A 56,848-nucleotide genomic window follows, 5' to 3' on the forward strand; every position below is an offset into this window, starting at 1 on the left:
AGCAGACAGCTGAACGGGGATTTTTCAATCCTTCCCTCTCTTCGGCCGTCTTTGGCACTGCAAAATAAGCATCAAGGCCAAGCCCTTTAAATCCTTCCAAAATACCTTCTGAAATAACCCGGTATGCTTCCGTAACTGTCTTTGGCATATCCGGATATTCCTCTGAAACAATAACGCTGTATGTAAGTTCCTGATCATGGAGAACGCCTCTTCCGCCGGTTGGTCTTCTAACAAACCCAAGACCATAGCGTTTTACAGCCTCCATATTGATTTCTTTTTCAGCCTTTTGGAAGTAACCTACTGACAATGTTGCTGGCGACCAGCCATAAAATCGGATCGTTGGAGGGATTTTCCCTTCACTGTGCCAGTCAAGCAGGGCCTCATCCAGTGCCATATTAAATGCAGGAGAACAATTACCTGAATCAATAAAGCGCCATGTTTGTTTTTCCATCTTCGTCCCTCTTTTTGCAAATTAGTTTAGGTTTGAAATGTTCTTTCACTAGTCTACCAAAAGGGCATGCTGTTGAAAACAGATTCGCATTAATCAAAGATGACAATTTAAGGCTGCTCTTATATAATAGAAATAGTCTTAATTTTGATTCAGTAAGAGTAAAAGGAGTCGAAAGTCATTGTCTTCACTGTATGTTTTGATTGCACTATTGGTTATTGTGATCGGTTATTCTGTTTTCACCTATTTTTATCAAAGAAAAATTATGAAAAATCTGACTGAAGAAGAATTCCGTGCAGGCTACCGAAAAGCCCAGCTGATTGATATCCGCGAACCGAATGAATTTGAAGGCGGCCATATTCTTGGAGCACGCAATATCCCGCTATCTCAGCTTCGTCAGCGATACAAGGAGCTTCGAACGGATCAGCCTGTTTATCTATATTGCCAGAACGCTGTCCGGTCAGGACGCGCGGCTCAGCTTCTCCGCAAAAAAGGCTATACAAATTTGAACTGTTTAAAAGGCGGCTTTAAAACCTGGACAGGCCGCATCAAGAAAAAATAAGAAAAAAAGAAGCCCTGCATCTTGAATGCAGGGCTTCATCTATTAGGCTCTTTTCTTAAACATTGTTGCTTTCTCATCTATATTAGATGATCGGGGACTAATATACAGCTGCGAATTTTAAGAAAAGATGCCTCGAAGTTATTCTCTATACGTGTTCTAAGATCGTACGAACAGCAACAATCTATGCGAAAACAGGCTTCTATTGTGAGATTTTACCGATAAAAAACCCATCCACTTGATCTAATTTCCCCCTCCATAAAAACACACTTCCAGAAGGTGTAGGGTTTTCATCACCACAGAAAATCCTCGTATCCTTCAAGTGAATAAAAGCGGTCGAATTGCTGTTTCTGCCGAGTTCACTGGCTTTCTTGAAGCGTTCGCTTAAATCTCTCGAGATACTCGTTCCCTTTTCAAAAAGAGCAGAAAGTTTATCGAAATATTCCCAGGCTGATATGAGGGTCCCTGAAACAAGTAATCCGTTAACAGATAGAGTAATATCCAAAGTGAAGTCATCATGATTGGCTGCGACAATGTAGGCTTCGAGGATCGGATCAAAAAGTTCTGTTCCTTGTGACTGGCTCATTAGCGATTATCCTTATCTGCTGAAGTGGTATCATCATTGTTTGATACTACTGTTCCTGAACCCTTTGCATTCTTTTTTGATCCGGTTTCATCTTCTGACTGATTTTTAGATTGTTCCTGTGTTTGAGAATGATCAGATCCCTTTTGAGTCTCATCCTGATCTGTCTGGTCTTGGTCCTGACCGTTTTCCTTTGAACTTGTTCCGTTCTGTTCCTTTTTCACCGAATTGGATGTGATAGATGCAGGCAGCTTCTGTTTAACTGTTTCGGCTATGCTTCCAGCCCGTTCTTTTAGTATTCCAGCAGATTGCTGCAGACCATCTGTACTCGCCTGCTTAATGGAAGAGAATGTATCCTTTGTGCCTCTCCCTAGAGCAGTTCCTTTTGTCTTAATGGCCGATGAAGAAGACTTGATCACTTCTCCCGTTTTAGGTGTAATTAAAGCGGCAATAGCAGCACCTGCTACTGCTCCCAATGACGTTCGAATAATGAGGTTCTTGTTATTTTTATCCATTTTTGTCCCTCCAGATTTTTATTTTTGTCTTATGTATGGGTTTCATGTATCTGCAATACTTGTTTTCCCTGATGTTTGATTGTTTCCCAATTTCATATCCTTTCAATCCTTTTTTACAGTTAAGGAATAAGAAACAGGACTATTTAAACATATTATCCCCTTTCTTTGGAATTTCAATATAAAAGCTGTCTTCGCAAAAATGGTTGTGTTTTCTTGCATGCTTAAAACAGAAAAAAGCCTATGCAAAATGATTTTGCATAGGCTTCTATTCTTATACTGGCTGAAGAGCGCTCTTTTGATATTTTAAAATTGGTTTTCTCGCTGCCGTTGTTTCATCCAAGCGCTTAATTACTGTTGTATGAGGAGCATCCTGAACGATTTCAGGATTTTCTTCTGCCTCTTTCGCAATTTGGATCATCGCCTCAATGAACGCATCAAGCGTTTCCTTGGATTCTGTTTCAGTCGGCTCGATCATCATGCTTTCCTCTACATTCAGCGGAAAATAAATAGTTGGCGGGTGGTAGCCAAAGTCAAGCAGGCGTTTTGCGATGTCCAGTGTCCGAACACCAAGCTTCTTCTGGCGCTTTCCTGAAAGCACAAACTCATGTTTGCAGTGCCGGTCATATGGAAGATCAAAGTAAGGTGCAAGGCGCCTCATCATGTAATTGGCGTTCAGCACGGCATTTTCAGTAACTGCCTTCAGGCCATCTGGTCCCATCGTTCTGATATACGTATAAGCTCTGACATTGATACCGAAGTTTCCATAATAAGGCTTCACACGTCCAATCGAATCTGGACGGTTATTATCAAAACGGTAGTTTTCATTTTCTTTGATCAGTACTGGTTTTGGCAGGTAAGAAATCAAATCAGCTTTAACACCGACAGGTCCAGATCCAGGACCTCCTCCTCCGTGCGGGCCAGTAAAGGTCTTATGAAGATTTAAATGAACCACATCAAATCCCATATCTCCAGGACGAGCCTTGCTCATAACAGCATTCAGGTTAGCACCGTCATAATAAAGCTTGCCTCCTGCTTTATGGACAATATCGGCCATTTCCAAAATATTTTCTTCAAAAAGACCAAGTGTATTCGGATTCGTCAGCATTAAAGCAGCCGTATCATCGCCAACAACACGTTTAAGATCCTCTAAATCAACAAGCCCCTGTTCATTTGATTTCACAGTGATCGTATCAAATCCTGCTACAGTGGCAGAAGCCGGGTTTGTACCATGTGCCGAATCCGGCACGATAACCTTTGTACGGTTAAAATCCTGATTGGCTTCATGATAAGCACGGATCATCATAAGTCCGGTCCATTCTCCGTGAGCGCCGGCTGCAGGCTGAAGCGTCACTTCATCCATTCCGGTAATTTCCTTCAAATGCTCCTGCAGATCAAAGAGAAGCTCAAGAGCACCTTGAACAGTGCTTTCATCCTGAAGCGGATGGATGTGGGCAAAACCAGGAATTCTCGCAATGCTTTCATTTATTTTTGGGTTGTATTTCATTGTACAGGAACCAAGCGGATAAAAACCAGAATCTACCCCGTGATTACGTTTGGATAGAGCCGTATAATGCCTCATGATATCAAGCTCAGATACTTCAGGAAGCTCTGCTTCTTCTGTACGCAAGTATTCAGAAGGAATCAAATCCTCTAAATCAGCTTGCGGTACATCTATTTCCGGAAGGCTATAGCCAGTGCGGCCAGGTTTGCTTAGTTCGAAAATAAGTGACTGATCCTGTTTACGCATGCTGCAAAACCTCCAATTCCTTTACAAAGCTGTCAATTTCCTCTTTGGTACGCATTTCCGTCACAGCAACAAGCATTTGTCCTGAAAGCTCCGGGTAGGATAAGCTAAGGTCATAGCCCCCAATAATGCCTTTTTCAATCAGCTTTTGATTGACTTCTTTAACCGGCACATCCAACTTAATGACGAATTCATTAAAGATCGGGCCTGTGTATGCAATATCAAATCCTGCTTCTTTGAATTTGTTTCTTGCATAATGGGCTTTTTGTATGTTTTGAACAGCTATTTCCTTAATACCCTTTTTACCAAGCGCCGTCATTGCGACAGATGCAGCCAGCGCATTTAAAGCCTGATTGGAACAAATATTTGAAGTAGCCTTTTCACGTCTGATATGCTGTTCCCTCGCCTGAAGAGTCAAAACGAATCCCCTCTGTCCATCTTCGTCTTTTGTCTGTCCAACAAGGCGGCCCGGAACTTTTCTCATCAGTTTTGACGTTACGGCAAAATAACCGCAGTGAGGTCCGCCAAATGCAGCAGCAATTCCAAACGGTTGAGCATCACCAACAACAATATCCGCACCAAGCTTGCCAGGTGGTGTGAGAGCACCGAGTGCGAGCGGATTGGAAGAAACAATAAACATGCTGCTTCCCTTATGAGCAATCGGTTCAATTTTTTGAAGAGGCTCAAACTGTCCTGTGAAATTTGGATACTGCACAAGCACTGCTGCCACATCATCTGACATTTCTGCTTTTAAAGCTTCAAGGTCCGTGACACCATCCTTCAATGGAATTTCCACAACTTCTATATATTGTCCTTTTGCATAGGTGGCAAGCACATCTCTTGATTCAGGATGCACCCCTTTGGAAACAAGGACTTTTTTCTTTTTCACATGCCCGCTAGCAAGCATTGCTGCCTCAGCCAAAGCTGTTCCGCCGTCATACATGGAAGAATTGGCAACGTCCATTCCTGTAAGCTCACAGATCATGGATTGAAATTCAAAAATGGCCTGAAGTTCGCCTTGGGAAATTTCCGGCTGATACGGTGTATATGCCGTATAAAATTCGGATCGGGATATCACGTGATCTACAATAATCGGTGTATAGTGTTCATAGACTCCAGCTCCAAGAAATGAAGCATATTGCTTTGTGTCTTTATTTTTCGCAGCAAGCTTTGTCAGTTCTCTTGTCAGTTCCGTTTCCGATTTTGCTTTTTTAATCTTGTACTCTCCCTGAAACCGGACACTTTCCGGAATATCAGAAAACAGTTCCGAAATATTCGCAACACCAACCGCTTCCAGCATTTCCTTTTGATCTTGTTCAGTCATTGGCAAATAACGATGCTTCATGATAGCAGCCCCTTCCATTCTGTGCAGTTATTTTTGACGTTTATAAAATGGTGTTTCTGTAACAGAAGCCTTAAGGCGTTTATTGCGAATTTCAACCTCCAGCTCTGTCCCTTTTTCGGCGTACTCTTTTTTCAGCAGAACAAGTCCTACGTTTTTCTTTAATGTAGGAGACTGGGTACCAGTTGTTACTTCTCCAATCTCTTCTTCACCGCTGTAAACTTTGTATCCGTGGCGGGGGATTCCCTTATCAATCATTTCAATGCCGACAAGCTTCCTGTCAGCGCCCTCTTCCTTTTGCTTTTTCAGCGTTTCCTTGCCGAAAAAATCCGCTTCTTTATTCGGCTTCACAGCAAAGCCGATGCCTGCTTCGATCGGTGTAATGTTCTTTGAAAGCTCCTGTCCATACAAAGGAAGATTGGCCTCAAACCGCAGTGTATCTCTTGCACCTAAACCGCAAGGCAGAATCCCTTCCATTTTTCCTGCAAGAAGAATTTCCTTCCACAGAAAGGCTGCTTTGTCTGAATCACAGTAGATTTCAAATCCGTCCTCGCCTGTATAGCCTGTTCGAGAAACTAAAGCCTTTGCCCCTGCCAGGTCGATTTGATCTTTAAATTTGAAAAATTTTATTTCTGATAAATTTTCAGTTGTCATTTTCTGAAGAATCTGCTCTGCAAGTGGGCCTTGAATTGCAAGCTGAGCAACTGAATCTGATATATTCTTAAGCTCAACTTCATCAGAAGCATGTGACTTTAGCCAATCAAAGTCTTTTTCAATATTGGATGCATTCACAACAAGCAAATAATCGTCTTCCTCTTTTTTATAGACTAGAAGGTCATCAACTGTTCCGCCGTCTTCATAGCACATTACCGTATACTGGGCGCCGCCGCTTTTCAGCAGCGAAACATCATTCGTCAGCATTTTTTGAAGATATTGAAGGCTCCCTGCACCTTTTACAGTGATTTCGCCCATGTGGGATACGTCGAATAATCCAGCTTTTGTTCGCACTGCCTCGTGTTCTTCTTTAATAGAAGAAAATTGTACTGGAAGATCCCAGCCGCCAAAGTCTATTGTCTTGGCGCCATTTTCCCTGTACACATCATATAAGGGTGTTCTCTTTAATTCTGCCATTTTATCCCCTCCGTAAAATAAGTGCATGAAAGTCTATACCAATTTACCAATTCAAAGAAAGACACAGAAAAGGACAGAGTCCTCCCTTGATCCATCGGAAGGTCTCTGTCCTTGCACCTGAAAGTTTACCCGAAATCGGGCTTTCCCCTTTGGTGGTTTGCTTTTTGCAGCAAACACTCTCCAGAGCTGCGTCAAACAGGAGTCTTTTTGCCTGAGAGATTCACAATTGTTTGCTCCTTCGGCGCCGCAGGAACCTCCTGCAGTCTCTCCCCCTGCTCTCATTCGCATATATATGCCGGTAGTTTGGCAATACTATAAGAAAGTTTCTATGTATGGATAGAAAAGACTAACAGAAGAGTTTGCAAATTACTAACTTTCTTACTACTTCATATCCTATCATTTTCAGCAGCAATCGGCAATCATCATTTTTAAGAATGATTATCCTTTTTTAAGCACTTATTATTCGGTTTTAAAAGCTTTTCAACCGATTATCTAATTATTTTCCCTTTTTAATCTCTAAAATATGAACAATAAAGGTAAAGGTGAATATTTATGAAAAGGCATTCAAACCTTAATGTGCAGATAAATATTGACAGCTCCTGGCAGGATGAATTTTTGGAACGCTTAGAACAGGACGGACCGTGGTCCAATTGGGAGCTTTATAAGCTATCCTGTGAAATTCAATCACACCTGGCTGTGCCGGATTTTGAAGGGCTGCTTGCTCCAAAACACTTGCCTGATTTTACTCCTCTGCCCCATCAGCTGGAAGTAGCCAGGATGGTCGTTGAAAAGATGAACGGAAAAGCCATTCTTGCTGATGAAGTAGGACTAGGCAAAACCATTGAAGCAGGACTTGTATTAAAAGAATATATGATTCGCGGTTTAGTAAAAAAAGTGCTGATTCTTGTGCCTGCTTCCCTTGTGTCCCAATGGGCCAGAGAGCTTAATACGAAGTTCTATATACCGGCGGTTGAACAAAAAAAGAGTTATGTATGGGAACAATGTGATGTGATTGTTTCATCTATTGATACGGCAAAAAGAAGTCCACATCAGGAAATTGTCCTCAATCAGCAATATGACATGGTCATCATCGATGAAGCTCATAAACTGAAAAACAATAAAACAAAAAACTATGAATTTGTTTTAAAGCTGAAAAAGAAATATTGTCTTCTTTTAACAGCTACTCCGATCCAAAACAGAATTGAAGAAATATTTAATTTGGTTTCTCTTTTAAAACCTGGTCATTTAGGAAACGAAGCTTATTTCACAGAAGTTTATTCAGCCAAGAATAGAGAGGTCGAATACCATGATCACCTGCGGGAATTGATCAATAAAGTGATGATCCGAAACCGCAGAGGCGACACTGGAATCGACTGGCCAAAAAGAATCGTGGAAACCATCTCCATTACGTTTTCAGAAACAGAACAAAATCTTTATGATGCCATCTCTAATGTTAAAAGTCTTTCTCCGCTTGGAGTGCCAATGTTTTCATTAATGACGCTTCAGCGGGAAGCCTGCAGCAGCAGGGAAGCAGTCTATATGACATTAAAAAAGATGCTGGAAAGACCAGAGGAGGAAGGCAAGGTTTTTCCTGAACATGTGATTCAGCATTTAATGAAGGAAATTGATAATGTCACTCAAAACTCGAAGGCAGAGAAGGTGCTTGAGCTCATTCAAAAAATTGATGATAAAGTCATTATCTTTACAGAATACAGAGCTACCCAATTTTATCTGCAGTGTTTTCTAAAGCAGCATGGTATCTCCTCTGTTCCTTTTAGAGGAGGCTTTAAGCGCGGGAAAAAGGATTGGATGAAAGAGCTTTTTAAAGGAAACATGCAGGTTCTTATTGCGACAGAAGCAGGCGGAGAAGGCATAAACCTTCAGTTCTGCAATCATATCATCAATTATGATTTGCCGTGGAATCCCATGAAGCTTGAACAAAGAATCGGAAGAATACACAGGCTCGGGCAGGAGCGGGATGTTCACATCTATAATATGTCCACAAAAAATACGGTTGAAGAACATATTCTAAAGCTTCTATATGAAAAAATTAATCTTTTCGAAAAAGTAGTTGGAGAGCTGGATGAAATTTTAACTAAGCTCGAAATTGGCAATTTTGAAGATCACATTCAGGACATCTTTTTCCATTCTTCCTCAGAAGGAGAAATGAAAATAAAAATGGATAATTTGACCTCCATCCTCTCTTTTGGAGAAGAAGAATTACAAACAAAAAAAGCAGCAGGACAAAGAGAATAGGAGAGATTAGAGAATGAAACAGCAGGAAATTCATAGCTTGCTTCAACGTTTTTTTATCGCCAACTCATGTGAAATACTGGAAAATGCTGCAGGGTTCATGAATGTACAATTAACCATTGAAATGGATAAGGAATTAATGAACAGGCCTTTTTATTGGCACTATCTTGAAAAAACCGGAGGCATACCGAACCCAATGCCGCTTACCCTTATCACTGACAAGGAAAAAACCGACAGCAGCATTAAGGGTGAGTTTATTCATTTTGGCTCCCCGCGCCTGCACCAAATTTTCCAGGCAAATCAAAAGCTGGGCGGATTTATTCGATTATATGAACAAACGAAACCGTCCAGCGGAAACACTCCTCTGCACCCATGGCTTGGAGTCAATGTCCAAGTATCCTACCAATGTGATATGAAAAAGGATGTTTTATATTCAATCGGACTTCACTTAATCAGCGGAGCCATGTCAGAGCAATTTCAAGATAAACTGGAAAGACTCGAACTGACGCCAAAAATTCCTGATCTCTGCTTTACCATGTCCCCGATTATTCGTCCGCAAAGCGGTCTGAACCGGATATACAATTTTATACAGGAAAAAGTCGAAAAAGAAGATCATGGCTGGGCAGATGATGCAAGGCAAAGATGGAATGCAGATCTTATGCTTTTAAATCACTTTTACGAGAATCTCGACGAAAAACCTGATGCTTATCATCTCGAAAAAGAAGCCTTGCGTGATCTATATGAACCAAAAATTACAATCTCAATAAAAAATGGCGGGATATTTTACCTAAGTCCTGAATTCGCACACTAAAATAGGATGATAGATAGATTTTTCAAATAAGGCTTAAACTCCCGTTTTCGACTAATTATCCAAAAATTTATTAGAAAAAAGTGATGTTCCATAAGCCGTTAGCAGGTTTTATAGTGACAAATTGATTAATTTTGTAAAATTTTATTTTGTCGACACAATTCAGCATACTTTCTATAAATGCAAATTTATACTAATAGTACAAAGGTTGATACATACATAAATGACAAAAGTTGTATTAAAATGGATTTTTATGGTATTAATCTTTCAGATAAAGGCAAACTTGCTGAAAAGCAAGGACGCAAAGTCACGGGTCTACCATTGCATATGGATGCAATCAGGATAGCCGGACTGCCTGACTATGTATTTTGGGAGGGTAAATGGGGATGGCTGAAAATATGTGGGATGCAGAACCTTTGGACCAGGAGTGGAAAGAATTAATCTTATCCGCTTTGGATATGGGAATTACTTCTGAAGAAATTCGAAATTATCTCAGTTCTTTTTCAAAAAACAGTGTGAAACTACCCGAGTTGTCGAAATAATTTTGTCGATTTTCGTTCTTTTTATAGAAAAATCCCCTTCTCTATATGCTATAATATCTACGGGAAGGTGATTATATGATAGGCCAGCGCATTCGCAAATATCGAAAAGAAAAAAATCTTTCATTATCCGAACTAGCAGACCGAGCAGGAGTCGCAAAGTCATATTTAAGCTCTATTGAACGAAATCTCCAATCTAATCCCTCTGTCCAGTTCCTGGACAAAATTTCTTCTGTGCTTGGCGTCTCTGTTAACACCCTTCTTAACGAAGAAGACGACGACAGCACTTACTCAAGCCAACTGGATTCAGAATGGGCTACACTCGTCAGAGAGGCTATGCAGTCTGGTGTAACCAAGGACCAGTTTAAAGAATTTCTTGAATTTAATAAATGGCGTTTTGATCAATCCAAAAAATAGACGGCTTCTAGAGGCCGTTTTTTCTTTTACCATTTACCTTACTGCATCATAAATCCATAATGTATGGAGTCCAAGCGTTAATGTATATAAAATGCACGCAGCAGATGTCACCCATTTTAAAAAGGTAGTCATCATAAGAGGAACTTTGATAACTAGACCAACCAAAATAAATGAAATCAAAAGCTTAACTGCCACAAAAAGAAACGGGTTCACTTCATATAGTGTATTCATAATCGGATTAAGTTCTTGAATAAAGCCAAGCCTTAGCCCGCTCAATGTTGCACACATATCTAGAATGTTCACCAATGCAAGGTAAAGAAAAGCCTTTTTCATATGGCAGCACCTCCTTCAGACTAACCTCTCGTTGTTACCTTAATATCCCCTTTTGGCTAAAAGAAAACCTTGTAAAATGAAACAATAGGCTGGGACCCACCCCGCCTATTGTATAAGTATTATTTTGCTTCCCCATCTCCTCAAAAAAACGCACTCTCCAATAAGAATGCGTGTTAATGGTTCACTACTTTAGCTTCAGCTGGTGCAAGTTCACGAACATCTTTGCTTTCTTTTTGCTTTACTTCATCTGGCAGCTTCATAAATCTCATTAAAATAGCACCGGTAAAGTATAGCATAGCAAATATCCAAATTACCCCTTCAGCGCCAATGCTATTGATGAACAAACCAACAACAGCGGGTGCGATGAAGTAGGACATACCGGCTCCAAAGCTTACAATCGCCATTGCTGAGCCTTTTTGGTCCGGTGCTAGAGCAGTTACAAGGGCGGAAAGCGGTACGAAACCGCAGAGAACGATTCCAAAGATGATTGCCGCCAGAGTCATAACATAGAAATTATGGCCAACAACATGCGGTGTATAAAAAAATACCAATATCATGACACCACAGCCAACGCTGCCAAGCCACATGATCGTTTTCTGCCATCCTAACCATCTGTCACTGATGTATGGGATGACCAGATTAAAGGCAATGTTTGCCAACCAAAAAGTTCCCCAAATTTGAAGCCATTCTGCAGTCGTATATTTGTACTCGGAAGCCAAATAAACAGGAAAAAAGATAGGAAGGGCTCCTACACCGACTGAATTGATGATACGAACCAGTCCGCCTATTGCCACTTTTGGTTTTTCAATGCAGATCGTAAATCCGCTAAGTAAACTCTTGATTTTTTCCTTTGCGTCGCCCGTGTTCTCAATGACTTTATCATTGCCGACAATTAAAAGTCCAGCAATTCCCCCAACCAGGACCCAGATAACAGCACTCCACAAGAGTCCCATATACCCAATTCGGTCAGTCATGAAAGCCGGGAAGTAACTTCCAACGACGTAAAGCCCGCCGCTCCATGCAGCCCAGAAAAGGCCTACTGCTGTAGCCATAATGCGTTGAGGGCTTCGATAGGTTACCCAAACTAAAAAAGAATAACAAAAGAAAGGATAGCCAATTCCGCGAAGTGCATAAGTTGGCAGCATCGCAGCAAAATTATGCGGTTTTAAACCCAGTTCAATGAAAAGGATTTGGCCGGCCAGCCAGGTTATCATCCCGATAACCATAACCTTTCTTGGTCCCCATATTTCAGTAAGCACTCCTGAAAAATAGGCAGCGACCGCCAGAACAGCACCATACGCTGTAAAAAGAGTTGCTGCCTGTTGAACAGTCAATCCCTGTTCAATTAAATAAGGAGACAGCCAGGCATGTTCTAATCCGTCCCCAGCCATAAAGATAAGGATTGCGACAAAGCCCCAGACCATTTTAGCCGGAAGGCCTCCCTTAGGTTCCTGTTTTGGAATCGCATTCATTTTTATCACCTCGAAATCATATTTTTACTCATGGCACCTGCAGGGTTTCTTATTCTAATATCAATAATCTGGAACAGCGGATGTTGACTTTGTAACGCCGCATAGCTTGTTCCAAATCGGCGAAAGTTCTTTTATAAAGGCCGCTGCTTAGGGGCAGCAGCCTTTACCCTTTTCCCTATTACTTTGGAATGTTGATCCAAGCTTCTTTTTCCGCTGATTCAAGAATCGCATCAGCAATAAGCTCGATACGGTATCCGTCCTGGAAGTTTGGTGAAAATTGTGTACCTTCTGAAATCGCTTTAAAGAAATCATGGGTTTCAATAATTTTTGTTTCCCCATAACCAATACCTAAAGCAGGGATTGGCCATAAAGCTTCTCCATACGGAGTCGCCGGACCGGAATAAACGGTTCTGAAGCCCTTCGCATCACTTGGATCGTCAGCGAAGCAAACTTGCAGTTCATCACGGCGTTCATAGTTGAAGTATAAAGAACCTTTTTCGCCATGGATTTCAAATGTCAGGAAGTTATTGCGCCCCCATGCATTACGGGTTGCTTCAATGGTTCCAATTGCACCATTGTCAAATTTCACCATTGTAATGAACTCATCATCTACATCGACTGTTTCTTTCGGAATATTCGCGTCACTGCTTTTCACTGTACCAAGCTTGTCAATCCCGCCAGTTTGGATTGGGCGTTCTGGAATCCAGGTTTTTGTAATGGCATTAACATCTGTAATTTCGCCAACCAGATAACGTGCATAGTCAACAACATGTGTTCCTATATCACCTAAAGCACCTGAACCGGCGATTTTCTTTTGGAAACGCCATGATAAAGGAGAGTTTGGGTCAGCGGACCAGTCTTGCAGATACGTTCCGCGAAAACTTAGGATTTTACCGATTCTTCCTTCTTCAATATACTTCTTGGCAAGGGCAACAGCCGGAGTTCTTCTGTAATTGAAAGCAACCGCATGGGTTACCCCGGCAGCTTGAACAGCCTCTAACATAGTCTTGGCCTCTTCAGCACCTAGCGCCAAAGGCTTTTCGGAGATAATATGCTTGCCTGCTTTTGCCGCAGCAATTGCAATTTCAGCATGTGTATTGTTTGGTGTCACAATATCAATAACATCGATTTCCGGATCGTTTACTACCGCTCTCCAATCGGTAGAATAGTGTTCAAACCCTAATCTTAAGGCTGCATCTTTGGCCAACTCTTCTTTGACATCCACTACTGTGTGGCGGTGCGGGATAGCCGGAGCCGGCCAAAAGAACATTGGCATTGCTGAATATGCAAGTGAATGGGCCTTTCCCATGAATCCTCCGCCGATCATACCTACGTTTAATTTTTTCATTTATGTTTTCCTCCTATTAAATAAGTATTTTTCCTAACTGCTTTTAAAAGGCTTTCAAAAAAGTCATCATGCATTATTTCTCAAAATTTGATAAAAACTTACGGCTTATTTCTGCACCTTTTTTGGGATCGGCATAGCTATCCAATTCCACCGTAATCCAATCATCATAATGAATGCCGTTTAACAGCTTCACCATTTCATCGAACTTTTGGTGCCCTTCGCCTAAGGGCAAAAATTCTCCATTCGCATAATCTTTAAAGTGAACATATTTGATTCGATCCGCAAACTTCCTGATCACTACTACCGGATCACCGCCCCCTGCTTCAATATGAGCTGTATCCGGACAAAGATTAATATTTGTCAGGGCCATGAGCTTGTCCAGCTGATCAGGAGCTTCAACGTTTGTTCCCAAGTGCGGATGGTAGCTTGGTATAAGCTGATACTTTTCTGCGATAGCGGCCACTTTATCAAGAGCCTTAGCCAAGTCACTGTAATCGCTTTCTAGAATGCCATTACTACGGACTGCCCCGCCGCCAATGACTAAATGCCGTGCACCCAGTTCTGAAGCAAGAGCTGAAACATCCTCAATTTTTTGTAATTCCTCTTCTAAGATGTCGGGGTAAATAAAATTGCCGCCGGTATAAACACCAATAAACTCTATTGAATATTGCTTAAGCAAGTTCTTAAAATCTTCTTTTCTATCCTTAAATTGCATTAAATTACCATCAAATAATTCAAATCCATTATATCCCGCTTCCGAGATCTCTTTTATCGCCTCTTCTGTTGAGCCGTTGGCCAGATAATAAAGGTCTTTAACTGAAGTTACTCCTGCCGGATGCCCTACGACCCCGCCCCATGTATTGGTTTGATATCCAAATTTCATGTTTTTTCTCCCCCGTTTCCAAATCATGTTGGTAAGTACATAATGCCTTGTGCAGTATTTCCTCGCAGAAAAATTGACATTCTTTTTTCCTGGAAACACCGAACTGTCTTTGTAATCGATTACATTAATAGTTGCTTTTTCTTTCGGTGAATTCTATTAAAAATATAGTAATGTAATCGATTTCAATTCAAAACAAAAAAATTGTTAATAGAACAAATTTTCTATATCTTTAACCTACAATTACAGTGTAATCGATTACATTTTAAATTTCAACTCTTTTAAATAATTTTTTAAATTTTTCTTTCGTGTGAATCAAATATTGCTGAAATAGGAACCGATTCTCCTTTTTATCACTTAATCCTGCACCCTTTTTAAGCAATATGAGAACAAGGATAAATGGCGAATATTGCTGGATTAGAGAGAAAAAAGGAAATTATTTAAGAAATATGTTGATTTTGTGGACTATCATTTTTTTAGTTATGATTCTATTCGGCATGTAATGGTTGAAGTTTTAAGTTTTATTGTTTCCACAACAAAACAACTAACGATGGTCTGATCCTCATACTTTTTATTACACGGATGGAGAAATAATCTGGTTTCACTTCGTATATTGTATGCAAGTTTTATCAAATAAGAAGAGGCCCTATTTCCTCCCCTTCTTCCACGATTATAAGTGTAATTTTTTTGCTGTCTTATATCCTTTCAGCAGTACAGAATAATTTGTTCTGCAGTTGGCTAAGACGGGTTTGACCTTTGCCAAGTCATTTCTGCAAACAGGACAAATCCATTCTCCCTCAGGGCTGCTGCTATAAGAAGACTGTGCACATCTGACACAAAGCTTTTTATACAAATTGATCTCTCCTTTAAACGAACGCTTTGTAAATCCAATAAAAATGCAGCACCAGCACATAGGAGTACAGCATGCAAGCAGCACCTGCTGCTGCTTTTAGCAAAGGCTTCACAGAAAAGGGATAAAAGTAATTTGCCAATTCTTTTACTGAATGGCTCTTTTTCTCGCTTTATCGCCATCATTCACCCTTTTTATTTAAAATAAGGCAACAGCCATAAATAAAAAACCCCTGGAGGCTTCCAGAGGTTTCAAACTTACTTCCTTCGATTTTTAAATAACAAAATGAATCCAAACGGCAAGACACCAAACCATTTGCTCATGAGCGGGGATTTTTCATCTTTTCTTTTTCTTTTTTGCTGCTTCCGTTCTTCTTTCGGGGTATCCATATATTTTACGACCTGCTGAGTTAAGTATTTAACATAGTCATTAGTAGACAAATGATTCACACCCTTTGGGGTTTTATCATCAGTATGTCCGCTTCATTCCTATTTTAACCAGGCTGCGATCTCTTCTGCAGTTTCATGCAAGGTCTTACGGGTTGTATTAATTTTTAGAGAACATTGCTCGTAAAATGGAATTCTGGATTGATAAAGCTCGTTAATTTCCCCTTTTGTTTTTTCTTGAATCAATGGCCGATCGGTATCATTCTGAAGTCTTGCGTAAAGCTCATCAATGTCGCAGTAGAGAAAAATAAGGTCTCCCTTTTCAAGCATATAATTCCGATTTTCTTCGGAAAGGATCAGGCCTCCCCCAGTGGTGACAATTGTATTAACAAGAGGGATTTCTTTCAGGATATTGGTTTCCAGCTCCCTAAAATGCTTTTCTCCATAAGTTCTAAAAATCTCTTTCACAGGCATACCGGATTTTCCTTCAATTAAGTGGTCTGTATCCACAACGGTTACTCCAAGCTTTTTACCAAGTTCTTTACCGATTGTTGTTTTTCCTGCTCCCATAAAACCTGTAATAAATATGGTCTTCAAGCTGATCACTCCATCATCAAACATATATCTGTTTAGTTTACCATTCAGTCCATGATGTGATAAGACCTTTCTTTGCATCAAACAAGTATGAAGACTGTTTTTTCTTTTTTTCATGAGTTTCACAGCTGATTTCCACTTTAAAGAAACCTTCTTTATCATTGATGATCTTGTAGGCAACTTCCCCCTCTTTCATTGTCTCCTGATAGCTTGTTTCTTCAGGCACTGATTTCAGCTTTTTCATTGATTGATTAACAGCTCTCTGAATGAGACTGTCCAGAATGTAATATTGTTTTGTATCTGAATAAAAGGATTTCTCTAAAATAACTACAGTTGTTACATGCAGGATAACTAGAAAAAAGAGCAAAATGATCATGACAGTGAAAGGAAAAATCGATCCTCTATTATTTTTCATGATTTTCTCCCTTAAATTCCTGGTAGAGGTATGTTTTTAATTCATATTGCTTTCCTGCAGCACTTACAATGGAAAGAGTAACCCCGCTCTCTTCAACAACAGCATTAAAGGATTTCACCTGCTGCAGTAAAACTTCATGTCCTTTTCCTCCAATTTGTCTCCTTATCAAGTCATTGTACCGGCTAACGGTAACCCTCTGATTCTGAGGATTAGTGTACATCAATCCTTCTGAAGTCACTTGAAATTGACTGGATTGTTTGATTTCATAAGAGACTTGTTCGGAAAAAAGCTCCCATTCAAATGGACGAAGGTCGTTCGGCTGTTCTGAAGTGTTTTTTAGGAAAGATAAGAGAGTCAGCATAGAAGAAATAATGATTAAAAATATTGCTAATGAAAAAAGCATATTCAAAAGGGTATATCCTCTTTCTTCAAGGAAGAGGCAAGCATGATTTTCTGGCCCTGTAAGGTTTTTCCTCCCATTGAACACAAGCTTCCTGATCTGGAACCTCCTCCAATATAATAGTATATTTTTCTCCTTTAATACTGCGGCTGCCAATTGGGATCGATCGATTTTCATACATAGATTCATTTAGGTATCCGCTTAAAAGTTTAATTGCTGTAATTTCCTTCGCATTGTTATGCCTTTCTAGAGTAATATACATCATGGAAGGTAGCAGTATGGCTGCAGTTAACATCCATATTGAAAATGCAGTGATGCATTCCAGCAGTGAAAATCCTTTAGAGTTTTTCCACATGAAATCTTCCCTTCCCTAAATAGAATTTAACGAGGTATTTGTGAGTTAAATATTCTACAAGAAGGGAGCCGCTATCTGAAATATTTCCTTGTGAATCAAAAGAAAAGGTATTTGGGAGGGTTAGATTGCTTATTGTAATGGATGAATCGAAGTTTCTTGAAATGATTTTATTAACAACGGTACCTGATTTACGGATGCTGTAGGATTTGGCATTGTGGCTGTAAACAAAATAAAAGCGGGTATGCTCTGTAATCGCATGCTGCTGAGCAAAAAGAATATCTTTCTCAAATTGTTCAAAAAATTGAGTGATGATAAAATGCTCTTGGACAGGTTTTACGTTCACTATTGCCGTGATTGATAAAAGCATAAAAATGGTCAGCACAAGCAAACTTTCAATTAAAGTGAAGCCCTCTTCACTCCGCTGCTTCCTCAACAACTGCCCCTTCACTGTCCAGATTCAGAGTGGTTCCGTTAGGACATTTATTTGTATTGATATATTTTTCGGTTTCTAAATCTGAGATCGTTGCTTTTTTGCCTTCCTTCATTTCATAGGCTGAGCTTTGAGCCTGAATCATATCCTTCAGACCTTCACAGCCCTTGGACTGGATATTAGCATTGTGCTTAGCAATATTCGGAATCGTGATTAGGAGCAAGATTGTGATGACAAGCAAAACAATTAGCATTTCGATTAAGGTAAAACCCTTTTGATTTTTCATTTCATCCTCCTAAATATGCTCCATCATTTGATACATTGGAAGCATCATCGATAAATAAACGATGAGGACAATCAGTCCTACAAACAGAAAAACAGCAGGCTGAATAATTGAAATAATTCTCATCATCTTTTTTTCAAGATTTGTTATTACGAATTGACTGTAATTATAGAGGTCCCTTGCTAATTGCCCATTTGCCTGCCCGTGGGCAATCATATGAAAAAATTCTTTTTCATAAAAAGAACTTTTCTTAATAATCGATTCGAATGCTTCTCCTTTTTTCAGATCTTTTATGAAACTTGCTGATTCTTCTTTAAAGAATGGATGAAAGCTTTGTTTTTCAAAGACCTTCAGGCTTTCAAAATAAGAGAGACCGCCTTTCAGCAAATAGCTGAGCTGTAAGCTGAAATAGTAGCTGTTAAACATCCGAACCCCTTTATTCCATATTGGGACCTTCATCATCCACTTCATTTGCTGGTGAGGAGCAAGCTTCCTAAAATAAAAAAAATAGAAAACAGCAAATAAGGATAAGAAGGCAATCAATGCAGCAAATAGGAACTTCATCATGCCAAACAGCATCATTAATCCTTTGGTCAGCAGAGAAGGCTCCATATTCATGGATTGATAAATTTGCAAAAATTGCGGGCCGATGACTGTTTGAGAAATATAGATGACTCCAAACCCAATCAAAATAAGAAAAAGCGGATACCTTAAAACCCTCGCCAGCTTTTCAGCCTGCGTACATTTTCGTGTTAAAAGATCTGAACTTTCTTTAAGAGCAAATTGAAGATCTCCGTGATTTTCTGCAAAATATAGATAGCTTAATACATCTCTGTCAAATGAGAGTTTTTCAAACATGGAGGAAACCGAGAGGCCATGGCGAAGTTCTTCCATACATTCCAGTAAATCTGCTTTTTTAACTCCTTCAAATTGAAGAATCAGAAAATCAAGTGCTTCATTTAAAGAATATCCCTTTTCAAGCAGATCGCTCAGCCGCTGCATAAATTCAGCCTGGCTTGCCAAATTCCATTTCCTCTTAGTCTTCATGATTAAATACCCATCTGTAGTAGGAATCAGGATATAAATAGCCCAATGCTATGCCTTTCTTAATAACATCCTTCAAAGTTGGATAGCTTAGCTGCATTCCCGTTCCTCTAGCAGTTTGAAAAGCAGTATTTAAGCTTTTTCCGTACAATAGCTCATATACACCCACTCTTCTCGTTTTTCTCATTTTTTTGCAATAGGGAGAGCACTTACCAGCACAGAATGGACATTTTAACTCGACAAGCCTTTGGGCAGATATACAAATCAGGGTTTGTTCGATTTCTGAGATTGGTACGTTAAATTCGACTAGCCTGTAAATAGCTCCTTTAGCATCACGAGTATGCATAGTACTTAATACCAAGTGACCTGTAAGTGCGGCTCTTATGGCGATTTGCGCTGTTTCATGATCTCTTATTTCTCCAACCATTATGATATCCGGATCATGGCGGAGAATCGCTTTTAATCCTGCGGCATAAGTAATTCCAGCCCTTTCATTCACCTGAACCTGAAGTACTTCATCACTTTTTGATTCAATAGGATCTTCAAGTGTTATGATATTTCTCTGAAAATGCTTCTTTGCATAGTGAAGAAGAGAGTAAAGCGTAGTCGTTTTACCTGATCCCGTATGTTTGTAACTATAGAAACACCATTGAAAAATGCTTATTTATCGAGGGTTTTGAGGAGTTCAGCGGTTTGATATATCGCTGTCATTGAGGGGAAATTCTTTGTAATAACTTTAACGTCAACTTCTTTTAGTTCTTTACTTATTCCTGATTTGTTACCTACTGTAACCGTAACAATTCTTTCGCCTTCCATTGAGACTCACCTCACTTTTTACATTCTGTGAAACTTAATATGGTTGTATTACTATGTAAATATACCATTGTGTTGTTTACCGGTCTATTAGAATTTAATTACAGTAACTAAATTAAGGCATAAAAAAAGGAAGCAACCAATTAAGGCTACTCCCTCTAAATTTCTTCCCATTCAACGTCTATATATTCGGTTTCTTCATCGTCAACTAAGTCAATTACAAAGCGTGTTTGTGTTATCTCATGCTTCTGTACAAAGTGTCCACCAAACTTCCCAAGTAATTCAATAGCTTTAACCTTATCGGCAAGCCTTGGTTTAACGTGAACTATCTTACCGCTTTTGAAGTCATAAACCTCTTCTTTATAATCATCTGAAAGCATGTTATTAAGTTCTTCCTGAAGCTGTACTGCACTTCTAACGGTATCAACTGGAACAACCTTCATTAAGTCGCCTATTTCATTTACGACAAGTTCATTCTTCATATAGTTGTAAGCTGTTTTATTACTAACCCCGATTTGTTTAGCTGTCTCTTGGACATTTCCACCGTTAGCAATATAAGAAACGGCAAAGGCCTTCATATTATCGGTTAATGCCTTTTTACGTGCCATTATGCGACTACCTCCTGTTCAAGTATACGAACATACTTGTCATTCTGTAACGCTGTTAGCTGTTCCTGTGTGACTGTTTCCTCATATTTTCTATATACATTGTCTCTAGGCTGTTGGATTTTAAAATATCGGATATACTTCACTCTATACATGACTAAAACCTCCCTAAATATGTTCTATTACCGTTTTCTTCAAGCTTATAGATGTAACCTGAAACGGCTTCTTTATCTAATACAAAGGACTTTCTAATACGTCTTGTAGCTGTTTGGACAATCTCCTGAAGAGACCTGTCTTCTATAACATAATGAATAATGTAGTTAGTATTTTTTCTGAATTCTACGATATACATAAGCTTCTTCTTCACCGTCTTCCCAAATGATTTTATTTCCTACTAGCTGACCAGTTCTAAGGTTTCCTGAAAGTCGTTTAACTTGTTCATTTACTGACTCTTTAGCTTTAACACGAATATATAAATTCTCTTTCCCGTACATAGGATTAGTTAGCATCGGAAACCTCCAATAAGTCCAAGTTAATGTAATACCAATTATCAGCAAATAGAATAGCTTCCCCAAATACATCTTCTAAGTTACTTCCATTAAAGACTTGAGAAGCTTTAGGCATATTCTTGTGTCGTATTTTTACAAAGGTTTCACCGTCTAAGTAGAAACATTTACGGCTGTTACCGTTTGGAAGAATAACACTTCCTGCATCATGATGATTAGGTTTAATGTGATTAATAGGTTTTTCTGTGAGACTCCATTTACCGTTTATCCAGTATCCTAACTGTGCTTTAACTTTCATCTTGCTTCCCCCTAAAATGTACAAAAGGCAGGTCAATTAAGACCTACCTCAAGTGTTTTTTATGCTAGTTCCTGTTGAACCGTTTTAATTTGTTCTTTAACTTCTTCTAAATCACGTTGAATCTTTCCTGAGTTATACGCTTCAATGTCCTGTCTGAAGGCTGTTAAACGTGCTGTATTCTCTTCTGAAGCTGTTGTGTATTGTCTTACGGCTTCTGAACTATCCATTTGGTCTAAACCGCTTAAGTTTGGCTTCTGTGGTGTGTCTGCTATTAAAGAGAACTCTTCGTACATCATTCCATCATTAAGCATTAAGTCTATTGTCCGTTCAGTCATTTTGGGCTGATAGATATTATGTTCTAACATCTTGTAAAGCTTCTTATCCGTTTCATATAGCTGAGTACGTTCTGCTGTAGAAAGTTCATCAAACCCCTTTACTGGTTCGACTGACTTAACAAGCGTTCTATCTCCTGTAGTTACACGAAGTAAAGTTCCGTCAACGTTCTTAATAATTGAAGTGTTACGGTGTTCAGGTTTACCTGTGTAAATTCGCTTCATTTCACTTTCAATCATTGACTGTTTACTTATTAAAGAATCTAGTTCAGCTTTCTTTTCTGTATGCCATTTTTCAGCTTCTGCCATTGCACGTTTAAATACTGGGCTTGCCATAAATTGTTTGAATTGTTGTTCCATGATTATTTACCATCCTTTTTTAGTGTTTTAATCATCTTGTAAAAGTTCAATAACAAAACGCTGTTCCTTTAATTAACATCGACTGTTCCTGAAGCATCATATTAAGTTGTTCTATATGTTCCATTAATAGTTGTAGCCGTTTCTCTCTTTCAATGAATCTGCTGAATAATTTCATATTGTGTATTGCCCCCTGTAAAAGTAATCTTACCTTCAACGTATTATCACAACGGGTTAAAGGCAAGTTAAAGTTACAGGTTCTCACGTTAAATACCTGTTCTCTGTTACGGTTAATCTCACTAGCCGTTAATTAGTCTCTGTTGAAGGTGTTAAAGAAAACCTTTGCCCCACTCAAAGGAATTCTATAGAAGAAGCTAGGTGACTCCTACCTAAACTTCCTCTTAGAACTACCTTGGAAACAGGATGACAAGTCCTGAAAAGACAAATACCTAGAAATCGAATATTCAAGTAAGCAAATACTTGGACTCTTAGAAGGAGGTATTCACCTCTCTTTTCTAAAGTCTGTTTGAAGAAGTCTCCCTCTCCATAGAAAGTACTTAGAGAAGGAGAAAAACTCTATATACTCTCTAGCAAAAGGAGGAATTACAAATGAAAAAGGATAAAAGGCAAGAAGCGGAGGAACTTGCCCCTTACACCCTCTAGGGAATTGGACATACGTTTTTTACAGGTATTGTCAATAATTTCTTTATTTTTTAGAAGAAAAATTAATTTCCTCAAATGTTCCATCCTCCCATACGATAAGATTTCCTACTAGTTGACCGTGACGGGTTTCGCTAACAGTCCAGTCCTCTTTTTCCAATGGCTTACCTAATTTGTGTCCACTCCATCGGCTGTAATCTTTCATAGAACCATTTTCATTAACAATTGGTGTGCTAGGCTTTCTCTTAACAACTGGCTTCTTCTCTACTAAGATAGTTGACAGCTTCTTAATAGCTGACTTGTTAATTTGATACACGTTTGATAAGTTGCATCCCATGATTTCAGGAATTTCTTTGAATGGCATCCCGTAAAAGTAGTGAAGATAAATAATGCTTTGCTGATTGAGTGTTAATTGACGGATTGCCTTTTCTAGTTCCTCACTCTCTTCTTTTTCAATAAGTGAATCTTCTACTGATTGACCTAGAGAATTATTACTCAAGACGTAAACTTTATCCACATTCGTAAGATTGAAAAGACATTCCTCTTTGCCTTCTTCGTTTTCCAGTACACGCTTGGCATTACTCCAATGTTCAGGATGTGACGGATTTTTCTTTTCATCGTTTTCATATTCAAAGTGATAGTATCCGTCTGACTTGGAGTGCTTGCCTTTTGGTGTAGTAATGTTTTTAACCACGTATTCATAAACGGGAATGTGTAAAGCTTCTCTATTACCTCTGTTAATTCGGAAGTGACTATTTTTAATGAATCTGATATAGCCTTCAGCATCCTCTTTAAAGTACGTGTCTCGTACATAGTCCAACTCTTTGTAAATCACGCCACTTCTTTTACGACTGTCGAGAATAGTTGAAGCTTCTCTGATGTTCTTGCGGAATACTTTTAGATACTGGTTTAAATTCATGATGTAAAACTCCCCTTTTTTTGTTTTGTTTTTGTGTAGGAAAAAGAACCCTATATACTTTCTAACGAGACAGATGGACGATTTGCATAAATACCCCACATTCCTAGAAGCAGTTTACATGGACGATTTGCACAAAAGGTATCTGTTACCTTAATAAGCCCAAGTCGATTATTTGCACAAAAAGACATAAAAAAAGTGACTCCATTAGTGGAATCACCTGTAAAAAGTAGTGCCTGAATTCCCTGTTTGATAGGGATAAACAATTGAATAATTTATTTTTAAATTGATTTCTGAAATACCTGTAAAAAGTACCGTTTCAAATCCCTGTATAGATGTAAGAGATACATATTACAAACTTTAATCAAACTCACTAAGCTAACCGTGAAATAGATAACTTGATTTACAAACCATTAGACTTACCAAAGAAAACGGTAAGCCTTTATAGTTGAAGACCTTATTAGGTTAGTAAGTCTGACCGTCAAGGGAAGACAATCACTTCAGAACTATTAATAAGACACTTTGAATAAAATTTATTTTAATGTTTATGACGGTATAGTTTTGAATAAAAAAAGAAAAGGCTGCCCTCAAGAACTGGGCAACCTTCTCTAGTCATTCTTTCTCTGAAGATATATCAATTTCCATTACAATTGTTCCTCTTTGATGTTCCTCCATCTTTTCCCAAAACTCTTTCATGGCATTGCTGTATTTATCAAATGATATTTTGTCTACATTTAATACCCGTTCCAAGTTTGTTGTACGGTACATATCCATTAAGCTAGTGTCGCTAACTCTTTCAAAGTATTCAGGGTAAAGAGTATTTAAATTTGTAGCAGAACGCCCGCTTCCATGTTTGAAAGTATTTGATAAAAGATTACATTCTCGAATTGTTTTCCAAATATCTGTTTCAACAATAAGTTCCTCATCACCAAACAAATCTGTAAATGTTAGTTTTAGTTCGGTAAGCACTTTAGTAAGTTTTCCAAAATCACCGTAAAACTTATCATAAGCATTTTCATTCTTTTCGTTTAAGTGAATAAATTTAACCTGATTAATGTATTCATTTTCATGATGTGTTAATTCCTCATATAACCATTTCCTTAATTGCTGTTCAAAAACTTGATAAAGGTTACTTAAAGACATTAGTTCAAACTGATAGTGCATAAGGAACTGTTCATCAAGCCGTTCATAGACATAATCCCGAACTTCTTCCATATAGTCACCATAATCTGTGTATTCAGGATGAAAGCTTGAATTAAGTTTTTCTTTAGCTTCTTCTTTAAATTCATTTTGTACTTCATCAGTACGAGTCTTTAAACGTTTATATACTGCTTTATATATACTGGAATGGTTATTACTTAATACTTCATACATGCGTATGTATTGTTTTTTAATACTAGGATTAAGATATAAATGAAAGCTTAACTCTCTTTTTTCAACGGTATTTTTCCCCATAAAAACCACATGCACCTCTTCTAATTAATCTCTAATTTTAGCTTGAACTTCTGATAAACTCACAATGAAAAATACCTTATAGATAGGTTCATTTACTTCGGTAAAAACTTTATGAAAAGGTATTCTGCTTTTCGGTTATTACAAAATATCAATGTAGGTTCATCAAAAGGAGGCTACCGTAAAAATCGGTATTGAAAACACCGTAAAAACCTAAATAGCCGTATTGATGAAAAAAAGCTGTAAAATATGCAAGTACAGTAAGAATTGCTAATAAAATTCCTGAATCCATCAACATTTTTCTTATTGATTCCATTGTTATCACGCTTTCTATTTAAGCATGGGCTAAAACTAAATTACTAGCTGGATTCATGTGGATATTTCCAACAATCCTCTGAACAACAAAGTTATCTAACTTCAAACAAACACTTTGAACTTTATTTCTGTTTTGATTTTCATTATTACTCATGTGTAATCCGTCATTGAACAATGGCTGAAGTAAAAAAAACTCTTCTGGAACCTCTATACCCTGTTCAACGGCATAGTTTAATTTGTTTATTGTTCTATGCGTTTCAATATAAGTTGACTTCTGGACTTCAGTTAAAAGGCTTTCGTATACAATCTTTTCAATTTTTACCCTTATAGCACAAATTATTTGTAGGGGGTCGTATGATTGGCCTTCTATTAGAAAACTGACTAATTCATTATGTATCATTTGATAAAAACTTGAAGATTCATGGTAATCAGGATTATTAATTAACGATTTTTCTCCTCCATCTAACTGAATAAATGTTGGATTATAATGCAAATAATGTGCTTCAATTCTTTCAGCTAAAGAATTTTTATTATTTCTAAGCCTTAAAAAATCCAACATTGTTCTGTCAGAGGTCTAAGAATAACTTTTTAAATAATGAATCTTAAGTTTATTAAAATAATAGTTATTAAAAAGTATAGGGTCTAAATGAGTTAAAATTATTGGAAATAATACTTTGCCATTTTTTCTGCTTTCTTCAATCATTTGCGATAAATAGTATTGCACAATCAACATATTAGAACCATCAAGATAGTCAAAAATTTCATCTATAATAAGAATCCCTATATTCTTCGTAAAATTTACTTTGAATTTTGATAGATTAGAAATAAAGCATAAAACATCTCTTTCACCATTAGACATTTTATTAGCTGCTAAAAATTCTATAACTAGTTTATTTCCTGTTACCTTTGTTTTTATTGTTCTTCCGGTTGTATTAAATGTTTGTAATTTACTATCAATATCATTGCGGAACTCAATGTATTTATAATAGTCTTTTGCCTTTTTTATATCACTTTTAATATCTTTAATGACTTCAATTATTTGAATAGCAGTTAGTAACAAATCTCTTTCATGGTCTTCTTCATTATCAAACGGAAGGCACTCTAGTTCTTTAACAACTTCAATTAATTCGGATAGTAATTGATTTTCTTTAAGTGTTGTTATGGAATCATCTGTAATACTATTTTTTAAACTTGTTGATGAACCACTTTCATTTATTTGTTGAAAGAAAGTATTAATTACGGTTTGAGGTCTTATCTGTGATGAACACTTATAAAGAAGTTCATAGTTATCACTAAGTATTGTTAAATTCTTAACACTCTTAAAGACTTCGGAAATGTTTAAAAAAACTTTACCTTTCCCGTCAAATTTCTCCTTAAATTCTCTTATCTTATATGGTACTTCAACTTTTTGCGGTATATTTTTATATATTTCTAAATCTCGCACATCTAATCTTGCAGATGCTGTCGAACGCCCCCCATAACTTCGAGAAGTGCTTTTCGCATACACAGGATTTTTTATTACATATGTATTGATTGACCGACTAAATTCATTCTTAGTTCCATCTGCGGTAAGGGTTGTACAACTTGTTTCATCTAATGTAAGTTCAATTTCTAAAGAAGGCACATTTTCCTCATTACCATCAAATAAATCTTCCTTCTCCAATTCAAGTTTATTTGGTTTTAGTGCATTAAAAGTTGTTGCAATAGTGCTTTTACCATAACCATTTGGTGCAACAAATAAGTTTGGGAAATTAGCGTGTAATTCATTAAAATTTAATTCAAACGTTGCTTTTCCTTTTACATTTTGTATTTTCATTTTTTGAATTCTATTAATTTTCCTCATCCCTTTACTTGTAAATAGTACCTAATTATACCATGTTGTCGATATTTTAATGGCTTAAGTACAAGTTTGTTTTCAGGAAAAAAATAAATTTATCGCCAATTTTAAATGTCGATTTAATATATGTATTGATACCCCATCCACCCAACCTTTTCCAATTAAACCACCCCTGACCCTTTCATCAAACGGTTGTGTTACTCTTTGTTACAAACATCATTCTATCGAAACTCATCTATTAACAACCTTACGACAAACTATAATACAAGCCTTGGAGAACTGGCATATTAGTAAGCTTTGTTTATAGTAATATGATGTTCTTATAAATAACGGTCATATATGTTCCGTATATTGTTTAGCGTACATTATCGAGAACACCCTATAATATAAAGGTATTTTTAATGGGTAGATTAGCACCTTTATTTCAACCATTTCTCCTAAATTAATCCCCCAAAAAGCCTTATATATCAAGGCTTCACGGTATTTCACTCCATAAAAAAAGAAGGTAATAAAAGTGAAAAATTTCACCTTAAAACCTTCCCGTAATCTTATCTATAATAAATTTCTACTGTCGGACTCTTTTCACCTTTTGGATACTTAAATACAACTTTATCTAACAGTAGACTTAAAATTTTATTAACTGATTTACTGTCCATTCCTTTACCGTCAAGGAACTCCCAGTTCTCATAAAGCTTCCCTAAATGCTTTAGTAAGAACTCCATATTTTCAAGTTTATCTTCAGGAGAACTCATTTTTAATTCATTGATTTCTTTTTCAATTTCTCTGACTTCCTTCTTCCTTATCTGCTGACGGTTAACAAATGTAGGCATATCAATAACACCTAATTCTAATTGTTCCTGAAGGATTTCTAATGCCTTCTTACGTTGCTTCAGGCTTCCCTCAAGCTTTTCTATTTCAAATTTAGTGTTATCCCTTTCACCTTGGTTTCTCATTGTATATATGTGAAACTGAAGCGTTTTACGGTAACCCCTTATTTCATCCCGAATAATTTCAGCTATTGGATTGTAATAGAAGCCCCTATTCTCCGTACAACTCCTACATGGTTTAATATAAACCTTAGCTGTATTCACTTTAAGGTTATATGTAAGATTCTTACCGCAGTTCCCACATAACAGAATGTTAGAAGTAGGATAAGCATTATTCTTCTTTCTTGGAGTTTTAAATTTATAAGCTGTCACTATCTGATTGGCTTTACTCCATGTTTCAAAATCCACTAACGGAGGATGACTATTCGGAACTCTAATCTGTTCATCAATATCCCTTAGCTTCCATTTTCCCTCATACTTGTTTCCAACAAATAAACCGTAATATGCTTCATTTGTAATTATTCGTTGGATTGAATTATACGCAAACTTCTTCCCTTTAACAGTTCTGATATTCATTCTATCTAAAGCATCAATTATTTCAGGTATGCTTGTACCTTTTGCAACTTCAGTAAAAATATATTTAACATCATCTGCCCGTTCATTTGGAACAAATTTATTATTTTCATCCCTTGAGTAACCCAATGGAGGAATACCGTTAACCGATTTTCCTTCAGCCATTAAATAACGCTTTTTATCAAACATCCTCTTATGAAGTTGTTTATATTCTTGCTGTGCAACAATTCCAGTAATACCACTCAATAAGAATTGGCTATCATTGTGTAAATCAATAATATCGTTTGGTGTAACAATAAAAGTATTAGTATTGTATAAAACTCTTTCTATGTCTGACATGTCCCAACGGTTACGGGCAAGTCTGTCTATATCCTTTACAACAATTGCATCGTATGTGCCTTTTTTAATCTCTTCTAACACTTGTTGAAATACTGGTCTGCCTTCAATGGAACTAGACGAACCGATTTCTTTATAAACTTTGTATTTATATCCTTTTTCATCACAAAGGTTAATAAGCATCGACTCATGTGCCTTCAATGCTTCGTCAATACCTAAATTTTGTTCATCACGGGACAACCTTAAATAGATAACAACGTTCTTAATAACCAATACCTACACTTCCTTTACTGTATCTTAGTATACCTAAAAGAAGTGTTTCTATAATAACTAACATGTTGGTCCTGTAAAAATCATTAATCCATGTGAATGGTTTAGAAAAGATAACAGCTTGGTTGTTACCGAAGGGAAGAGTGAAAGCTTAGGGATCGGAGGGAATTTTTCTTTTGAGAGTATTCGGATTACCATGCTTTCATCATGGATGGTCGGCAGCGTCGAAAGCCTTAGATTAATTCTTCCTTTTGAAGAAGAAATAGAGAGAGCGCCGTTTTGAGGCTTCCTCCTCTCTCCGATATCCATGGAAGCAAGAAATTTAAGATGGGAGATTAGCCGCTGGCAAATATCCTTTTTCAACACATGTTTTTCATGCAGGTCTTCATCAATCCGATAATGGATCGCAGCGTCCTCCTCTCTTGGGACCAAATGGATATCAGATGCCTGAAGAGAGTGGGCTTCTTCTATAATCCGTTCGCTTAACAATTCAATTGCCTGCATTAATCAGCCTCCTTTTATTCGAGTCGGGTTGATTATATTCCAGGCTATTAAATTTGTCATACAGCCAAAAATCACTTTTATCATTATTTTGCAGTTAATAAAACAATTTTTAGAAATGGCATGTATAAAAAGAGAAATAATGAAAATGATAATACTTGTCGCTTCTTTTAGATGGGCTATAGCCAAGCGGTAAGGCAACGGACTTTGACTCCGTCATGCGTTGGTTCGAATCCAGCTAGCCCAGCCATTTTCAGTAATACATAAAAAGACTGCAGCAGCAGTCTTTTATTCTTAAGTTACAAAATATATTTTTAACTATTTAAATTAAACCCTAAGTTTTTTAGACCTGGTACGTATTTCTAATAGCTGCTGCTAGTTCCAAAATTGATTAGTAATTCCGTTCTCTATATCTACGAAGAAAACACCTGGATTAAGTTAATAATCCCAGGTGTTTTGTCTTTTTTAATTGGAAGTGCCCAAACCGAACATATAACTGTTGGGTTTTTCCAATCAGCGCTAAGCGAATGACCTTTTATAATGCTTCACCTATGCAAATTATGCCCACCATATTTCCGTCAATTCCTCTTTAAAGAGGACCCTTTTCAAGAGAGAAATGGCCTTCCCTAGTCCTTCGTCCACCGACGCGAGCATATCTTCATGTTCAATAGAAAGGACATGATCATAACCAACTGCACGAAGAACACTCACGATATCTTTCCATACCTTTTCATCCTGCCCGTACCCAACCGATCTAAATGTCCATGAACGATCCAAAATTTCACTATAGTGTTTCGTATCTAAAACTCCATTTACTTTTATATTGTCTTTGTCTAAATAGGTATCCTTCGCATGAAAGTGGAAGATGGCATTTTCCCGGCCAAGTTTTTTAATTGCTTCTACGGGATCTATACCTTGCCATACCAGGTGGCTTGGGTCAAAATTTGCTCCAATGCTTGGTCCTATCTGTTCTCTTAATTTCAGTAAAGTTTCAGGATTGTAAACCACAAAACCCGGATGCATTTCAAAAGCAATTTTAAATATACCGTGCGTCTCAGCAAAATGAGCTTCCTCTTTCCAATAAGGAATCACCATTTCGTTCCATTGCCAATTTAATGCTTCCATATATTCCGGTGGCCAGGAACAGGTTACCCAGTTAGGAAACTTTGCATTAAGATGGTCGCCTGGGCAGCCTGAAAAGCCGTTAATAATAGGTACTTCAAGCCGTTCGGCTAATAAAACCGTTTTTCTCCAGACTTCATGGGACTCTTTTGCAATCTTTTTATTAGGATGAAGCGGATTGCCATGGCAGCTTAAACCGCTAATGGTTAGCCCTCTCTTTTCTATTTCTCGTTGAAAATGCTTTACTTTTTCAGGGCTGTTTAATAACTCATCTGGGTCGCAATGGCTGCTGCCTGGGTAATTTCCTGTTCCCAGTTCTACCGCCTCTGCGCCCATTTCAGACAGCTTGTCCAACATTGCTTCAAAAGGCAAGTTTTGATATAAAACGGTAAACACCCCTAGTTTCATGAATGTACCGCCTGCCCCACCCGGACTTTGACCCATTTTTGATTATGATGGCTTTCTAAAACGGCATCCGTAATACACATGGACAAATGCCCATCTTCAAAAGTTGCAAAATTAGGCTGATCACAAAACGGGTCTTTTCCTTCCCGAATAAAGGTGTAAAAGTTTAACATCCCATTTTTTAAAGCATCCGGCCAGCCTTCATTATGTCCCCCAGGGTGATGGATTGATGATCTGGCTTCCGCTGAAAACAAAGAAGGGTCTGCCTGAAGAACTTCATTTGGTTTTTCCCGATGCCCGATCCATAATTTTTCTGGTTCTTCTTGATTCCAGTAGGCCGATTTTTGACTGCTATTGATTTCAAAACAGAGCCTGTTTTTCCGTCCGGCACTTACTTGGGAAACCGTAAAGACACCTTTTGTTCCATCTTCAAATCGCACGAGAACAGATGCGTAATCTTCCGTGTTGATCGGTACGTCTTCATACTTTTCTTCTTGTCCTTTTTGTGTTCCAAAAGTGGAAACATTCGATGTAGATTTTTTTCTTACCGGTATCACCGTTGCCAAATCCGCAAATACTTCTGTGATTCTCTTACCGGTTACATATTGAACAGTATCACACCAATGGGATCCAATATCCGCTACAGCTCGTGATTTCCCGCCAACTTCCGGAGCTAAGCGCCAATTAAAATCAGTTTCATACAATAACCAATCCTGCAAATAGCTCCCGTGAACTAAATTCACGTTTCCTAATTCTTCATTTTTAATCATCGATGCTAATTGCTGCACAATGGGAAATTGTCTGTAATTAAAGTTCACACCGTGGACGATCCTGTGCTTCTTAGCTAGATCCAACAATTCCTCTGATTCTTGACTGGACATCGCTAAGGGCTTCTCTGATAAAACGTGTTTACCTGCTAAAATGATCTCTTTATTGATCGAAAAATGAAGGTGATTTGGGGTGCAATTATGCACTACCTGAATCTCGCTATCACGCAGCATTTCGCGGTAATCACCATATGCTTTTGGAATGCCAAGTAAAGCGGCCTTTTTTTCAGCAGCCTCTTGACCATGCTCTGCTAATCCAACTACTTTCACAAAACCAAGTCTTCTAATTGCTTCAATATGAGTCGGCCCAATAAAACCTGTCCCGATAATCCCTGCTTTTATTTTTTCCATGTATATTCTTCCTCCCCAAATTGATGTTTGTTGTAATCGATTACATTTACCACTGTGGCTTTGCAGCTTAACACCCTTTTGAGCTTTGTTTAATTTTTAGTCATGAATTTTACGTTAAAACACCCCGAAAATCCATGCTTTCACTTATCATTTGTAATCGATTACATAAAATACAAAAAAACAAATTGCTAACTCTTGCACCTTTCTACATTATTGTAATCGATTACATTATAACCTGCAACCGTTTTACCATAATTTTTTCAAGTTTTATATCCTTTCGTGCATTGACTCAAAAGGAATTTCGACGGCTCTAATATTTTAGAACTGCTGGGTAAATTTACTACGGATCGAATGAAAAAGCCTAGTTATATGGGTTGGTTCCGCATAATGCGGAACCATGGGTTAAATAGTTTGATTCATCCTTACTAAACTCTTAATATGCTTAATAGACTGCTCTGTATAGAAATCATACAGTTCGCTCTTTCCGCCATAATCAGAGACTAGATACGGATTAGATATCGGAGGTAGAAACTCCATTGTTATAGGCCCTTTGTAGTTCACTTCTCTTAGCGTATCAATCACCTCTAAGAAATTGACTTGTCCGAGCCCTGCAGCTTCACGCGTATTATCGGCAATATGAACATGAATGAGATACCTTGCGATCTTCTTTATTGCATCACTCATGCTGCGTTCTTCTATACTCATATGAAATACATCCGCCATCATTTTTACACATTCTATCTTTACTTCTTCCACAAATTTTATCGCTAAATCTAAATTGTTAACCAAGTAAGATTCATATCGATTTAATGCTTCTACAGCAAGATTGATATCTTTTGATAAAGCATACTCACCTGCTTCTCGTACACTTTTCACTGCATTTGCCCATTCTTCTTCCCTCGTTGTCTGAGGAGACACCTTCTCGACAAACGTAGGAACCACAATCAAGTGAGAAGCACCCAGCTCTTGAGCCATATCTACACAATCTTTTACATATTGTACCGCCTTTTCTCTTATTGTTTGATTGGATGACGATAAGTCTCTTTCCGGTGTATAGATTCCGCACAAAGATGTACAGGTCAGGTTATATTGATCAAGAAGGCTTTTTATCCTTTCCATGTCCAGTGAATATGGTTCACCGGCAAGTTCAACGCCGTCATAACCATATTTACTTAATCTTTTTAGGCTATCTTCTATATCTTCGCCTCCAAAAATCCACTGGGTCGCACTATAACGGTACATTCGTAAAACCTCCATATACAATGAAAGATTAGTAAAAAGCTAATTTGCTTGGACAGTGCAGTCAGCCGATATTCACCAGTGAATTTTCAATTGATTTAATATATTTAATGCTTTGTTCAGCGTATTTATCAAACCATTCTTCCCCAACGCCTTTTTCAAGAACACCAAATGGATCAGCGGCTGCCGGCAGAAGTTCATAGGAAATGTAACCTTGATAATCAATATCCTTTAATGCCTGAATCACTGGAACAAAATCCAAATGACCAGCACCAGGTGCAGCACGGTTGCTATCCGCCAAGTGGATATTTAACAAATGACTGCCTGCTTTATTTAGGGAATCGCTGATCGAAATCTCTTCCAGATTCATATGGAAAGTATCACCCATAACGCCAACATTCTTTCGATTGACTTGCTTCATTAGTTCCAGACAATCATCGATTTTGTTTAACCAATAATGTTCATAACGGTTCCAGGTTTCAAGAACGAGGCTGATCTTATAGCTTTCTGCAAGTTCCGCGGCTTCTTGAATACCCTCTACAGCCCATTTGATTTCATCTTCCCGGTTTGTTAGAGGCTGTGTCTTCATACAAGCAGTTGGGGTAATCCCTATCGTTTTAGCTCCTACTTCTGCAGCCATTTCGATCACATTTTTAACATATTCTTGTGCGTTTTGACGGACTTTACCATCTGGATGGGCCAGGTCTCTCTCATTCGTATAGATCGCACAAATAGATGAAACGGCCAAATCATTATCTTTAAGTATTCTTCTTACATCATTATAGTTGTAAGCACTTGGTTCCCCATATAAATCGATGGCATCATATCCGTATCGAGCTAAACGATTAACACTTTTCGATAACTCTTCCTTATACCAAACTAGATTACAAAAGCTGTACTTAAACATATTTGCCCCTCCCTTGTTCATTATCTTCTTAAAGGTTAGTAAAACTCCGTGTGCATTAAAATCCATTCCCCGAAGAATTCCTATTATTTGGCTCTATTATTTAATGATGTTTGATGCCTCTAAGATTTCTACTTTCACTGGTTCAATGATAAGATCGTTTATCACTTCGGAAAAATTTTTAAAATGGTGAGTTTCTTCATGTTCATTAATGGCTGTTTGATCCTTCCACTTCTCTAAGAAAACAAAAGTATTTGGCTTTTCTGCATCTTCATAAAAATTGTAGCTTATATTTCCTTCTTCAGCTTGAGATCCTTTTGTTACCAGCTTCGCTTGTTCAATAAATTCATTCCGGTGTTTTGGATCCATCTTGAAAATTGCATGAATGACAACCATTGTCTTTCCTCCTAGTCTTTTTTCTAATTCATACTAACTAATATTTTTAATGTATCTTTATTTTTATCTGCTTCGATAATCCCGTCTGCCAGGTTGTCCAGCGCTATTACTTTACTAAAGATATCTTCAGGATTGAATCTTTTAGAGGAAATTAATTCAATTGCTTTAATCCAAGTTCCGTAAGTACCTGCATAAGAGCCTACTATGGTTAACTCCTTACTGTAAATTTCAAAAGGTTTAATATCCAAAGTATGATCTGCAGGTGCCGCTCCATAAGCAACCAATGTCCCGCCTTTTCTGACCATCTGAAAAGCCTGTCTGTAGGTTGGCATAGCTCCAACAACTTCAAATACAACATCTGCGCCTCTTCCATCCGTGAAGTTCAGCACCTCTTGAACAGAATCTTTTTCAGATGCATCAATCACCATGTCAACTCCTAAATCCTTTGCTTTTTGGATGCGGGCTTGATTCATTTCAGAAATGATCACCCTGCTTGCCCCATTTAACTTTGCCATTCGTGAATGCGCCAGACCCATTGGGCCAGCTCCAATGATCGCTACCGTATCACCCATAGAAATGTTTGCTCTCTCTTGCCCTCTTATGACACAGGCCAGAGGTTCGATATAGGCTCCTTCTTCCCAAGACATTCCATTTGGTAATTTATAAACATTATTTTCAGGAACTTTAACGTATTCCGCAAATGCTCCATTAATATGGACACCAAGCTGTGTGATTTTTTCACAAAAGAGTTTTTGTCCGCTCCGGCAGAAATAACAGTTGCCGCAGCTAATATTAATATCAGCTGTTACCCTGTCCCCTTCAAAGACACTTGTCACTGATGAACCAATTTTCACCACTTCGCCTGAAAATTCGTGCCCTTGGATTAATGGCTTTGGAGCCGGGAAGTGTCCATTGAATATATGCGGGTCTGTTCCACAAATAGCGCAGGCTTTTACTTTTATCAGCAATTCGTTGTCCTTAATTTCCGGCACAGGTACATTTTCAATTCTAAGATCTTGTTTGTCATATAAGACTGCTGCTTTCATATTCATTAAAATTACCCCCTGAAAGAATCAATTATTTTTCCGAAAAGCGCTGTTCGGATGGAATACCCGAATACGCATAGAGCGCTTACATTTTTTTTGCTATTACTTTTCATCCTGACCTCATCTGCCGATTACCCAATATCTAAATCTAATTCTTAATCGTTTTCTTTCCGAAGGCGACAGCTAAGATGATAATGATTCCTTTGATGATCATTTGCTGGCTGACATCAAGTCCCATAATAATTAATCCATTGTTAATCGTACCAATCATTAAAGATCCAATGACTGTTCCAATTACCGTTCCAACACCGCCAAAAAGACTCGTACCGCCAAGAATAACGGCTGCTATCACCGATAGCTCATCACCCTCACCAAAGGTAAATCTTCCAGAATGCATACGGCCCGCATAAAGAAGACCAGCAAATCCTGCCATGAAACCAGAACCTAAAAATACCATTAGTTTGATTTTTTGCGTTTTAATTCCGGAAAACCTTGCAGCACTCTCATTCCCGCCGGTTGCTAATGTTTGTCTTCCAAAAGAAGTTTTTTTCAAAATAACATGCGCCACGATCGTTCCAATCACCGTCCAAAACAACAGGATTGGAAAAGGTCCGATGTCACCAGATCCAAAAATATAATTAAACACTTTATCTACAATCGGTACCGGTGCTGTATTGGTAACCCACATTGCCATCCCCTTTACGGCTCCCATCGTTCCAAGGGTAACGAGAAAAGAAGGAATCGCTACTTTTGTAACCAATAGACCGTTAACGAGCCCTACTAAGAGGCCAGTACCAACGCCCACAATTAGTCCGCCTAGAACACCATAACCTGCCTGTAAGGCTAATGCTGCAGTTAGTGAGGACAAAGCTGTAATTGAACCGACAGACAGATCGATCTCACCTGTACTAATGACAAACGTCATCGCAAGGCCCATAAGAGAAATCATTGCGGTTTGTCTGACAATATTCAGGATATTGGTTGACGTTAAAAACCCTTCATCAAACAAACTGACCGAAAAATACAAAATAACTCCAATAAAAGCAAGATAAACAATATAGTTTCTCCAATCTAAGCCCTTAAACCAATTTGATTCTCCTTTTATTGAAATGGTTGTGCTGCTTGGATTAATACCCTTGGATGGCATGCTCTAGTTCCTCCTCTGTTTTAATCTCTTTCCTCTTCAGTTCTTTCATTATTTTTCCTTCATGCATAATGAGAACCCGGTCACTTAAGGCAAGAAGTTCAGGGAGTTCTGAAGAGATAACCAAAATAGCTTTACCGTTATCAGCCAATTCACGAATAACTTCCATAATTTCAGTTTTAGCACCAATGTCCACACCAATCGTAGGTTCATCCATAAGTAAAACAGCTGGTTCATTAGCCAGCCATTTGGCCAGCACAATTTTTTGCTGATTCCCTCCGGAAAGCAGTTTGGCTGTTTTATAAATATCATCTGTCTTAATATTCAGTTTTTCGACAAGGGTCTTCGCAGTTGCATTGGCTTTCGCTTCATTGATCAGCTGTCCTTTTTTGACTTTCGAAAGGATCGGCAAAATGATGTTTTCTTTCACGCTGTGGTCAAGTATCAGACCCTGCATTCTTCGATCTTCAGGAATAAGGGCAAGCCCTGCGTTAACTGCGTCAGTTGGATTTTTAATGTTTTGTTTTTTGTTATTTAAGATAATTTCGCCGCTGTCTTTTGAATCAATTCCAAAGATGGCACGAACCAGCTCCGACCTTCCGCTTCCCATTAAACCTGCTATACCAAGAATTTCACCTGCATAAATTTTAAAATTAATATTCTGTAATTTCGTTCCTGATGATAAATGCCTTACTTCCAATACTGGCGTTCCAGTCTTGGAATAAGGCCGTTCTTGCCACTCAAAAGCTTTATCCATTGCGGCACCGACGATTTGTTGAATAACGGTTTCAAGGCTGGTTTCACTGCATTTTTCTGTCGTAACATATTTGCCGTCCCGCAAGATCGTGATACGATCACATATCTCAAAGATTTCTTCCATTCTATGTGAAATGTAAATGATGGAAAATCCTTTTGATTTCAGCTGCTCAATAAAGGAAAAGAGGACTTCTGTTTCTTTTTTGGTCAAAGATGAGGTAGGCTCATCCATGATCAAGATTTTCGTTTCTTGGGAAAGAGCTTTAGCTATTTCAGTCATTTGCCAATATCCAACACCAAGGTTTTCTACAAGATCATTGGGATTCATATCAACACCCAATTCCTTTAATAGTTCTTCTGTTTTGGATATGCATTCTTTGTCATTAAGTAATCCCAGTGGTGTTTTCGATTCTCTCGTTAGAAAAATGTTCTGGGCGACAGTCAATGTGGGGATTAAACTAAACTCTTGAAAAATCATCGAGATATAGTTTTTCCTGGCATCTTCAGGGTTGTTTATTTCGACCTTTTTTCCCTCAATGAAAATATCCCCTGAGTCTTTCGTATAGACACCGGTTAAAATCTTCATTAAAGTGGATTTGCCTGCTCCATTTCCTCCCATAAGGGCATGGACCTCACCCTTTTTAACAGAAAAATTAACCGAATCTAGCACTGTAATTCCATTAAAGGCCTTTGTCATGTTCTTCATCTCAAGCATGAGCTGTTCCAAGCTATATCACCTTCTTATTAATAGAGGCTGTTGGTATCAGCCTCATTCATTTTTTTAGATTAGTTGATTTCAACTCCTAATCGTTTCTATTGTTTTATTGCGGTTTTTATAATATCAGGGGCTTCCTGATGGTAAACTAGTTTCCATGCATCTAATACATTTCTCTTCGTTACACTCAATCCAGGAACTGCAACGTATGGCGGAACTTCCTCACCAAGCAGCGATTTGCCGGCTAAAATGGCCTCTGCAATGCCTTGGTCAAATGGCAATTGGGCTCCAAGGCCTTTGACAATTCCTCCTGAAGCGATTTCAGCAGCAACGTTCGTCCCCAAATCAACAGTTGTAATCACTAAGTTATTCTTTCCAAATGTACGGGCTGCCGCTACAGCGCCTTCAGCAGGTACATCCCAAATTCCAAAAAGGCCATCTAAATCCAGGTTTCTCGCTAAAATGCCTGAAGCAACCCTTTCCCCTTCATTAGGATTTGTGATTCCACCGCTTCCAACGATTTTAATACCTGGATATTTTTCCTTAATGGTTGTTTCAAAAGCAGCTCTGCGCTGGTTATTTACAAAAAAGTCAACATCATGAAAAATGACACCGATTTTCCCTTTTCCGCCAAGCTGTTTGCCCATGATATTCGCTGCCGCAACACCATTGCCATAGTTATCAGAGGAGACAACGCTTACATAATCCTTGCCCGGTTTTAGTCCAGCTGGCGGGTTATCCATAAAAACCAGCTTGACACCGGCATCTGCAGCCTTTTTAAAGGCTTCAGCAGTAGAAACTGGATCAACCGGTAAACTGACGATAATATCAGGGGATTTAGCAAGTACGGTTTCAATGTCAGAAACTTGCTTTTCCGCTTTAAACTGTGCATCCGTAACAGCGACAACTTTAATACCCATCCTTTTGAATGCTGCTTTGAGTCCGTTAATTTGGGCTGTTGAGTAGTCGTTGCCGGCATAATGCATGACAATGGCCGCTTTATAGTTCCCTTTTTTAATCTTCTTAATATCTTCTTCTGAGAGTTTTAAAGTTTTTGCCGAAACAGCTGTTTCTCCATGCGGTCCCTTACTTAAAATCTCTTTATCTTGAATTTTTGGATTAATCGTGAGTGGACCAGAGCTTGGCAAGTCTGTGCTGCTGCTGGCTGAAGAACTAGATTCACGGCAGCCGGCAAGCAAAAGACATAAAATAGACATGAAACAGGTTAACAGGATAAGTTTTCTTTTCATAAGGCTCCTCTATTCTTTATTCAGCTATCACTGGAATTCCAAAATTTGATAAAAACGAATGGCTGATCTCTGCTCCTCTTTTGGGCTTTTCATAGCTGTCCAATTCAACGGTGATCCAGTCACTGTAATGAAATTCATTTAGCAAATGGATCATTTCATTAAACATTTGATGTCCTTCGCCAAGAGGTAAAAACTCTCCGTTTTCATAGTCTTTAAAATGAATATATTTAATTCGATCAGCATACTTGAGTCATCACCTCCTTAATTGTAATCGATTACATTTTTTTAAAAAAGAAACTAATTAAGGCTCCAGCCTGCAGGGAGCACAGGAATCACGTATGACAAGCTGTTCATTTAATATAAAAAGGCTTTTCTCAATGTTTTCCTGGTTGATTAATTTCATTAATAATTCCATAGCATTAAAACCGATATCGAATGCAGGCTGTGCGATTGTAGTTAATGGCGGCTCAAAGATGGAGGCGAACTTTATATCATCAAAACCAATCACCGAGAAATCCTCAGGGACACTGTACCCCTTGGACTTAATCGCTTTGATTGCGCCAAACGCCATCTCATCATTAGCAGCAAATATGGCAGTTGGAGGCTTGTCCAATGCCAAAAGCTGAAGCATCTTGTTAAAACCGCTTTCATATGTGAAGTCGCCTTCTTCTATATAAGATGACTGTATAAGCCCTCGATTCTGTAACATAGCATGCTGAAAACCAATTAACCGGTCACGGCTTAACACGGAATTGAGCGGTCCTGAAATGAATCCTATTCTCCTGTGTCCCAAGTCAATTAAATATTGAGATGCTCTTGTGGCACTTCCTATATTATCTATGGATACGGTTGGAATCTCAGATCCAGCTGTATATTCACATGCCAATACAACCGGATAGTCTTTTGCTAATATATCAACTAGCTGATGGTCAATTCTGGCCGTTAACAGGATCATTCCATCGGCATTTTTTTGCCGCAGCATATTTAAATAACCGCTTTCTTTCACATCCTTGTTGTCGGTATCCCCAAGTAAAATTTGGTATCCCTTTTCTGAAGCAACCGCTTCAATCCCCCTTAGCACCTTGGAAAAAAAGGTGTTCGTGATGTCCGGGACGATAACAAGAATCGTTTTGGTTTCTAATTTTCTAAGCTGCCTCGCCAATAAATTTGGCTGATAATTTAATTCTTTAATTGCTTTTAACACTTTTTCTGTTGTTTCTTTTTTTACTGTTCCTGAGTTAGTAATCACTCTCGAGACAGTTGCAGTAGAAACCTTGGCCTTTTTCGCTACATCTACAATTCTTACCATGCCATTATTCCTTTCGGTATTTTATCTGATTTTATTGTAAACGATTACATATTTTATAGCAACACAATTTATAGAATTAGTGCTATTTATTTATTATATTATTCGAAAAATTTGTTTCATACGCCGGAAGAGAGAAGAATAAGGACTGATTGCTAATAATGTAAACCATTACAATATCTTCAGAACTCTGCCTTATGATGCATCCAGCCTTGATCCCCTTCTTTATGAAGCTTTATGCTTTTTCATTATTCTTAAGGCGAAGCCAAGCATGCGGGTTAACTTTTCTATCTTTTATCTTAATCACCATACACCATGTAAGAAATACCCATCAAAGGGTGATCATTCTTTTCTGGTGGCGAGAATTTCTTCGATTCCTTCTGTCGTGAGTTCTAGAATTTTTTCAGTTCGTTATCCGTTTGCGTTTCCCTGAAGAGTTGTCCCGTGAAAATGAATTTCATGTAATTTAAAGCATTGCTTTGTTTTTCGGCATGTAGTCCAGCTTACATCCGTGGAAAGGGTTCATTCATCTATTTTGTTTCCTTCTAAGCGATTGTACAAAAACTTTTTATATGCAACTGAATTGTACATTTGTACAATAATTGCATATCAAAAGCTCGCAGATAATTATGAACATTTTATTACAAAGGAGATTTTTCTTCATTTTTCAAGGAATGGAAGGAAGTTGGGTTATTTACAATAGAAGGAAATCTCAGATATAATGAAAACAATGAGAAGGGGTAAAGGAGGAATACATGTGGACCGGATGTTTAGGGTATTAGGATTCTGGACTGGTATCTTTGCTGTCATGTTTTACCTTGGGGATATGGAAGAAACATCTTTATTGTTTTTTGCGCAAACTGTCTTTTTTGTCTTTTTATCTTACTTAAAATTAACAGAACGCATGTATATTTATATTTTCGGCGCTTATTGCACAGTTTTCTTTGTTGGATTTACCTACTGGACGACATTTATGATGATTCCTGGAATGGGCCAGGAATAGAATAAAGAGAAGCATTTAAAAAAGCTGCACAGATGTGCAGCTTTTTTAAATGGGGACAGTCAGGTTTTTTCCGTGAATGAATACATGAAAGGCCTGACTTAAGCCATTACCCGCTAAAAGGGATGAAATGGCTCTGTTATGTCTGCTTTCTATTGAAAATGGATCCTGCCCTGAGCAATCAATGAGATAATCCGCAAATCCTGTTTTCCATAAAAAATCATTTTGTCTTCCCTCATAAAGAATCTCCCATCCCTTCTCCTCTGCTTTTTTCTTATAAGCATCAAAATGGATGTGTACTGTTAAATCCATGTTATACGGGTGCATTAGAGGATCATTCACCATAACGTGCTGATAATAGCCGCGAAGACTTCCTTCTTTATGAACCTCATTCATTAGCTCTTCATTGTAATATCCATAATCAATCATGATGATGATGGCAGAGTCCGTTTTAGCATTTATCTTTTCCATAAAAGAAAGCATATGAAGAGGTACTTCATATCGGTAGCCTTCCTTTAAAGATAAGTTTAGCCAGGTTAAATAGTCTTTTATTAGAGGATTCGAGAGAGGAACCATTTTTTCTTTTAATTTACCTGCATTATCTAACGCAACACGAACTTCCCACAAGGTACCGTTCTTTTTTTGGATCACATCAACAGGAAAAGCATCATACAGCTCATTTGAAAAGATAACGCCTTTATATCCTTCTGGCAGCTGATTCAGCTCCCGTAACTGCTCCATTTTGAGAGCCTCCTGAAGAGAAGAATGATAAGAGCTTTTCTCGAGGCTTATCATCGAATCTAAACGCACATCGAACTCGGGCAGAGCGTTTAAAAAGGCTTTTGCAAAGGCTCCTGTCCCTCCCCCTATTTCACAAAAATAAGGAGGAATTCCACTGCCTTTAGTCCACTCTGAAAATAAGCGGGCAAAGTGCCTTGCAAAAAAATCAGAATGATTGCTTGCTGTATAAAAGTCACCTTTTTTGCCTATTTTTGCCCTATTCTTCATATAATAGCCTGAGTCTTCCCCGTAAAGCGCTTCTTCCATGTAATCTGAATAAGAAATGGAACCTCCGCATTGCCTAATGATATTCTGCAGGCGTTCAATCATTTTTTAAAAACCATTTAGAAACGGATTTTGATCCATTTCTGCTTCAATGCTTGTTTCTGGACCATGGCCAGATAAGACGAGCGTTTGTTCAGGCAAGCTTAAAAGCTTTTCATGAATGCTTTTAATCAGAAGATCATGATTTCCCCCAATCAGGTCTGTACGGCCGATGCTTCCTGCGAAGAGTGCATCTCCAGAAAAAACGAGATCAGATTCCTTATGATAATAAGAGACACTTCCAGGTGAGTGTCCTGGCGTTTCAAGTACTTTTAATATGAAAGGTCCTATAGTCAGCATCTGCTCTGAACGAATAAGATGCTCAGCTGGATTGGCGAGAATCGGTTCCGTCCCCATTCTCATGGAGCCGTTTAATTCAGGAGATGTAAGCCAGTCTTTTTCCTCGGCATGTATGTAAACTGGAATTTCCCAGCGCTCTCTTACCTTATCGACTGCCCCGATATGGTCAAAGTGAGCATGTGTTAAAAGAATAGCGAGCGGTTTTAGGCCCTTTTCCTTAATATAGTTATTTAGTTTATTTCCTTCACTGCCGGGATCAATAACAAGGCAATCTCCTTCTTCATTATAGAATAGGTAAGCATTTGTCTGTATAGGTCCAAGCGGAATACGTTGCCATTTCATATAATCACCTCACTGGAGCTTTTTTGTACGGCCTCATTCTATTATCAGCGAATTTATTCAATTTTTCAAACGATTGCTATGGCTCTTTTCTTAAACTTTGTTGCTCATGACCCTATATTACGTTTACCAAACCATCGGCAAGGCAATATCTTTGGCTGAATGCGTGATAGATAAGAGCTTGAACGAACAGCAGCAATCTTTGCGAAAACATCCATTGCTTACACCCCTCGTTTATCCATAGATTTGACCTCGACAATCGATATGAAAACGGTTAAACTAATTTCAAGGCAATTCTCATAATTTTCTAATTTTAATCTTCAAAAGAACTTGAGGTAAGGGGGCAAAAAATGGGGATAATCATTATTTTTTCGCTGATTGCTTTACTGGGACTTGTTGGTTTATATCGAGCATTTAAAGAAAAAAACTTTTTAAGCATGTTTTTTTCTCTTGGGGCTGTAGCCATTTTTGGCTGGTTTGCCGTAATGACACTCATTCATCATGGTATTCCGGTTGTTTCTCACGTTTAACAAAAAATTTATCATGGTTACAAAAAAAATCCTTAACAAGTAATCCCCGGCTCACAAGGCCAGGGATTTAACTTTTTTCTGATGAAGCTGCTCACATTTTATTTTTAACACTTTCCAGTTTCCCCTGCATTGTCGTTACTTTATCTCTTCTGTCATCTATTCTGATATTTGTTGCGACTCGTTGTATTCCTTTGTTGTATGGGGCTTCATGAATGGCTTGAACTACTTCGAACAAATCCTTCAGTTCCCCTTCTATAAGGGTATTCATTGGTGTTAACTGAAAGGTAATTTTCCCCTCTTCTTTGTATTTCTCTAAAATGTGATGAATGTCCGCTACATAGCTTGAAACACTTGGTGATCCTGTCCCAATTGGTATAATCGTTACGTCAAAAATAGCCATGCCCATTACCTCCTCTTCTAATCCATTTCTTGCTTAGTTTATCACATCTTATTTAAAGACAATCATTGAAGAGGCTGTATGCTGTTTCAATGAAATGATTTTTTCATATCTTGCTCCATATAAAGCCCAGGTCCCATCCGGAGAAATAGAGATGGGTTCGTTTCCAAGGTTTTTGGCAATCACTTGAGGTTTTTTCCCTGCAAGAGAATAAGCCATAAGATCAAATGCGTTCTGATGTTTTTGCCGGAAAAGATAAAAAAGCCTCTGATTCGGGTCGAAATCATAATTAGGCGGCTGCCATTCAGAATAATTTGATAGGAGCGGAGCGTGCATCGTCATGATTTCACTTCCCGATTTCCAATTACTGAACGAATAGGCACCCATATGCGATTCATTTTCCATCCCGATTGTTAAGAGGATATCTCCATAAACCTCATGCTTGACAGCCTTTGATTTTAATAGCTTTTCTTTTCCTGATTGCAAGCTGAATGAATAAAGAGGTGCTTCAATTTGCGGTTCATCCTTATTCCATTTTATATAACTCAGATTTTCAGCATCTTCCCAAATGACAAACGGTATTTCGAGAGGACTTTCTTCTTTTTTATTTGACAAGGGATGAAGAAGAAACGTTTTGAAGGTCCAATCTTCATTAAAGGCTGTTACATATAACTCATCAGAATCCTCTTCATTCCAAGCTGTGTCCAGCTGATAGGCCGGAATCTTGCAGCTATAAACAGGATTTCCTTTTTCATCAAGAATCTTTAGTGTATTGTTGTTTGCTGTACTGCTTTCTTGCAAGAGAATCAAGTTGCTTTTTTGATTGATTTTTACTGCATTAATTGTTGAACTGCTTTTATAAATGGTTGTCTTCTCTCCAGTGTGGATTTGGTAGCTGTACAGAATAAATTGATGGTTTTGCTCTTCAACTATTAAAATATGTTCTGCATCCATCCAGCCTGACACCATATGAAAGTTGTTCTCACTGGTTTTATAGGTTTTTAGAGGTTCTTCTTTCTCATGGCTGATTACTGCAGGAGATTTAATGGCATGCGGTTGTTTTTCACGAGCCTGTTCATGCTGTAAATTATTGCATCCTGTTAAAAAAACGCCAATGAGGAGAAAGCTTGCAGCTGCAGAAATTCTTTTACCTTTTTTTTCTTTCACCTCAAAGTTCCTTTCTCTTATTATTTTTAATATTGCTCCTATTTTTCAGGAAGCATAGCTGCTTATAGATAAAGGGATGCCCAAAAAATCCCTTCGCCTTTATGGCAAATAGATTCAAATTGCTCGATTGGAAGCGGATTAACCCCATATCCAAGTTCTACAGTAAAGCCGGCTCGGCCCCATTCATTGATAAACCAGTCTCTGAATCCTGCGTGGCTGTCAATGTTTTGAACTGCTTTATATCCGCTTCTAATTGAAAATTCTTTTACAATTAGAGCCGCTTCATCAGGCTCTTTTTGCAAGTATCCCCAATAAATTTCTTCCCCTTGTGTATGAAAAGCAATCAGCCTGTCGAATTTTTTTTTCTTCACAAGTTCAGCCATTACAATAGCTTCCGGCTCTGTTAACGGATTGTCTCCAGGGTAATCCCTGGGTGCAGGGGATTTAGGTTCTTTTCTTTCTTTTTCAATTTCCCAGAGAGCGGGAAACTGATTATTAAGATCAATGCCGCGAATATTGGCTTTCCACTGGGAGAAATCATTTGACTGTCCATTCATTTGCATTAGTTCCTGATAGTTTGGCTCGTTTGAAGAAACTCCGTGATGTACGAGGTTTACGCCATCCGGGTTGACCATTGGCACAATCGAAAGGGTTGTGTTCTCATAAATTTGATTTACAGATATTCCGTAAATAGAGGATTCCTGAATGAGGGCCAGCAAATAACACTCTAAAAATTGCATGAGGGCTGCAGAAGTAATCCATTCATTTGCATGAAACGAAGCATTCATGTGGATTTTTTTTGATCCGTTTCCAATTGTCAACTCATAAATCGGCTTTTCAAGTACACTTTTGCCAATTACCTGCTGACGAATGAATGGATAGGTGGCAGTCAATAGAGCAAGATCTTTTTCCAGAGTATGAAAATCATAGTTTTTCTTACGATTCACTAGAAGTTTGTTTACTTTTTGAGGAACGGCTGATGGAAATAACCCAATACATTCATTATCTTTAAAGCCCGGAACAGTTAACTCTGTGCCTGAAGGCAATATATTAGCAAGCATTCCTTCATTCGAGTCTTTTATCAATTGAACAGGCACCTTCACCTTTTTAGCCAATTCACTCAAATGGATGTTTTCTTCAATCTGTAATTTCATGGGATGTCACCCTTTCTTATATTCATTTTATGTAGGTGAATTCCTTTTTGAACAACTTAAAACAGGAAGAAAGTCGTTATTTTAATAGGAAAAGCTTCGGTTCAAAAGAACCAAAGCTTGACAATCATTCATTTTTTCTTTGTTGTAGAAATCTCAGCAAATCACTATTAATAATTTTATCCGAATAATCGAGTTCCTGTTTTGCCTTATCTGATAAAGGCTGACAGCCTTTTACGTCCACAGTCTCGCCGGTTTTTCTGTTATAGCATTTGTTTTGTGTGTAAATGTATTTATTTGATACATAGCTCCCATCACGCATTACTGTAAATGGAAAGCGATTTTTTGAAAACAAATCGTTCCCGAATTCAATTCTTCCGTTATCCTTTACTCCTAATAAATGAAGCAGTGTTGGACGAATATCAACCTGTCCGCCAACTTCTTTCATATTTTTTGGATGCTTATCTGTAACTCCAGGGATATGAATAATAAATGGCACCCGCTGCAGCTGAATATTTTCATAAGGTGTTATTTTTTTCCCTAAAATCTGTTCCATTGCATCATTATGATTTTCTGAAATACCATAGTGATCTCCGTAAAATACAATAATGGAGTTATCATACAATCCATCTTTTTTCAACTTTTCAATGAAATGTTTCACAGCCTCGTCTTCATATCTGACAGTCTGAAAGTAGTTATTGACTGTCTGGCTGCTTGTTCCAGCATCATTAAGCATTTTATCCTCTGGTTTAAGCTCAAACGGATAATGATTGGTCAAGGTGATCGCTCTTGAATAAAACGGCTGCGGCATTGTCTTCATTAAATCGGCCGTTTGTTCAAAATACTCCTTGTCTTTTAATCCCCATCCTACAGTTGTTTCAGGTGTTGTTTTATAACTGTTGATATCAAAAAATTTATCATATCCAAATGAATGGTACATTAAGTCCCTGTTCCAAAAGGATTTATTATTCGCATGAAACACTGCCGAAGAATAACCTTCTTTTTTCAGAAGCAGAGGAGTCGCAGTATATTGATTATCCGAATTTGTGAAAAAGACTGCTCCCCGTCCGAGCGGGTAAAGAGAATTATCTACAAGAAATTCTGCATCTGACGTCTTACCTTGCCCTGTCTGGTGATAAAAATTTTCAAAGTTATAGCTTTTATTTGCGAGCTGATTCAAATAGGGTGTTACTTCTTTGCCATGAATCTTTTGCTGCATTGCAAAGCTTTGAGTTGATTCAAGACTGACAATAATGACATTTCGCTTTTTGGCAATTCCATAAAGATTGTCATCCGGTTTTTTCTTGCTTGCTTTTATATAATTTTCGATCCCGGTTAATTTGTTGCTGTCTGCCATAGCACGCTGAGCAAAAGTCTTCGATTGAATTAACCCATCATATATATGAAAATGATATAAGCTGATATTTTTCACAAGCATTTCTCTGTCAAATGAACGGGTTAAAAGCTGAGGACGGGCAATTTCAGCAAGACCAAGATTAAGGAAAAATACGGCTGCCGCAAGCAGAAAATAAGCTGAACGGCCTTTCTTACTCGTTCTTTCCTCTCCGAATGCATTTTGTTTTCTCATCAGCCATATTAGAATAGCTATATCAACAAAAAGCAGAAGATCGACTGGCTTAAATAGTGAAGTTACACTGCTTCCGAGCTCTCCCATATTATTAGTCTGAAATAGGATCGGAAACGTTAAAAAATCATTGAAAAAACGGTAAAAAATCATGTTTGCTAAAAGAACTAATGTCAGGATAAAGCTCGTTATGACGGTAAACCTATTCCTGTTTTTTTCCTTCATAAAAAGGCCAAATCCAAAAATAAGAACCAAAAAACTTAAAGGGTTAATAAATAGAATAAATTCCTGGCCAATATTTTCAATTTCAATGTCAAAGCTGGTTTTATATACGATGTAGGTTTTGATCCACATAAATACAACCGCAATGAGCAAAAAAGAATATTTATTTATTTTTTCTTTAAGCAAATTTGCAGCCTCCTTTTTATGCAGCATCTCTCTTAATAAAAATTAAGTGGTTTTTTACATTATTTTGAAATAACTAAAAGCAAGCTATCACATATGTTAATACTGTCTTTACAAAAAATCAACATTAAATTAATATTCAGAATTGAACTATATGTTTGAAAAAAATAAAAGGAGCCTTTCCGTGAGGAAGCTCCTTTTATTATGGATTAAATTCAATTAAAGTATTTCTTAATAATTCGTTAACATGGATTTGGCTAAGTATGCTCCGCCAATAGCCCCTGCGTCGTTGCCAAGCGTTGCTATCGTAATTTCTGCTGCTTCTCCTACACGAGGAAACGTATATTTTTTAAAGTGCTTTTCTACACTGCTTCGAAGGTATTCCCCGGCTTTCGATACTCCTCCGCCAATTACAATTTTTTCAGGATTAAGTCCATTAGCAAGATTCGCGAGAGCAAATCCTAAGTGGAACGTCACAAACTCCATCACTTCTACGGCAAGTCCATCACCTTTTGAAGCATATTCAATAACATCCTTTGATGTAATGATACCGTTTTCCTTAAGAGTCTGGCGAAGCAAGCTGGCTTGATCAGATTCCTCAAGTTTTTCCATTGCATAACGGACAATCCCTGTAGCTGAGGCAACTGTTTCAAGACATCCCTTTTTACCGCAGTTACATTGGGCTCCTCCTTCAACAATTGAAGTCATGTGACCAATTTCTCCTGCAGAGCCGTTGACTCCATGAATGACTTCTCCATTTGAAATGACTCCTCCGCCGACTCCAGTTCCAAGGGTTATACAAATAATGTCGTTTGAACCGTCACCTGCACCCTTCCACATTTCACCGATTGCAGCCATATTTGCATCATTATCAATGACTGCAGGAAGCCCTGTTTCCAATTCCAAATGATCCTTTAAGGCATAGTTTTTCCACCCAAGGTTGACTGTTACATATACAAGACCAGTGGCCAGGTTGACAGGTCCTGGTGCTCCCATACCAATTGCTGCAAGCTTTTCTTTCGTCTCGCCCAGCTCTTCAAGCTTTGCATCAATTGCTTTTGCTATGTCTGTTGTTATGGTTTTTCCGCTTTTATCAGTTGGTATTTCCCATTTTGTAATAATTTCTCCATAAAGGCTTATAAAAGCGATTTTAATTGTTGTTCCGCCTAAGTCTACACCAACCAGCCATTGATCTGCCATTTCTGCTTCATCCCTTTAATATCAAATTAGAGAAACCGTTTGCATAATTGAAGAACTATCAGGTTCTCTTATCCTTCTGTTTTTGTGCCTCATGTCTAACCAGCAGTACTGCCATCTGAAAATCCTTTGGATCAATCAGGCTGGACTCCCTAAGCTGCTTTAATTCTTCTTCCATCAGCTCAAGATCAGCCAATCTGTCACCTATATAAATTATAGTCCCAAACTTTTTCAGCAGCTGCTGTACATCATAAATCGTTTTCAAAATTTCACCTCATGTCAGACACATCTACAATATTAAGTTATAAAAGAAAAGGGCAACCGTCAAGCATAAAAAACCTGAGAAACATTGGCAAATCGAAAAGCGAAGCCAATTGCTCAGCTGCGACAAGCGCTGGAGGAGCTGCACTGCTTATGGGCTGCACTGCTTTTTATTGCTTGAATAGTAAAATGGCTTGCTTGGACAGTTAAACAGCCTGTTTGGACAGTAAAATGCGGATTGCGCTCGTTAGAACCCGAGTTCCTTTCGCCCGTAAAACCTGCTATTTGGACAGTAAGCAGCTTTTCCTGGTCATTCCAGCCTTTACCAGCACGCCAAATCTTACTTTTCACCTTTTAAAATAGTGTTTTCAAAGTAGAGCTGTAATGAGCCAATCTGATCTTTCCATAAAGACTCCATACCATCCAAATCTCCTAAAAATAATGAAAAATTTCACTATAGAGACTTAAATCACGCCCAAGAGAAGATCTTTCAATTGGGAATATTTTTCGTCCTAAGCATTGTTCCACCACAGAAAGGTAATGTACGAACGAATATCAATCTTTCCTAAACGACAAGAAAAGCAGAAGCGTATCAAATGAAATAAGGGACTTCAGCGGAAGCCCCTCATTCATCTAATAAATTTTGTCAGTTTACCCGGTCAATCTGTGCTTTCATTTCTTTATATCGCTGATCGTCGGGTTTCAGCTGCACAGCTTTATCAATTAATTTTTTCGCATTTTTAAAATCACCTTCGTGACCATATAAAATGCTTAGATTGAAAAGGGCCTCATCCATATCAGGCTTCATTTTTGTTACTAGTTGCAGGTTTTCTTTGGCATGCTTGAAATCCTTCAATTTTATTTGTGCGTATGAAAGCTCAAACATGACCTCTGCAGGTGCATTGGGATCCTTTTTCGTCTTCTCCAGCAAATCCCGGGCTTCTGAAAAGTTTTCTTCATTTAAAAGCTGCTGTGCTCTCAGTAAAGCTGCTTCAGGGGTTTCAGCCATAGATTGCCCTGAACCGTAAAAGAAAAGGGCAATTACAAGGGAAACAGCCGCGAGGACCCCTGTTACCCTGGTGAAATACTTTCTATACCCAGGCAGCTGAACTACCATAGTAGCTAAAAATCCTCCAATTAAACCGCCTATATGGCCTGAATTATCAACATTTGACATAGAAAAGCCAATGACCAGATTCAATAAAATCATAACAATAATGTTCGGCCCAATTGTTCTGAAAAACAGCTGTTTGTCAATAACGACAAGGTAAAGCAAGGCTCCGAAGCAGCCAAAGATGGCACCAGAAGCACCTGCCGAAATCTCCGAGTTAAAAGCAAAGCTAGCTAAACTTCCCGCTATTCCTGCAAACAGGTAGATAAACAGAAATCTAAAAGAGCCGTACATTTTTTCAACTGCCATTCCCACATAATAAAGCGCTAATGTATTCAGGAGCAAATGGATGATGCCAATATGTAAAAAGATCGGTGTAATAAACCGCCACCATTCACCCTCTTGAATAAGCGGATTGTACTTTGCACCGTATCTGATAAGCGTCTCATTGTTCGTACTTCCTCCAGATATTTCTAATACAATAAACATGATAACCTGAATGGCAATCAACAGGTAGGTGAGAAAAGGTTTGCCATAATTAAAAATATTGTTTTCTTCTTTAATAGGTGCGTTAGCCTTTTCAATCGCTTTCACCTTTAGCTGCTGAAGGCTTTCGTAATCGAGGTGATGAGGGGACATATCAGCGGCCTGATGAACATCCAGTTTCAGCATAGACGATAATTCAGACAAAGCATTCTTCTCGTTTCCTTCATAAGCCACTATCGTCTTTACTGCTGTCTTTTCAAAGGTAAATGGACGATTTATTTGTTCTTCCCAATCATCAACAGGAGACATCTCAGAAATCCAAAGGTTTAAGACATTCATTGACCTTATGCCAGATCTTTTTCTCACCTCTTCAAATATTCCTGCTGTCGCCTCTATATTCCGCACAAGCCTATTAGTCCAGTCAATATCGGCACGGATAATTCGAATGAGCTGAAATTCCCTTACATGCAAGGGTTCAAACCATACTTCATTTTCATCCTCAGACAACCTAACCAGTCTGAATTTATTTGTTTCTAGCAATTTATCGATCAGCTTCCAATATAAGAAGTCTTGTTCAATAGCCATTTTTTACCTCTCTGATTCGTATTCAGTAACTCTATTATATCAGTTATAATGATTAAAAAGTAAGAAAGATAAGCTTTTAAATGCTAGTAAACGGGGATCTTCAGACACTTTCCTTTTTCTCAATGTGAAGTTTTTAATGTGAATAGTGTAAAAATAACAGGAAAGAAAAAAGAGCCTTAATAAAAAGCTCTTTGTAAAAACTTATCTCTGAAAAATGGCATCCTCATAGACAGGCGGATAAAGAACGAGCGCAGAAATCTTTGACCGAGCAGCAAATTAAAAAGTCTGTAGCGAAAACGATAAACCAGCAATCCACCAAGTATAATGAACATAATTTGAAGCAATTTTTGCATCTGCTATCCCTCCTTGTCATACTTTTTGTTTCTAACAGAATTTTTATCCATTTATTTAAGGAGCTGAGATATTTCCTTGGTTCTTCTATCGCGATAAGCAGCAATGGCGATCTTAAAGAAAGGCTCTTTTACTTAAACTTTGTTGCTCATGAACCTATATCTAATTCTCGAAACAATCGGTATGGAAAAAACTGTAAAAAAAGATGCCCCGATGCTAGTCTAAATGCGTGATAAAAGCATGTACGATAAACAACAATCTCTGCGAAAACAGCCTAAAGAAAAAATGCGATCGTTAATAAAGCTGAAAAGAACTCCTGTCTTCACGACAAACCAAAAGCAAAATGATAAAAAATGATGGATATAATGGCTGCTGCTGCAATTGATAGAGCGTTGATCATATCATTATTGAAAATGGCAAAGCCTTTTGCTATTTTCCCTTTCACTCCACAATGAATAGGCCGTTCGGTAATTTTCCCGCATGTTACACATTGATATTTCACTTGAATGCTTCCACCCATTAACGTATCAAGAAGATTGCCGGCAAATCCGAATAACGCAACAAAAAGAAAATGGCTGAAGCTTTTCTGAAGCATAATAAACGACAGCCCTGCAATAAATAAAGCTCCTAAAAGGGCTGCTGAGGAACCAAGTAAAGATACTGCTCCAGATGTGCCTCTCTCAACTCGTTTTAACGAGGGCAGCATAAATGGCCGTTGCTTGCTGAGTGTGCCTATTTCTGAAGCCCAAGTATCTGAATTTGCTGCAGCGATGGAAACGGAAAAGGCATACAGAAATCCCTCATTTTGAGAGATAAAAAAAAGAATGGCAAAAACGGCAGGGAAACCGCCATTCGCCAGTACTTGGACAGCATCCCGCTGATCTCCTTTTTGCAGAAGCTCCTCAGCTTCTTTTTTGTTTTCCCGTTTATATTTACTCAAAAGGCTGGAACTGGCAAAAAATGCTCCCAGCAGAAAGAGACCCGCAAAACCCGTTCCTATGTAAATTAATATTCCAACAACGAAAGACATAATGGCGCCTAAGAGAGTCAAGGACTTAACTCTCCATCCCAGAATTGAAATCACCAGAACGAAAAGGATTGCGAGTCCATTATTCAGTTCCATCATTGCACTTAATCACCTCATCTTCCGTTACAATTTGCTGTACAGGAATATCAAAGCTTTCTTCAGGAAGCTGTGGTACAACCTGCTGAGAAAAGGCTAACGAAAGTGATGCCCCTTTGTAGTTCTTGAGCCATCTGTCGAAATAGCCTCCTCCATAGCCGATTCTAAAACCCCTTCTGTCATAGACCAGCCCTGGTATAATGGCCAAGTCAATGTGATCTTGTGATATAAGCTCTGTTTTAGAAGGAATAGGTTCTTTCAGTCCAAAATACACCGTTTCAAGCTCATCATAGGAAGTGAGAATACGAAAAACCATTCCCTTTGAGCTGGGAATGCATTTTGGTACTGCTACACGCTTTCCTTGCTGCCACGCGTTTAATATAAGTGGATTGGTATCTACTTCTCTTTCAGAAGAAATGGTCAGAGCAACCGTTGATGCCCTTTTCCAGTCTTGAAGACCTTCTAGTTTCATTTGAATAGCTGCAGACAGATCACGGTATTTGAAATCATCCATTTGCTGCAGCTTCTCTCTCATTCTGCTCCGATATGTTTTTTTATCCATCTGAACCCCGCCAATTTCTCTTTTTCTTTCCCTATTATACCTATTAATGATTCTTGGAAAAAGAAATGTACCATTGTAGACAACCTATCAGCTACGGGTAATCATTTTCATTTAACTTTTTTTAAAAAATGGCCTGTTAAACTCGGCTGTTGATTGCAGCTAGCAGGCACTCAAGCTTTAGCGGGCTTACCTTAGAGCCTCCTCGTCGCTTTGCTCCTGCGGGGTCTCCCTTAGGAGTCTCAGCACCCGCTCCAATCAACAAGGTGTAAAAATCAACATTAAGCTAAGCTTTAATTGAGCCTAAAAAATAAAAAAACAGCAGGATAAATTTCCTGCTGCTTACTTTGTTTCACGGTGTGTTGTCATTTTTTTGTCTCTTGAGCAATACTTTTTAAGTTCAAGACGGTCAGGGTTATTACGTTTGTTTTTCTTAGTAATATAGTTACGCTCGCCGCATTCAGTGCAAGCTAATGTTAAATTTACACGCATGATTGTTTTCCCTCCAAACTCTTCAATCGTAAATTGTAATCAGACTTTAATATCATAGCACTTATAAGTAAGAAATTCTACATTAAATTTCTAATAAATCCAGAATCACTAACTTTTTTAGGTTACAGATAAGAGCTTATCATAAAGTTTCCTTGTTTTTTGGGCTGAATGTTCCCATGAATATTGGAGACTTTTCCGATAAGCCTCTTCAGCCAGCTCTTTTCTTAATTGGTCATTGGATATAAGCTGTTCTATTTTTTCAGCCAGTACCTCTTCATTTCCAGCAGGAAAAACCAAACCGCTTTTTTGATCTTTCACTAATTCCTTTAAACCTCCAGCGTCAGAAACGATCGTAGCTTTCTTCATACTCATAGATTCGAGAGCAGCTAAACCGAACGGTTCATACAAGCTGGGTACAATGCTTATTATAGCATTTTTCAGCATTTTTTTTAAGTCGTCATCATTCAAGAACCCTTTAAAAGTTACTTGGCCGCTGATTCCAAGAGACTCTGAAAGCTTCTCATACTCTTCTTTTAAAGGTCCATCACCTGCAAGCACTAGCTGAAGTTGAGGTAATTTCCTGCTAACCCTCTGAAAGCTTTTTAAGAGGGTGTCAAATCCTTTTTCTTTCACCATCCTGCCCATTGCAAACAAATAAAATCCTTCAGTAAATAGATTCTCTTCAAAATAGAGATTCCTTCCATTTGGAATGACAGTTGACTGTACGCCGTTATATTCATATAAAAGCTCTTTTTGCATGTATTGGCTGCAGACGATGATCGAGTCAGCCGATTGAATCAGGCGGCGTTCTATTGTATCAATGGTTTTTTCAGCAGTGCCAGTCAGAATGCCTTTTCTCCCCTTTTCCGTGGCATGAATCGCAGCTGCAAGCGGTACACCATAATACTCCTTTAAAGCCATCCCTGCAGGCGCTGTAAGCCAGTCGTGTACATGAATGATGTCAAAGTCCATCTTCAGCGAATGGACGAAATGAATATAAGAGAGATTCAGCTGAAGCACCCATTCGACTACAGAAGAAAAGGATCCTTCAAGCTTTGGCCGATGGAGGCGAATGCCTGTATCCAAAGCTTCGTATTGAAGTGAATCTTTATAGGGAGCTGTAACGATATTCAAGCCTGCAGTGAGCTTTGTAAGTTCGGGTACTAGCCCCTGCACATGTCTGCCGATTCCTCCTTGAATGTTTGGAGGGTATTCCGGTGTGAGCATTAGAATTTGAGGATGGCTTTTCATTTTTCATGATCTCCCTCATATTCTGTATAGGCTGAAAAAGTTTCCTGCCATTTTTCAGCGGCAGAAACAGCATTCCAACCGTATTTTTGATAAGGATGCTTCAATGTCCCAGTCCTTACTTCGGTTGACTGTGCTATCGTTAATTTTATGTCTTTTGAATTGAAGAAAAGGGTTTGTCCCCGATAAGAACAATTTCCTTCTAATCCTTTTATCAAGTATGAACCATTATGATTTTTTATGGGATAATCCTTATACAGGAGCTCACC

The 56,848-nt window shown here is 38.2% G+C and carries 62 protein-coding genes, 1 tRNA gene, 2 pseudogenes and 2 riboswitches (2 of these 67 only partly in view); of the genes and pseudogenes, 8 read left to right on the top strand and 57 right to left on the bottom strand.

The features are described 5' to 3' along the window. Positions 1-451, bottom strand: partial view of a lipoate--protein ligase family protein gene (locus ACOT8F_RS14440; RefSeq protein ID WP_421652632.1) — the 5' portion only. The gene continues 386 nt to the left of window position 1, outside the view; 451 of the gene's 837 nt are visible here — the first part of the coding sequence; its start codon is at positions 449-451; its stop codon lies beyond the left edge, outside the window. A 178-nt stretch (positions 452-629) separates the two neighbouring features. Here ACOT8F_RS14440 and ACOT8F_RS14445 point away from each other — a divergent pair, with 178 nt between their 5' ends. Then, on the top strand, positions 630-1,010 hold the full coding sequence (locus ACOT8F_RS14445; protein ID WP_421652633.1) for a rhodanese-like domain-containing protein: 381 nt from the start codon (positions 630-632) through the stop codon (positions 1,008-1,010). Between the two features lie 199 nt (positions 1,011-1,209). Here ACOT8F_RS14445 and gvpU read toward each other — a convergent pair whose 3' ends face one another. From gvpU to gcvT, 5 genes are all read right to left on the bottom strand, one after another. Next, entirely contained in the window at positions 1,210-1,593 is a 384-nt protein-coding gene (gvpU, locus tag ACOT8F_RS14450) for a gas vesicle accessory protein GvpU (RefSeq protein ID WP_421652634.1), read from the bottom strand. Beyond that, positions 1,593-2,105, bottom strand: coding sequence for a hypothetical protein (locus tag ACOT8F_RS14455; protein WP_421652635.1), 513 nt, complete (start codon positions 2,103-2,105; stop codon positions 1,593-1,595). The genes gvpU and ACOT8F_RS14455 overlap by 1 nt, the downstream gene beginning before the upstream one ends. Positions 2,106-2,376: 271 nt before the next feature. After that, positions 2,377-3,852: an aminomethyl-transferring glycine dehydrogenase subunit GcvPB gene (gcvPB, locus tag ACOT8F_RS14460; protein ID WP_421652636.1), complete on the bottom strand. Its 1,476-nt coding sequence runs from the start codon at positions 3,850-3,852 to the stop codon at positions 2,377-2,379. Next, complete coding sequence (gene gcvPA / locus ACOT8F_RS14465) at positions 3,845-5,194, bottom strand: aminomethyl-transferring glycine dehydrogenase subunit GcvPA (protein ID WP_421652637.1); 1,350 nt, start codon at positions 5,192-5,194, stop codon at positions 3,845-3,847. Before gcvPA ends, gcvPB begins: the two co-directional genes overlap by 8 nt. 27 nt (positions 5,195-5,221) lie before the next feature. Continuing rightward, positions 5,222-6,322: a glycine cleavage system aminomethyltransferase GcvT gene (gcvT, locus tag ACOT8F_RS14470; protein ID WP_421652638.1), complete on the bottom strand. Its 1,101-nt coding sequence runs from the start codon at positions 6,320-6,322 to the stop codon at positions 5,222-5,224. Between the two features lie 189 nt (positions 6,323-6,511). Further along, a riboswitch (glycine riboswitch) is annotated at positions 6,512-6,604 on the bottom strand. A 270-nt stretch (positions 6,605-6,874) separates the two neighbouring features. On the opposite strand from gcvT, the gene ACOT8F_RS14475 reads away from it, so the two are divergent. From ACOT8F_RS14475 to ACOT8F_RS14490, 4 genes are all read left to right on the top strand, one after another. Then, positions 6,875-8,578: a DEAD/DEAH box helicase gene (locus tag ACOT8F_RS14475; RefSeq protein WP_421652639.1), complete on the top strand. Its 1,704-nt coding sequence runs from the start codon at positions 6,875-6,877 to the stop codon at positions 8,576-8,578. A gap of 13 nt (positions 8,579-8,591) precedes the next feature. Beyond that, a complete protein-coding gene (locus ACOT8F_RS14480; protein ID WP_421652640.1) occupies positions 8,592-9,386 on the top strand; it encodes a YqhG family protein in 795 nt (264 codons plus the stop codon). Positions 9,387-9,649: 263 nt separating this feature from the next. Beyond that, positions 9,650-9,742, top strand: a riboswitch (cyclic di-GMP riboswitch). A 27-nt stretch (positions 9,743-9,769) separates the two neighbouring features. Then, on the top strand, positions 9,770-9,925 hold the full coding sequence (locus ACOT8F_RS14485) for an anti-repressor SinI family protein (protein ID WP_421652641.1): 156 nt from the start codon (positions 9,770-9,772) through the stop codon (positions 9,923-9,925). Between the two features lie 75 nt (positions 9,926-10,000). After that, complete coding sequence (locus tag ACOT8F_RS14490; protein WP_421652642.1) at positions 10,001-10,339, top strand: helix-turn-helix domain-containing protein; 339 nt, start codon at positions 10,001-10,003, stop codon at positions 10,337-10,339. 33 nt (positions 10,340-10,372) lie between these two features. Here the strand turns inward: ACOT8F_RS14490 and ACOT8F_RS14495 are convergent, their stop codons facing one another. The 25 genes and pseudogenes from ACOT8F_RS14495 to ACOT8F_RS14615 all read right to left on the bottom strand — a co-directional run. Further along, the gene (locus tag ACOT8F_RS14495) at positions 10,373-10,672 is read right to left on the bottom strand and encodes a DUF5658 family protein (RefSeq protein WP_421652643.1); all 300 of its coding nucleotides are present in this window, start codon (positions 10,670-10,672) and stop codon (positions 10,373-10,375) included. A gap of 173 nt (positions 10,673-10,845) precedes the next feature. After that, the gene (locus ACOT8F_RS14500) at positions 10,846-12,144 is read right to left on the bottom strand and encodes an MFS transporter (RefSeq protein WP_421652644.1); all 1,299 of its coding nucleotides are present in this window, start codon (positions 12,142-12,144) and stop codon (positions 10,846-10,848) included. 178 nt (positions 12,145-12,322) lie between these two features. Then, on the bottom strand, positions 12,323-13,492 hold the full coding sequence (locus ACOT8F_RS14505; RefSeq protein ID WP_421652645.1) for a levoglucosan dehydrogenase: 1,170 nt from the start codon (positions 13,490-13,492) through the stop codon (positions 12,323-12,325). Between the two features lie 73 nt (positions 13,493-13,565). Next, on the bottom strand, positions 13,566-14,375 hold the full coding sequence (locus ACOT8F_RS14510; protein WP_421652646.1) for a sugar phosphate isomerase/epimerase family protein: 810 nt from the start codon (positions 14,373-14,375) through the stop codon (positions 13,566-13,568). Between the two features lie 1,104 nt (positions 14,376-15,479). Beyond that, on the bottom strand, positions 15,480-15,662 hold the full coding sequence (locus ACOT8F_RS14515; RefSeq protein ID WP_421652647.1) for a YqzE family protein: 183 nt from the start codon (positions 15,660-15,662) through the stop codon (positions 15,480-15,482). 48 nt (positions 15,663-15,710) lie between these two features. After that, positions 15,711-16,214, bottom strand: a complete 504-nt coding sequence (locus tag ACOT8F_RS14520; protein WP_421652727.1) for a shikimate kinase — start codon at positions 16,212-16,214, stop codon at positions 15,711-15,713. Between the two features lie 28 nt (positions 16,215-16,242). Further along, entirely contained in the window at positions 16,243-16,617 is a 375-nt protein-coding gene (gene comGG, locus ACOT8F_RS14525; RefSeq protein WP_421652648.1) for a competence type IV pilus minor pilin ComGG, read from the bottom strand. After that, complete coding sequence (gene comGF / locus ACOT8F_RS14530) at positions 16,607-17,104, bottom strand: competence type IV pilus minor pilin ComGF (protein ID WP_421652728.1); 498 nt, start codon at positions 17,102-17,104, stop codon at positions 16,607-16,609. The genes comGG and comGF overlap by 11 nt, the downstream gene beginning before the upstream one ends. Continuing rightward, positions 17,046-17,372 (bottom strand): hypothetical protein, encoded by a 327-nt coding sequence (locus ACOT8F_RS14535; protein ID WP_421652735.1) that lies wholly within the window; start codon positions 17,370-17,372, stop codon positions 17,046-17,048. Before ACOT8F_RS14535 ends, comGF begins: the two co-directional genes overlap by 59 nt. Then, complete coding sequence (comGD, locus tag ACOT8F_RS14540; RefSeq protein ID WP_421652649.1) at positions 17,356-17,805, bottom strand: competence type IV pilus minor pilin ComGD; 450 nt, start codon at positions 17,803-17,805, stop codon at positions 17,356-17,358. The genes ACOT8F_RS14535 and comGD overlap by 17 nt, the downstream gene beginning before the upstream one ends. Next, positions 17,786-18,088, bottom strand: coding sequence for a competence type IV pilus major pilin ComGC (gene comGC / locus ACOT8F_RS14545; protein WP_421652650.1), 303 nt, complete (start codon positions 18,086-18,088; stop codon positions 17,786-17,788). The genes comGD and comGC overlap by 20 nt, the downstream gene beginning before the upstream one ends. A 9-nt stretch (positions 18,089-18,097) precedes the next feature. Further along, positions 18,098-19,132 carry a competence type IV pilus assembly protein ComGB gene (gene comGB, locus ACOT8F_RS14550; RefSeq protein ID WP_421652651.1) on the bottom strand — a complete coding sequence of 345 codons (1,035 nt, stop codon included), beginning with the start codon at positions 19,130-19,132 and terminating at the stop codon, positions 18,098-18,100. Then, positions 19,122-19,754, bottom strand: a pseudogene (locus ACOT8F_RS14555) (ATPase, T2SS/T4P/T4SS family); the annotation flags it as partial. The pseudogene ACOT8F_RS14555 and the gene comGB, both read right to left, overlap by 11 nt. 35 nt (positions 19,755-19,789) lie before the next feature. Then, a complete protein-coding gene (locus ACOT8F_RS14560) occupies positions 19,790-19,945 on the bottom strand; it encodes a hypothetical protein (protein WP_421652652.1) in 156 nt (51 codons plus the stop codon). Positions 19,946-20,100: 155 nt separating this feature from the next. Beyond that, positions 20,101-20,550, bottom strand: a complete 450-nt coding sequence (locus ACOT8F_RS14565) for a terminase small subunit (protein WP_421652653.1) — start codon at positions 20,548-20,550, stop codon at positions 20,101-20,103. Beyond that, the gene (locus tag ACOT8F_RS14570; protein WP_421652654.1) at positions 20,550-20,702 is read right to left on the bottom strand and encodes a hypothetical protein; all 153 of its coding nucleotides are present in this window, start codon (positions 20,700-20,702) and stop codon (positions 20,550-20,552) included. Before ACOT8F_RS14570 ends, ACOT8F_RS14565 begins: the two co-directional genes overlap by 1 nt. A gap of 165 nt (positions 20,703-20,867) precedes the next feature. Further along, the gene (locus tag ACOT8F_RS14575; protein ID WP_421652655.1) at positions 20,868-21,056 is read right to left on the bottom strand and encodes a hypothetical protein; all 189 of its coding nucleotides are present in this window, start codon (positions 21,054-21,056) and stop codon (positions 20,868-20,870) included. Beyond that, entirely contained in the window at positions 21,046-21,351 is a 306-nt protein-coding gene (locus tag ACOT8F_RS14580; protein WP_421652656.1) for a hypothetical protein, read from the bottom strand. The genes ACOT8F_RS14575 and ACOT8F_RS14580 overlap by 11 nt, the downstream gene beginning before the upstream one ends. A gap of 59 nt (positions 21,352-21,410) precedes the next feature. Continuing rightward, a complete protein-coding gene (locus ACOT8F_RS14585) occupies positions 21,411-22,043 on the bottom strand; it encodes a hypothetical protein (RefSeq protein ID WP_421652657.1) in 633 nt (210 codons plus the stop codon). A 703-nt stretch (positions 22,044-22,746) separates the two neighbouring features. Further along, positions 22,747-23,619, bottom strand: coding sequence for a sigma-70 family RNA polymerase sigma factor (locus ACOT8F_RS14590; RefSeq protein WP_421652658.1), 873 nt, complete (start codon positions 23,617-23,619; stop codon positions 22,747-22,749). 609 nt (positions 23,620-24,228) lie between these two features. Beyond that, a complete protein-coding gene (locus ACOT8F_RS14595) occupies positions 24,229-25,071 on the bottom strand; it encodes a hypothetical protein (RefSeq protein ID WP_421652659.1) in 843 nt (280 codons plus the stop codon). Between the two features lie 331 nt (positions 25,072-25,402). Then, the gene (locus ACOT8F_RS14600) at positions 25,403-25,942 is read right to left on the bottom strand and encodes a hypothetical protein (protein ID WP_421652660.1); all 540 of its coding nucleotides are present in this window, start codon (positions 25,940-25,942) and stop codon (positions 25,403-25,405) included. Between the two features lie 15 nt (positions 25,943-25,957). After that, a complete protein-coding gene (locus tag ACOT8F_RS14605; protein ID WP_421652661.1) occupies positions 25,958-27,199 on the bottom strand; it encodes a hypothetical protein in 1,242 nt (413 codons plus the stop codon). 569 nt (positions 27,200-27,768) lie between these two features. Then, positions 27,769-29,229 carry a recombinase family protein gene (locus tag ACOT8F_RS14610; protein WP_421652662.1) on the bottom strand — a complete coding sequence of 487 codons (1,461 nt, stop codon included), beginning with the start codon at positions 29,227-29,229 and terminating at the stop codon, positions 27,769-27,771. A gap of 63 nt (positions 29,230-29,292) precedes the next feature. Continuing rightward, a pseudogene (locus ACOT8F_RS14615) lies at positions 29,293-29,730 on the bottom strand (ATPase, T2SS/T4P/T4SS family); the annotation flags it as partial. A gap of 172 nt (positions 29,731-29,902) precedes the next feature. Here ACOT8F_RS14615 and ACOT8F_RS14620 point away from each other — a divergent pair. Continuing rightward, positions 29,903-29,977: transfer RNA gene (locus ACOT8F_RS14620), tRNA-Gln, on the top strand. A 308-nt stretch (positions 29,978-30,285) separates the two neighbouring features. Here ACOT8F_RS14620 and ACOT8F_RS14625 read toward each other — a convergent pair. The 11 genes from ACOT8F_RS14625 to ACOT8F_RS14675 all read right to left on the bottom strand — a co-directional run bounded on the left by ACOT8F_RS14625 (position 30,286) and on the right by ACOT8F_RS14675 (position 41,191). Further along, positions 30,286-31,257, bottom strand: a complete 972-nt coding sequence (locus tag ACOT8F_RS14625; RefSeq protein ID WP_421652663.1) for a sugar phosphate isomerase/epimerase family protein — start codon at positions 31,255-31,257, stop codon at positions 30,286-30,288. After that, on the bottom strand, positions 31,254-32,432 hold the full coding sequence (locus ACOT8F_RS14630; RefSeq protein WP_421652664.1) for a Gfo/Idh/MocA family protein: 1,179 nt from the start codon (positions 32,430-32,432) through the stop codon (positions 31,254-31,256). Before ACOT8F_RS14630 ends, ACOT8F_RS14625 begins: the two co-directional genes overlap by 4 nt. Before the next feature lie 402 nt (positions 32,433-32,834). Further along, entirely contained in the window at positions 32,835-33,674 is an 840-nt protein-coding gene (locus tag ACOT8F_RS14635) for a sugar phosphate isomerase/epimerase family protein (protein WP_421652665.1), read from the bottom strand. A 61-nt stretch (positions 33,675-33,735) separates the two neighbouring features. Beyond that, entirely contained in the window at positions 33,736-34,578 is an 843-nt protein-coding gene (locus ACOT8F_RS14640; protein ID WP_421652666.1) for a TIM barrel protein, read from the bottom strand. 96 nt (positions 34,579-34,674) lie between these two features. Next, positions 34,675-34,971, bottom strand: coding sequence for a putative quinol monooxygenase (locus tag ACOT8F_RS14645; protein ID WP_421652667.1), 297 nt, complete (start codon positions 34,969-34,971; stop codon positions 34,675-34,677). Positions 34,972-34,994: 23 nt separating this feature from the next. Next, on the bottom strand, positions 34,995-36,023 hold the full coding sequence (locus tag ACOT8F_RS14650; protein WP_421652668.1) for a zinc-dependent alcohol dehydrogenase: 1,029 nt from the start codon (positions 36,021-36,023) through the stop codon (positions 34,995-34,997). A gap of 142 nt (positions 36,024-36,165) precedes the next feature. Beyond that, positions 36,166-37,164, bottom strand: a complete 999-nt coding sequence (locus ACOT8F_RS14655; protein ID WP_421652669.1) for an ABC transporter permease — start codon at positions 37,162-37,164, stop codon at positions 36,166-36,168. Then, positions 37,145-38,644 carry a sugar ABC transporter ATP-binding protein gene (locus ACOT8F_RS14660; RefSeq protein ID WP_421652670.1) on the bottom strand — a complete coding sequence of 500 codons (1,500 nt, stop codon included), beginning with the start codon at positions 38,642-38,644 and terminating at the stop codon, positions 37,145-37,147. The genes ACOT8F_RS14655 and ACOT8F_RS14660 overlap by 20 nt, the downstream gene beginning before the upstream one ends. Positions 38,645-38,730: 86 nt before the next feature. Continuing rightward, positions 38,731-39,882: a substrate-binding domain-containing protein gene (locus ACOT8F_RS14665; RefSeq protein WP_421652671.1), complete on the bottom strand. Its 1,152-nt coding sequence runs from the start codon at positions 39,880-39,882 to the stop codon at positions 38,731-38,733. 16 nt (positions 39,883-39,898) lie between these two features. Then, the gene (locus ACOT8F_RS14670; protein ID WP_421652729.1) at positions 39,899-40,114 is read right to left on the bottom strand and encodes a hypothetical protein; all 216 of its coding nucleotides are present in this window, start codon (positions 40,112-40,114) and stop codon (positions 39,899-39,901) included. Positions 40,115-40,183: 69 nt separating this feature from the next. Further along, positions 40,184-41,191 carry a LacI family DNA-binding transcriptional regulator gene (locus tag ACOT8F_RS14675; RefSeq protein WP_421652672.1) on the bottom strand — a complete coding sequence of 336 codons (1,008 nt, stop codon included), beginning with the start codon at positions 41,189-41,191 and terminating at the stop codon, positions 40,184-40,186. A gap of 754 nt (positions 41,192-41,945) precedes the next feature. Between ACOT8F_RS14675 and ACOT8F_RS14680 the strand changes: the two genes are divergently transcribed. After that, positions 41,946-42,191: a DUF2626 domain-containing protein gene (locus ACOT8F_RS14680; protein WP_421652673.1), complete on the top strand. Its 246-nt coding sequence runs from the start codon at positions 41,946-41,948 to the stop codon at positions 42,189-42,191. 45 nt (positions 42,192-42,236) lie between these two features. Here the strand turns inward: ACOT8F_RS14680 and ACOT8F_RS14685 are convergent, their stop codons facing one another. Together ACOT8F_RS14685 and ACOT8F_RS14690 are read right to left on the bottom strand one after the other, a co-directional pair. Beyond that, positions 42,237-43,298, bottom strand: coding sequence for an SAM-dependent methyltransferase (locus ACOT8F_RS14685; protein WP_421652674.1), 1,062 nt, complete (start codon positions 43,296-43,298; stop codon positions 42,237-42,239). A gap of 3 nt (positions 43,299-43,301) precedes the next feature. Continuing rightward, the gene (locus ACOT8F_RS14690) at positions 43,302-43,934 is read right to left on the bottom strand and encodes an MBL fold metallo-hydrolase (RefSeq protein ID WP_421652675.1); all 633 of its coding nucleotides are present in this window, start codon (positions 43,932-43,934) and stop codon (positions 43,302-43,304) included. Positions 43,935-44,281: 347 nt separating this feature from the next. On the opposite strand from ACOT8F_RS14690, the gene ACOT8F_RS14695 reads away from it, so the two are divergent. Beyond that, positions 44,282-44,461, top strand: a complete 180-nt coding sequence (locus ACOT8F_RS14695) for a DUF2759 domain-containing protein (RefSeq protein ID WP_421652676.1) — start codon at positions 44,282-44,284, stop codon at positions 44,459-44,461. Between the two features lie 91 nt (positions 44,462-44,552). Here ACOT8F_RS14695 and ACOT8F_RS14700 read toward each other — a convergent pair whose 3' ends face one another. The 13 genes from ACOT8F_RS14700 to ACOT8F_RS14755 form a co-directional block, all read right to left on the bottom strand. After that, on the bottom strand, positions 44,553-44,861 hold the full coding sequence (locus ACOT8F_RS14700) for an MTH1187 family thiamine-binding protein (RefSeq protein ID WP_421652677.1): 309 nt from the start codon (positions 44,859-44,861) through the stop codon (positions 44,553-44,555). A 48-nt stretch (positions 44,862-44,909) separates the two neighbouring features. Next, entirely contained in the window at positions 44,910-46,025 is a 1,116-nt protein-coding gene (locus ACOT8F_RS14705; RefSeq protein ID WP_421652678.1) for a YqgU-like beta propeller domain-containing protein, read from the bottom strand. Positions 46,026-46,087: 62 nt separating this feature from the next. After that, the gene (locus ACOT8F_RS14710; RefSeq protein WP_421652679.1) at positions 46,088-47,179 is read right to left on the bottom strand and encodes a M14 family metallopeptidase; all 1,092 of its coding nucleotides are present in this window, start codon (positions 47,177-47,179) and stop codon (positions 46,088-46,090) included. A 124-nt stretch (positions 47,180-47,303) separates the two neighbouring features. Next, complete coding sequence (locus ACOT8F_RS14715) at positions 47,304-49,169, bottom strand: LTA synthase family protein (protein ID WP_421652680.1); 1,866 nt, start codon at positions 49,167-49,169, stop codon at positions 47,304-47,306. 228 nt (positions 49,170-49,397) lie between these two features. Next, a complete protein-coding gene (locus ACOT8F_RS14720) occupies positions 49,398-50,366 on the bottom strand; it encodes an ROK family glucokinase (protein ID WP_421652681.1) in 969 nt (322 codons plus the stop codon). A gap of 58 nt (positions 50,367-50,424) precedes the next feature. Further along, positions 50,425-50,628, bottom strand: a complete 204-nt coding sequence (locus ACOT8F_RS14725; protein ID WP_421652682.1) for a YqgQ family protein — start codon at positions 50,626-50,628, stop codon at positions 50,425-50,427. Between the two features lie 642 nt (positions 50,629-51,270). After that, positions 51,271-52,806 (bottom strand): rhomboid family intramembrane serine protease, encoded by a 1,536-nt coding sequence (locus tag ACOT8F_RS14730; protein WP_421652683.1) that lies wholly within the window; start codon positions 52,804-52,806, stop codon positions 51,271-51,273. Between the two features lie 176 nt (positions 52,807-52,982). Next, positions 52,983-53,159 (bottom strand): hypothetical protein, encoded by a 177-nt coding sequence (locus ACOT8F_RS20975; protein WP_489672231.1) that lies wholly within the window; start codon positions 53,157-53,159, stop codon positions 52,983-52,985. A gap of 320 nt (positions 53,160-53,479) precedes the next feature. Continuing rightward, complete coding sequence (locus tag ACOT8F_RS14735) at positions 53,480-54,283, bottom strand: DUF92 domain-containing protein (RefSeq protein ID WP_421652684.1); 804 nt, start codon at positions 54,281-54,283, stop codon at positions 53,480-53,482. Further along, positions 54,267-54,842 (bottom strand): 5-formyltetrahydrofolate cyclo-ligase, encoded by a 576-nt coding sequence (locus ACOT8F_RS14740; protein ID WP_421652685.1) that lies wholly within the window; start codon positions 54,840-54,842, stop codon positions 54,267-54,269. The genes ACOT8F_RS14735 and ACOT8F_RS14740 overlap by 17 nt, the downstream gene beginning before the upstream one ends. A 339-nt stretch (positions 54,843-55,181) precedes the next feature. Beyond that, the gene (rpmG, locus tag ACOT8F_RS14745) at positions 55,182-55,331 is read right to left on the bottom strand and encodes a 50S ribosomal protein L33 (RefSeq protein ID WP_421652686.1); all 150 of its coding nucleotides are present in this window, start codon (positions 55,329-55,331) and stop codon (positions 55,182-55,184) included. A 117-nt stretch (positions 55,332-55,448) separates the two neighbouring features. Further along, on the bottom strand, positions 55,449-56,582 hold the full coding sequence (locus ACOT8F_RS14750) for a glycosyltransferase family 4 protein (RefSeq protein ID WP_421652687.1): 1,134 nt from the start codon (positions 56,580-56,582) through the stop codon (positions 55,449-55,451). After that, positions 56,579-56,848 carry the 3' portion of a hypothetical protein gene (locus tag ACOT8F_RS14755; protein WP_421652688.1) on the bottom strand. It continues 219 nt past the right edge of the window, so the window shows 270 of its 489 coding nt (coding positions 220-489); its start codon lies beyond the right edge, outside the window; the stop codon is at positions 56,579-56,581. Before ACOT8F_RS14755 ends, ACOT8F_RS14750 begins: the two co-directional genes overlap by 4 nt.

The sequence above is a fragment of the Chryseobacillus diguaensis genome, from assembly GCF_049220665.1.
Classification (GTDB): Bacteria; Bacillota; Bacilli; order Bacillales; family Bacillaceae; genus Metabacillus_B.

Excerpts from the sequence above, each read along its gene's own strand:
- gvpU (WP_421652634.1), bottom strand. The coding sequence starts at position 1,593 with ATGAGCCAGTCACAAGGAACAGAACTTTTTGATCCGATCCTCGAAGCC.
- ACOT8F_RS14455 (WP_421652635.1), bottom strand. The coding sequence starts at position 2,105 with ATGGATAAAAATAACAAGAACCTCATTATTCGAACGTCATTGGGAGCA.
- gcvPB (WP_421652636.1), bottom strand. The coding sequence starts at position 3,852 with ATGCGTAAACAGGATCAGTCACTTATTTTCGAACTAAGCAAACCTGGC.
- gcvPA (WP_421652637.1), bottom strand. The coding sequence starts at position 5,194 with ATGAAGCATCGTTATTTGCCAATGACTGAACAAGATCAAAAGGAAATG.
- gcvT (WP_421652638.1), bottom strand. The coding sequence starts at position 6,322 with ATGGCAGAATTAAAGAGAACACCCTTATATGATGTGTACAGGGAAAAT.
- ACOT8F_RS14475 (WP_421652639.1), top strand. The coding sequence starts at position 6,875 with ATGAAAAGGCATTCAAACCTTAATGTGCAGATAAATATTGACAGCTCC.
- ACOT8F_RS14480 (WP_421652640.1), top strand. The coding sequence starts at position 8,592 with ATGAAACAGCAGGAAATTCATAGCTTGCTTCAACGTTTTTTTATCGCC.
- ACOT8F_RS14485 (WP_421652641.1), top strand. The coding sequence starts at position 9,770 with ATGGCTGAAAATATGTGGGATGCAGAACCTTTGGACCAGGAGTGGAAA.
- ACOT8F_RS14490 (WP_421652642.1), top strand. The coding sequence starts at position 10,001 with ATGATAGGCCAGCGCATTCGCAAATATCGAAAAGAAAAAAATCTTTCA.
- ACOT8F_RS14495 (WP_421652643.1), bottom strand. The coding sequence starts at position 10,672 with ATGAAAAAGGCTTTTCTTTACCTTGCATTGGTGAACATTCTAGATATG.
- ACOT8F_RS14500 (WP_421652644.1), bottom strand. The coding sequence starts at position 12,144 with ATGAATGCGATTCCAAAACAGGAACCTAAGGGAGGCCTTCCGGCTAAA.
- ACOT8F_RS14505 (WP_421652645.1), bottom strand. The coding sequence starts at position 13,492 with ATGAAAAAATTAAACGTAGGTATGATCGGCGGAGGATTCATGGGAAAG.
- ACOT8F_RS14510 (WP_421652646.1), bottom strand. The coding sequence starts at position 14,375 with ATGAAATTTGGATATCAAACCAATACATGGGGCGGGGTCGTAGGGCAT.
- comGG (WP_421652648.1), bottom strand. The coding sequence starts at position 16,617 with ATGAAAAATAATAGAGGATCGATTTTTCCTTTCACTGTCATGATCATT.
- ACOT8F_RS14535 (WP_421652735.1), bottom strand. The coding sequence starts at position 17,372 with ATGTGGAAAAACTCTAAAGGATTTTCACTGCTGGAATGCATCACTGCA.
- comGC (WP_421652650.1), bottom strand. The coding sequence starts at position 18,088 with ATGAAAAATCAAAAGGGTTTTACCTTAATCGAAATGCTAATTGTTTTG.
- comGB (WP_421652651.1), bottom strand. The coding sequence starts at position 19,132 with ATGAAGACTAAGAGGAAATGGAATTTGGCAAGCCAGGCTGAATTTATG.
- ACOT8F_RS14560 (WP_421652652.1), bottom strand. The coding sequence starts at position 19,945 with ATGGAAGGCGAAAGAATTGTTACGGTTACAGTAGGTAACAAATCAGGA.
- ACOT8F_RS14565 (WP_421652653.1), bottom strand. The coding sequence starts at position 20,550 with ATGGCACGTAAAAAGGCATTAACCGATAATATGAAGGCCTTTGCCGTT.
- ACOT8F_RS14570 (WP_421652654.1), bottom strand. The coding sequence starts at position 20,702 with ATGTATAGAGTGAAGTATATCCGATATTTTAAAATCCAACAGCCTAGA.
- ACOT8F_RS14575 (WP_421652655.1), bottom strand. The coding sequence starts at position 21,056 with ATGCTAACTAATCCTATGTACGGGAAAGAGAATTTATATATTCGTGTT.
- ACOT8F_RS14580 (WP_421652656.1), bottom strand. The coding sequence starts at position 21,351 with ATGAAAGTTAAAGCACAGTTAGGATACTGGATAAACGGTAAATGGAGT.
- ACOT8F_RS14585 (WP_421652657.1), bottom strand. The coding sequence starts at position 22,043 with ATGGAACAACAATTCAAACAATTTATGGCAAGCCCAGTATTTAAACGT.
- ACOT8F_RS14590 (WP_421652658.1), bottom strand. The coding sequence starts at position 23,619 with ATGAATTTAAACCAGTATCTAAAAGTATTCCGCAAGAACATCAGAGAA.
- ACOT8F_RS14595 (WP_421652659.1), bottom strand. The coding sequence starts at position 25,071 with ATGGGGAAAAATACCGTTGAAAAAAGAGAGTTAAGCTTTCATTTATAT.
- ACOT8F_RS14600 (WP_421652660.1), bottom strand. The coding sequence starts at position 25,942 with ATGTTGGATTTTTTAAGGCTTAGAAATAATAAAAATTCTTTAGCTGAA.
- ACOT8F_RS14605 (WP_421652661.1), bottom strand. The coding sequence starts at position 27,199 with ATGAAAATACAAAATGTAAAAGGAAAAGCAACGTTTGAATTAAATTTT.
- ACOT8F_RS14625 (WP_421652663.1), bottom strand. The coding sequence starts at position 31,257 with ATGAAACTAGGGGTGTTTACCGTTTTATATCAAAACTTGCCTTTTGAA.
- ACOT8F_RS14630 (WP_421652664.1), bottom strand. The coding sequence starts at position 32,432 with ATGGAAAAAATAAAAGCAGGGATTATCGGGACAGGTTTTATTGGGCCG.
- ACOT8F_RS14635 (WP_421652665.1), bottom strand. The coding sequence starts at position 33,674 with ATGTACCGTTATAGTGCGACCCAGTGGATTTTTGGAGGCGAAGATATA.
- ACOT8F_RS14640 (WP_421652666.1), bottom strand. The coding sequence starts at position 34,578 with ATGTTTAAGTACAGCTTTTGTAATCTAGTTTGGTATAAGGAAGAGTTA.
- ACOT8F_RS14645 (WP_421652667.1), bottom strand. The coding sequence starts at position 34,971 with ATGGTTGTCATTCATGCAATTTTCAAGATGGATCCAAAACACCGGAAT.
- ACOT8F_RS14650 (WP_421652668.1), bottom strand. The coding sequence starts at position 36,023 with ATGAATATGAAAGCAGCAGTCTTATATGACAAACAAGATCTTAGAATT.
- ACOT8F_RS14655 (WP_421652669.1), bottom strand. The coding sequence starts at position 37,164 with ATGCCATCCAAGGGTATTAATCCAAGCAGCACAACCATTTCAATAAAA.
- ACOT8F_RS14665 (WP_421652671.1), bottom strand. The coding sequence starts at position 39,882 with ATGAAAAGAAAACTTATCCTGTTAACCTGTTTCATGTCTATTTTATGT.
- ACOT8F_RS14675 (WP_421652672.1), bottom strand. The coding sequence starts at position 41,191 with ATGGTAAGAATTGTAGATGTAGCGAAAAAGGCCAAGGTTTCTACTGCA.
- ACOT8F_RS14685 (WP_421652674.1), bottom strand. The coding sequence starts at position 43,298 with ATGATTGAACGCCTGCAGAATATCATTAGGCAATGCGGAGGTTCCATT.
- ACOT8F_RS14690 (WP_421652675.1), bottom strand. The coding sequence starts at position 43,934 with ATGAAATGGCAACGTATTCCGCTTGGACCTATACAGACAAATGCTTAC.
- ACOT8F_RS14695 (WP_421652676.1), top strand. The coding sequence starts at position 44,282 with ATGGGGATAATCATTATTTTTTCGCTGATTGCTTTACTGGGACTTGTT.
- ACOT8F_RS14700 (WP_421652677.1), bottom strand. The coding sequence starts at position 44,861 with ATGGCTATTTTTGACGTAACGATTATACCAATTGGGACAGGATCACCA.
- ACOT8F_RS14710 (WP_421652679.1), bottom strand. The coding sequence starts at position 47,179 with ATGAAATTACAGATTGAAGAAAACATCCATTTGAGTGAATTGGCTAAA.
- ACOT8F_RS14720 (WP_421652681.1), bottom strand. The coding sequence starts at position 50,366 with ATGGCAGATCAATGGCTGGTTGGTGTAGACTTAGGCGGAACAACAATT.
- ACOT8F_RS14730 (WP_421652683.1), bottom strand. The coding sequence starts at position 52,806 with ATGGCTATTGAACAAGACTTCTTATATTGGAAGCTGATCGATAAATTG.
- ACOT8F_RS20975 (WP_489672231.1), bottom strand. The coding sequence starts at position 53,159 with ATGCAAAAATTGCTTCAAATTATGTTCATTATACTTGGTGGATTGCTG.
- ACOT8F_RS14735 (WP_421652684.1), bottom strand. The coding sequence starts at position 54,283 with ATGATGGAACTGAATAATGGACTCGCAATCCTTTTCGTTCTGGTGATT.
- ACOT8F_RS14740 (WP_421652685.1), bottom strand. The coding sequence starts at position 54,842 with ATGGATAAAAAAACATATCGGAGCAGAATGAGAGAGAAGCTGCAGCAA.
- rpmG (WP_421652686.1), bottom strand. The coding sequence starts at position 55,331 with ATGCGTGTAAATTTAACATTAGCTTGCACTGAATGCGGCGAGCGTAAC.
- ACOT8F_RS14750 (WP_421652687.1), bottom strand. The coding sequence starts at position 56,582 with ATGAAAAGCCATCCTCAAATTCTAATGCTCACACCGGAATACCCTCCA.